The 57,671-nt window shown below is 59.5% G+C and carries 37 protein-coding genes, 1 pseudogene and 1 other annotated feature (2 of these 39 cut by a window edge); of the genes and pseudogenes, 28 read left to right on the forward strand and 10 right to left on the reverse strand.

Annotated features, from left to right (window positions below; translation table 11 throughout):
- Positions 1–199, forward strand: partial view of an ROK family protein gene (locus H7C18_RS02830; protein WP_185127493.1) — the end only. The gene continues 788 nt to the left of window position 1, outside the view; 199 of the gene's 987 nt are visible here — the last part of the coding sequence; its start codon lies off the left edge, out of view; the stop codon is at positions 197–199.
- Between the two features lie 99 nt (positions 200–298).
- On the opposite strand, the gene H7C18_RS02835 is transcribed toward H7C18_RS02830, so the two are convergent.
- From H7C18_RS02835 to H7C18_RS02845, 3 genes are all read right to left on the reverse strand, one after another.
- Positions 299–2,665, reverse strand: coding sequence for an MMPL family transporter (locus H7C18_RS02835; RefSeq protein WP_185127494.1), 2,367 nt, complete (start codon positions 2,663–2,665; stop codon positions 299–301).
- Positions 2,666–2,710: 45 nt separating this feature from the next.
- Positions 2,711–3,325 (reverse strand): TetR/AcrR family transcriptional regulator, encoded by a 615-nt coding sequence (locus tag H7C18_RS02840; protein ID WP_185127495.1) that lies wholly within the window; start codon positions 3,323–3,325, stop codon positions 2,711–2,713.
- A 106-nt stretch (positions 3,326–3,431) separates the two neighbouring features.
- Positions 3,432–3,599 (reverse strand): hypothetical protein, encoded by a 168-nt coding sequence (locus tag H7C18_RS02845; protein WP_185127496.1) that lies wholly within the window; start codon positions 3,597–3,599, stop codon positions 3,432–3,434.
- An 87-nt stretch (positions 3,600–3,686) separates the two neighbouring features.
- Here H7C18_RS02845 and H7C18_RS02850 point away from each other — a divergent pair, with 87 nt between their 5' ends.
- On the forward strand, positions 3,687–4,652 hold the full coding sequence (locus H7C18_RS02850; RefSeq protein WP_185127497.1) for an aldose epimerase family protein: 966 nt from the start codon (positions 3,687–3,689) through the stop codon (positions 4,650–4,652).
- Here H7C18_RS02850 and H7C18_RS02855 read toward each other — a convergent pair.
- Positions 4,622–5,461, reverse strand: a complete 840-nt coding sequence (locus H7C18_RS02855; RefSeq protein WP_238357428.1) for an AraC family transcriptional regulator — start codon at positions 5,459–5,461, stop codon at positions 4,622–4,624. The genes H7C18_RS02850 and H7C18_RS02855 overlap by 31 nt on opposite strands.
- 167 nt (positions 5,462–5,628) lie before the next feature.
- Here H7C18_RS02855 and H7C18_RS02860 point away from each other — a divergent pair, with 167 nt between their 5' ends.
- Entirely contained in the window at positions 5,629–7,020 is a 1,392-nt protein-coding gene (locus H7C18_RS02860; protein WP_420481829.1) for a family 4 glycosyl hydrolase, read from the forward strand.
- Positions 7,021–7,110: 90 nt separating this feature from the next.
- Here H7C18_RS02860 and H7C18_RS02865 read toward each other — a convergent pair whose 3' ends face one another.
- On the reverse strand, positions 7,111–7,986 hold the full coding sequence (locus tag H7C18_RS02865) for an AraC family transcriptional regulator (RefSeq protein WP_185127500.1): 876 nt from the start codon (positions 7,984–7,986) through the stop codon (positions 7,111–7,113).
- Between the two features lie 341 nt (positions 7,987–8,327).
- On the opposite strand from H7C18_RS02865, the gene H7C18_RS02870 reads away from it, so the two are divergent.
- Positions 8,328–10,001: a DUF6044 family protein gene (locus H7C18_RS02870; RefSeq protein WP_185127501.1), complete on the forward strand. Its 1,674-nt coding sequence runs from the start codon at positions 8,328–8,330 to the stop codon at positions 9,999–10,001.
- 52 nt (positions 10,002–10,053) lie between these two features.
- Positions 10,054–10,312: a binding site (T-box leader), on the forward strand.
- An 86-nt stretch (positions 10,313–10,398) separates the two neighbouring features.
- On the forward strand, positions 10,399–12,057 hold the full coding sequence (locus H7C18_RS02875; protein WP_185127502.1) for a 2-isopropylmalate synthase: 1,659 nt from the start codon (positions 10,399–10,401) through the stop codon (positions 12,055–12,057).
- 236 nt (positions 12,058–12,293) lie between these two features.
- On the opposite strand, the gene H7C18_RS02880 is transcribed toward H7C18_RS02875, so the two are convergent.
- Positions 12,294–13,172, reverse strand: a complete 879-nt coding sequence (locus H7C18_RS02880; protein WP_185127503.1) for a LysR family transcriptional regulator — start codon at positions 13,170–13,172, stop codon at positions 12,294–12,296.
- A 138-nt stretch (positions 13,173–13,310) separates the two neighbouring features.
- Between H7C18_RS02880 and H7C18_RS02885 the strand changes: the two genes are divergently transcribed.
- From H7C18_RS02885 to H7C18_RS02930, 10 genes are all read left to right on the forward strand, one after another.
- Positions 13,311–14,969: a carboxylesterase family protein gene (locus tag H7C18_RS02885; protein WP_185127504.1), complete on the forward strand. Its 1,659-nt coding sequence runs from the start codon at positions 13,311–13,313 to the stop codon at positions 14,967–14,969.
- A 33-nt stretch (positions 14,970–15,002) separates the two neighbouring features.
- Positions 15,003–15,809, forward strand: a complete 807-nt coding sequence (locus tag H7C18_RS02890; RefSeq protein WP_185127505.1) for a sulfite exporter TauE/SafE family protein — start codon at positions 15,003–15,005, stop codon at positions 15,807–15,809.
- A 110-nt stretch (positions 15,810–15,919) separates the two neighbouring features.
- Positions 15,920–17,092 carry an MFS transporter gene (locus H7C18_RS02895; protein WP_185127506.1) on the forward strand — a complete coding sequence of 391 codons (1,173 nt, stop codon included), beginning with the start codon at positions 15,920–15,922 and terminating at the stop codon, positions 17,090–17,092.
- A gap of 108 nt (positions 17,093–17,200) precedes the next feature.
- Positions 17,201–20,380 carry a hybrid sensor histidine kinase/response regulator gene (locus tag H7C18_RS02900; RefSeq protein ID WP_185127507.1) on the forward strand — a complete coding sequence of 1,060 codons (3,180 nt, stop codon included), beginning with the start codon at positions 17,201–17,203 and terminating at the stop codon, positions 20,378–20,380.
- 43 nt (positions 20,381–20,423) lie between these two features.
- On the forward strand, positions 20,424–21,560 hold the full coding sequence (locus H7C18_RS02905) for a response regulator (RefSeq protein ID WP_185127508.1): 1,137 nt from the start codon (positions 20,424–20,426) through the stop codon (positions 21,558–21,560).
- Positions 21,557–22,039 (forward strand): SRPBCC family protein, encoded by a 483-nt coding sequence (locus tag H7C18_RS02910; RefSeq protein WP_185127509.1) that lies wholly within the window; start codon positions 21,557–21,559, stop codon positions 22,037–22,039. Before H7C18_RS02905 ends, H7C18_RS02910 begins: the two co-directional genes overlap by 4 nt.
- A 142-nt stretch (positions 22,040–22,181) precedes the next feature.
- On the forward strand, positions 22,182–25,994 hold the full coding sequence (locus tag H7C18_RS02915; RefSeq protein ID WP_185127510.1) for an S-layer homology domain-containing protein: 3,813 nt from the start codon (positions 22,182–22,184) through the stop codon (positions 25,992–25,994).
- A gap of 548 nt (positions 25,995–26,542) precedes the next feature.
- Positions 26,543–27,505, forward strand: coding sequence for an ABC transporter permease (locus H7C18_RS02920; protein ID WP_185127511.1), 963 nt, complete (start codon positions 26,543–26,545; stop codon positions 27,503–27,505).
- A 14-nt stretch (positions 27,506–27,519) separates the two neighbouring features.
- Positions 27,520–28,428: a carbohydrate ABC transporter permease gene (locus H7C18_RS02925; protein ID WP_185127512.1), complete on the forward strand. Its 909-nt coding sequence runs from the start codon at positions 27,520–27,522 to the stop codon at positions 28,426–28,428.
- 98 nt (positions 28,429–28,526) lie between these two features.
- Entirely contained in the window at positions 28,527–30,128 is a 1,602-nt protein-coding gene (locus tag H7C18_RS02930; RefSeq protein WP_185127673.1) for an extracellular solute-binding protein, read from the forward strand.
- A 56-nt stretch (positions 30,129–30,184) separates the two neighbouring features.
- Here H7C18_RS02930 and H7C18_RS02935 read toward each other — a convergent pair whose 3' ends face one another.
- On the reverse strand, positions 30,185–32,449 hold the full coding sequence (locus tag H7C18_RS02935; protein WP_185127513.1) for a helix-turn-helix domain-containing protein: 2,265 nt from the start codon (positions 32,447–32,449) through the stop codon (positions 30,185–30,187).
- A gap of 98 nt (positions 32,450–32,547) precedes the next feature.
- Here H7C18_RS02935 and H7C18_RS02940 point away from each other — a divergent pair, with 98 nt between their 5' ends.
- The 3 genes from H7C18_RS02940 to H7C18_RS02950 all read left to right on the forward strand — a co-directional run bounded on the left by H7C18_RS02940 (position 32,548) and on the right by H7C18_RS02950 (position 36,001).
- Positions 32,548–33,942, forward strand: coding sequence for an alpha-L-fucosidase (locus H7C18_RS02940; protein ID WP_185127514.1), 1,395 nt, complete (start codon positions 32,548–32,550; stop codon positions 33,940–33,942).
- A gap of 137 nt (positions 33,943–34,079) precedes the next feature.
- A complete protein-coding gene (locus H7C18_RS02945; protein ID WP_185127515.1) occupies positions 34,080–35,132 on the forward strand; it encodes a glycoside hydrolase family 18 protein in 1,053 nt (350 codons plus the stop codon).
- Positions 35,129–36,001: a sugar phosphate isomerase/epimerase family protein gene (locus H7C18_RS02950; protein ID WP_185127516.1), complete on the forward strand. Its 873-nt coding sequence runs from the start codon at positions 35,129–35,131 to the stop codon at positions 35,999–36,001. The genes H7C18_RS02945 and H7C18_RS02950 overlap by 4 nt, the downstream gene beginning before the upstream one ends.
- Positions 36,002–36,404: 403 nt before the next feature.
- On the opposite strand, the gene H7C18_RS02955 is transcribed toward H7C18_RS02950, so the two are convergent.
- Positions 36,405–37,754: a sulfatase-like hydrolase/transferase gene (locus tag H7C18_RS02955; RefSeq protein WP_185127517.1), complete on the reverse strand. Its 1,350-nt coding sequence runs from the start codon at positions 37,752–37,754 to the stop codon at positions 36,405–36,407.
- A gap of 156 nt (positions 37,755–37,910) precedes the next feature.
- Here H7C18_RS02955 and H7C18_RS02960 point away from each other — a divergent pair, with 156 nt between their 5' ends.
- Positions 37,911–38,774: a helix-turn-helix domain-containing protein gene (locus H7C18_RS02960; RefSeq protein ID WP_185127518.1), complete on the forward strand. Its 864-nt coding sequence runs from the start codon at positions 37,911–37,913 to the stop codon at positions 38,772–38,774.
- A gap of 12 nt (positions 38,775–38,786) precedes the next feature.
- Here H7C18_RS02960 and H7C18_RS02965 read toward each other — a convergent pair whose 3' ends face one another.
- Complete coding sequence (locus tag H7C18_RS02965) at positions 38,787–41,255, reverse strand: beta-mannosidase (protein ID WP_185127519.1); 2,469 nt, start codon at positions 41,253–41,255, stop codon at positions 38,787–38,789.
- A gap of 235 nt (positions 41,256–41,490) precedes the next feature.
- Between H7C18_RS02965 and H7C18_RS02970 the strand changes: the two genes are divergently transcribed.
- From H7C18_RS02970 to H7C18_RS03005, 8 genes are all read left to right on the forward strand, one after another.
- Positions 41,491–42,327 carry a helix-turn-helix domain-containing protein gene (locus H7C18_RS02970; protein WP_185127674.1) on the forward strand — a complete coding sequence of 279 codons (837 nt, stop codon included), beginning with the start codon at positions 41,491–41,493 and terminating at the stop codon, positions 42,325–42,327.
- A gap of 270 nt (positions 42,328–42,597) precedes the next feature.
- Positions 42,598–45,684, forward strand: a complete 3,087-nt coding sequence (locus H7C18_RS02975) for a discoidin domain-containing protein (protein WP_202886916.1) — start codon at positions 42,598–42,600, stop codon at positions 45,682–45,684.
- Between the two features lie 99 nt (positions 45,685–45,783).
- On the forward strand, positions 45,784–46,677 hold the full coding sequence (locus H7C18_RS02980) for an ABC transporter permease (RefSeq protein WP_185127520.1): 894 nt from the start codon (positions 45,784–45,786) through the stop codon (positions 46,675–46,677).
- Between the two features lie 3 nt (positions 46,678–46,680).
- Positions 46,681–47,577: a carbohydrate ABC transporter permease gene (locus H7C18_RS02985; RefSeq protein ID WP_185127521.1), complete on the forward strand. Its 897-nt coding sequence runs from the start codon at positions 46,681–46,683 to the stop codon at positions 47,575–47,577.
- Between the two features lie 79 nt (positions 47,578–47,656).
- The gene (locus H7C18_RS02990; protein WP_185127522.1) at positions 47,657–49,342 is read left to right on the forward strand and encodes a type 2 periplasmic-binding domain-containing protein; all 1,686 of its coding nucleotides are present in this window, start codon (positions 47,657–47,659) and stop codon (positions 49,340–49,342) included.
- Positions 49,343–49,472: 130 nt separating this feature from the next.
- Positions 49,473–51,308 carry a sensor histidine kinase gene (locus H7C18_RS02995; protein WP_238357430.1) on the forward strand — a complete coding sequence of 612 codons (1,836 nt, stop codon included), beginning with the start codon at positions 49,473–49,475 and terminating at the stop codon, positions 51,306–51,308.
- A 10-nt stretch (positions 51,309–51,318) separates the two neighbouring features.
- Positions 51,319–52,920 (forward strand): response regulator transcription factor, encoded by a 1,602-nt coding sequence (locus tag H7C18_RS03000; protein ID WP_337912840.1) that lies wholly within the window; start codon positions 51,319–51,321, stop codon positions 52,918–52,920.
- 49 nt (positions 52,921–52,969) lie between these two features.
- Positions 52,970–55,066, forward strand: a complete 2,097-nt coding sequence (locus tag H7C18_RS03005) for an alpha-galactosidase (protein ID WP_185127525.1) — start codon at positions 52,970–52,972, stop codon at positions 55,064–55,066.
- Between the two features lie 448 nt (positions 55,067–55,514).
- Here H7C18_RS03005 and H7C18_RS03010 read toward each other — a convergent pair.
- A pseudogene (locus H7C18_RS03010) lies at positions 55,515–56,129 on the reverse strand (TetR/AcrR family transcriptional regulator); the annotation flags it as partial.
- A gap of 364 nt (positions 56,130–56,493) precedes the next feature.
- Here H7C18_RS03010 and H7C18_RS03015 point away from each other — a divergent pair.
- A protein-coding gene (locus tag H7C18_RS03015) for an NHL domain-containing protein (protein WP_185127527.1) crosses the window boundary here: on the forward strand, positions 56,494–57,671 show its 5' portion. 2,020 nt of this gene lie beyond the right edge of the window; only the first 1,178 of its 3,198 coding nucleotides appear in the window; it begins with the start codon at positions 56,494–56,496; the stop codon falls past the right edge of the window.

The raw sequence follows: 57,671 nt of genomic DNA on the forward strand, positions 1-57,671 counted from the left end.
GGCGGGAGGCGGAGCGGCAAAAGCGGGAGAACGGCTGCTCGGTCCGGCCCGCGAGGAGCTGTACGCGAACATCATGCCGGTGTACAGGGAAAGGGTTGTTTTCGCTATGGGGGAGTTGGGGGACGAAGCCGGCGTCCTCGGCTGCGCCACGTTGGCGTTCGATCGGACCTATGGGGCGCGGGTCGACAGTTCGGCCTGAGGAGATGTTCCGGAGGGAAACACACGCATAGGAAAAAGAAGCCGGCGAAATTCCCGTCATGAGACAGGTTTCGCCGGCTTCCGGTGTTTGGCAGGCCCGCTAATGCGCTTCTTGGCGAGCGCGCGGCGCAGCGGTATCGCCGCTCTCGGCTTTGAGCTGGGCGATTAGCTTGTCGCCTTCGACGTCCAGGTTCGGCAGGATGCGGTCCAGCCGCTTCGGCAGCCGCCACGCCCCGTTGCCGAAGATCGCCATGACGGCCGGAACGAGCGTCATCCGGATGAGGAAAGCGTCGATCAGGATGCCGACGGCGAGCGCGAAGCCGATCTGCTTGATCATGATGTCGTCGCCGAAGATGAAGCCGGCGAAGACGGACACCATGATGACGGCGGCGGCCACGACGACGCGGCTGGCCTGCTTGTATCCGTGTACGATGCTCTCCGTTCCGCGGTGCCCATGGACGTAAGACTCGCGCATCGAGCTGACCAGGAATACCTGATAGTCCATCGCCAGTCCGTAAAGGATGCCGGTGACGATGATCGGCATGAAGCTGAGCAGCGGCCCGCCGGTGTCGAAGCCGAAGACGGAATGGAGCCATCCCCATTGGAACACAGCCGTGGTGATCCCGAACGTGGCGAGGATGCTGAGCAGGAAGCCGACCGTCGCTTTGATCGGAACGATGATCGACCGGAACACGAGCAGAAGAATGATCAGCGACAGAATGACGATGATGCCGACGTACAGCGGGAATACTTCCGACAGCTTGGCCGACATATCGATGTTGACCGCGGTAATCCCGGTAACACCGAGGGTGACATGGTAATTCCGGGCGATGTCCGAATCGGGAGCGCGAAGGTCCTTGACCAGCTGCTTGGTCGCGGCGTCGTCCGGTCCCGTCCGCGGGACGAGGCTGATCAGTGCCATGTTGCCGGTCTTATTCAGACCCAGCGGCGAAACGGCCGCTACGTTGTTCTGCTTCTGAAGATCCTGAACGAGGCCGCCCAGCGTCTCGGAGGAGACCTTGCCGGAAGCGTCCTGCGGCTGGGCGACCAGAATGAGCGGGTTGTTGAACCCTTCTCCGAAACCGGCCGCGATCGCGTCGTAGCTTTGCCTTCCTGGCGTATCCAGGTTCGCCGTTCCGCCGGTCGGAATGCCCATGTTCATATCCGCGATCGGGATCGCCGCCACGCCGAGAACGGCGATGATGCCGACGATCACGAGCCAGCGGACTTTCACGACCCCGCGCGCCCAACGGTCTGCGAACCCGTGATTCGTTTCGGACGCAGGGCTCCGCTTCTTCCCGCGCGCCTTGGCCGAACAGATGCGTTCGCCGGTCAAGCCGAGCAGCGCCGGAAGCAAGGTCAGAGCCACGAGCACGTTCACGAGGACGGTCGCTGCGGCGACCACCGCCATCGTGGACAAAAATCCGATCCCGATGACCAGCATGCCGCACAGGGCGATGATAACGGTGAGCCCTGCGAAAAACACCGCGCTGCCCGCCGTTCCGACCGCCCGGCTCGCCGCTTCTCTCGCGCTCAGCCCTTGATCGAGAATCATGCGGCGTTGGCGGTTGACGATGAACAGCGAGTAGTCGATCCCGACGGCCAGCCCGACCATGAGCGCCAAAGCGGGCGTAATGCTGCTCATATGAATGAAGTTTGAGACCGCGAACGCTCCGACAACCCCGATGGCGACGCCAAGTAGGGCGATGAGCAGCGGCAGGCCCGCCGCGACGACCGAGCCGAGCGTCAACAACAGAACGACCGCGGCCACGACGATCCCGATGACCTCGGTCGGGCCGACCGTATACGAGAACGGCTTGAGCGTGTCGCTCGGCAATACGGTAATGCCGGTGCCTTCACCGGCCGCCGTAACGGCTTGAACCACGGTATCCGGAACATCCTTGGGCAGCTCCATCGTCTGCATGGTGAACTGGAACTGGAACAAGGCGACGCTGCCGTCAGAGGAGAGGGTAACCCCCGGCAGCGGCTGACCGTTGACCATCAGCACGCCGGCCGCGGCCGCTTGCTCCGTCTGCTGCGTTTGTTCCGTTTGACTCGCTTGCTCTGCCTGCCCCGTCTGCTGCGCGGTTGCGCCGCTGGCATCTCCGGAGGCCGACGCGCCCGCGGCAGCGGCCAAATCGGCGGGATTGATGACGTAATCCAGCTGATAGACATCGCCTACGGCTTTGCCGATCGCCGCGAGGCGCTCCGGCGTATCCAGGCGCTCTCCTTTGGGCGCCGTGAACACCACGCTCGCTTGCCCGCCGGAAGCTTCCGGGAGCTCCTTCGCCAGCATGTCGAGCACCTTCTGCGATTCCGTGCCTTCGATTTTCATCTCCGAACTGACGTGAATTCCGTTTACCCCGAGCAGGGCCAGGACGGCCCCGAGGATCACGATCCAGCTCACGATGAAGCGCCAGGGTTTGTCGTAAGCGGTTCTTCCCACTTTATACAAGAATGTTGGCATATCGGTGCCGTTGCTCCTTTGAGTGAATTAAGGCCGATCGAGCCGCTAGAATCCGTTGCGCAGATAGCCGAATATCGTGTCCAGATAATGCTCGAACGTCGTGGCGCCGGGGTGCTCGGCCGACGGCTGGCCCGGAAGAATCACATTCAGGCTGCCGTCGAGCAGCGGAAGCACGGCTCCGTATAACGCGCCGACGAGCAGATGGATGTATTCCTCGGGATAACGTCCGCGGGACAATTCGCGCATGATCTCCTGGGCATCCGACTGCAACCCGCGAAAAAGGCTCAACACATAAGGCTCGAGCGTCGGATGCCGCTTGGAAAAGGCAACGAGCTCGCGCATTCTGCGCAGCAATTCCGCCGTCAGCTGCATCTTCATCAATTGGTGCAGAATGTCGAGCGGCGAAGCGCTCTCCGGCAGGTTGGCAATCAGCTCCTCGGCTTCGTCGATCGCCTTGAACGTGACGGCCGCCGCCGCCACCGCTTCCTCCTTGCAGGAGAAGTGATTCGCGAACGTTCTTCTGGAATAGCCGGCCCGTTGAACCACGTCCTCGACGACGAAGCCGTCCAGTCCCCGTTCCCGCGCCAGCTCGAACGCCGCTTCGGCCAGCGCGTTCGCGGTCGCCTCTCTTTTGATATCGCGCAAGCTGTGTTTGGTCATTCGTTCAGCGCCTCCTGGATTAACCTTAGCATGAAGTTGCCCAATGTGCAATTATGCGCATTAGGCAATGAATTTACGATATTGTGACAAATCGCGGTTTCGCCCGTCAGGAGAGAGGCTGCGTACTTTGGCGAACCTGCGGCAGCGTCTTGAAACGGCCGAGGCCACCGACATCCGCGTGGACGGCGGAACGACCGCCAACGTGCAGCGTCTTGCGCGGCTGAACCAACCGTAAGATCAGAATATCGTCCATCAGAACCCGCATTTCGTTCATTGGTTTCCCTCTCCGGCATGATACAGTAAAGCTATTGAAGGCGTAAAAACGTCTGCGAGCTCATGCTGCGGAAAGGATAGGTTCGCCATGGAACAATCGAAGTCGCAGGCTGTCGTCCGAGCCTCCGAATACAGAGGATGGTCCTCCGTCGTGCTGGAGACGGAGGCGATTCGCGCCGAGCTGATCCCGGGACTGGGCGCCAAGATCGTTTCTTTGCGATATAAGCCTACCGGCAAAGAATGGCTGGTGGACGCCGGCTCCCGCGAGCTGCTTCAGCCGGCTTACGGCTCCTCCTTCGGCGAGGCCGACTTGAGCGGCTGGGACGAATGCTTTCCGACGATCACGCCTTGCGACGTCGAAATCGGCAGCGGCGGGAAGCGCTCCTTGCCCGACCACGGAGAGGCGTGGCCGCTTCCTTGGGATTGCGAATTCGCCGGCGGAAGCGTCGCTTGTTCGGTTGCCGGCAGGGCGCTGCCTTACCGCTTCGCGCGCACGCTGTCTTGCCCCGCGGCCGACACGCTGCGGATGGAATATCGCGTCGCCAACCTCGGAGGCGAACCGCTGCCGTTCCTGTGGGTGCCGCACCCGCAATTCGCCGTGACGGAGCCGACGCGCATCGTGCTGCCGGCATCGGTCCGGGACGTTGCATGCGTGTTCGGCGGCCATTCGCTGCGCGACGGGGAGAGCTATGCGTGGTCGGATCAAGCGCTCGCCCAGCCCGGGCAGACCGGAGACGGGCGCAAGTTTTACATTCCCGGCCGGTTGTCCGAGGGCTGGAGCGGGCTCGCGTGCGAGCGAAGCGGCGATTGGCTGCGCATGGACGTCGATCCGGAGCGCGTGCCCTACTTCGGAGTGTGGATCGACGAAGGGATGGTGAACGATCGCAACGCGGTCGCGCCGGAGCCTTCAATCGGCTATTACGACGCGCTGGACCGGGCGATCGCGAACGGAAGCGCGGGGATCGTCGGCCCCGGCGAAGCGTTCGAATGGACATTGGAGTTGCGGCTGGGCGCCGGCGGATCTCACACGAACTTCGACGGAGGAACGTTGTAGTATTTTTTGAAGGCCTTGGAGAACGTGAACGGATCGGGATAGCCGAGGTAGCCCGCGATTTGCTGGACGGTGTGCTTTTTCTCGTACAGATAATCGCGGGCCCGGTTCATTTTCACCTGGTAGATGTATTGTCCCGGGGTGATGCCCAGCGCCTTCTTGAAATAGGAGATAAAATACTTCTCGGATATGCCCGCAAGCGCCGCAAGCTCGCTCATCTTCATGGACCGGTGCAGATGATCGTGGACGTATTTGAAGATCGGCTGCAGCACGTCCAGGCTTCCCTCCGATTTCCTCGGATTTCTTCCGCTCACAAAAGCCCCGGTATACCGGCCCAGCCCATGTAGCTCGATGATTCTGGCCATGACGGCCGTCAGACCGGCCTTCAGGTACAGACGGCTTCCCGGCACGCCGCCGGGCTGCGTCGAGCGGATGAAAGTGCCGCGGAACAGCTCGGCTTCCTCCCGGATCCGCTCATGCGCGACGATTCCCGAAAGCGGAAAATCTCCCAATATGCGCTGCTGCCCTCCGATCCCGTAATCGAAATGAACGTAAATAAAACGGCATCCTTCACCTGGCGAAGCCGCCATATAGGGAACTTGGGGGTAAAAGAAGACCACGTCCCCGGGGTTCGCCGTATGCTCGATTCCGCCGATCTGAATCCGGACCGTACCGGCTTGCACGAACCAAAGATCGTAGTCGTTATGAGCCTTGTGCTCGATCCAGTCCCCGTCATGAGACTCCTCCCGGCAAGAGTTGATGCGAATCGCGATATATTCCGACAGCTCGTTGAAAATGCCGATGTCGGTCATCCTCTTCCCCTCACTTTGCGACATCCCCTAAGTTACCCCATTATACCACGGACCATATTCGATACGAAAAACAGTACCATTTGACATGAATCCAAAACTATCTCATATTCCGCTTTCGGGCCATTCTCCTATAATGAAGCCATAAACGCTTTGAGGAGGGCTTGATGGTGAACGATTCGAAAGCGCCGCAGCCGAAAGTGGTCGTCCTGGGGGCGGGCAGTCTCTTCTTCGGACGGCAGTCGATTTGGCAAATGGTTCATTCCCCTTATTTGAACAACGGAACGCTGGCCTTGGTGGATACGGACGAGGAAAGGCTGTCCAAGATGGTCGCTCTCGCCAGGATGGTGGCGCGCGAGAACGGCGTTCCGCTTCGGGTGGAAGGCTCGACGAATCGGCGAGAGGTGCTGAAGGACGCGGATTTCGTCGTGCTCAGCTTCGCCGAAGACACGGTCAAATACCGCGGCATCGACTGCCAGGTGAGCTTGAAATACGGGATTCGCATGTGCTCCGGGGACACGATCGGTCCCGGCGGGATCTTTCGGGCGATGAGAGAATTGCCGGTTATAATGGAATGCGCCAAAGACGTGGAGGAACTGTGCCCCGACGCTTGGGTCATCAATTACATCAACCCGTCCACCGTTCACGGAATCGCTTTGAGCCGGTACGCTCCGAAGCTGAAGACGTTCGCGCTATGCGACAGCCACCACATGCCTCATAAGAAAGCGTATTACGCGATTCGTGCCGGCATCATCGGGGACCGGAGCGAATTTACCGAGGAGATCGACCGTCGGTTCGACTTTCGCGTGGCGGGCGTCAATCACTTCACCTGGCTGCTGAAAGCGGAGTATGACGGCAAGGACGTCATGGCCCCGATCGCCGAGTCGCTGCGGAAGTCTGCAGGGACGGAAAACAACGGCGGAGACACGGGGGCGAAGGCGATTTATAACGACGCCATCACCTACGAGCTGTACGATGTTTTCGGGTACATCCCGACCTGTACGGCCCATACCAAAGAATACGTCCGGTTCTGGCAAGGGCACGGCACGACGAAGGACGCCATCCCGCCGTTGTCGATCTGGGAGACGGAAGACCGGTACAAGCGTCATGAGGAGATGTGGCGGCAGGTGGACGACTTCCTGTCCGGGAACCTTCCGATCGCCGACTATATGAAGACGTTCGGCCCCGATCATGCGACGGACATTATCGAGAACATGGTGGGCAACCTCGGCAAGCGCTTCTTCATCAATACGCTCAATCGCGGCGCGGTGACCAACATGAACGACGATTCGTTCCTGGAGCTGCTGAGCGAAGTGAGCATGGACGGAATCAAGCCTCTTCACGTGGGCGAGATGCCGAGAGGGATTCGGGGGATGCAGGAGCTGGTGCTGGATACGCATGAGCTGACTGCCGAGGCCGTCGCGGAACGGAGCTTCGCGAAGCTCAGAAGAGCGATGATGACCGACCCGCTCGTGAACTACATCCATGATGCGGATCTGATCATCAAGGAGCTGCTGGAGCAGGAGAAGGAGATCATTCCGAGCTATTGGTACGAGGGATGAACCGGCCGCTAAAAGAACGCCTTCCGCCGTCGCGGAGGCGTTCTTTTTAATTTTTATGCTTCGAAGCTAAGCCCCGCTTTGTGGGGTCATTTAATGTCCGGTCCATTTTTTGCGATATTGATAAGGGGTAATCCCCATGTGCGATTTGAACAGCTTGCAAAAGTAGGAGCAATTCGTGAGCCCGACTTCTTCCGCGATGATGGAGATCGGCTTATTCGTTGTCGTTAGCAGCATAACGGACTGATGAATCCTTCGGGTCGCCATGTATTCGGAGATGCTGACGCCCGTCGCTTCCTTGAACAAGTGCGACAGATGGTAGGGAGATAAATGCAAGGAATCGGCCATGTCGTCCAAGCGATACGGCTCCTTATAATGGGCTTCGATCCAGCTTAATATATTTTCCACCTGGTGGTTCCTGCGGCGCGGCTGATAGGAGAAAGCGTGCTCCTTCGAATGGTCCCAAGCCTGCTTGAGGGAGCGGAAGAGGAGCACGAGAAACAGCGAAATTTCCTCCTGTCCCTCGGCCTCCGGGAAGCTCCGCAAGCGATCGTGCATGTTCTGAAAGACGCCGTCCAGCAGGCCGCGGCCGTCGGCTTCGTACAGACAGGGGAAAGGGAGCTTTCCCATGGATATGAATTGATAGAAGACGTGCAGAGCGGGCCATTTCTCGAAATAAGTCTCGAACAGGTTCGGTTCGAAAATGGCGATGGAACGCTCGAAGCATTGGCCGTCGGCGTAGTCCAGCTGCAGATGATGAAGCTGATAAGGCTGGAAAATGCAGAGCATACCCGGTTTGATATCGTAGCTGCGGTTGTTGACGATCATGGTTCCTTTCCCTTGATGGATCAGCAGGACTTCGACGCCAAGGTGGGAATGGAACGTTTCTTTATGCTCGTAATTGACGCTCTTGCGTTTATAGGCAAAATAGAGCGGCATGTCGCTCTGCTGATTCGCGTTCGATGGCATGCGGTCCGCCCCCGTCCTTCCTCGAAAGGTTCCATCCGATTCTCCCCTCAATATACCGAAGGTTCGGGGTCTGTACAAGGGAAAAAACCGCAATCCAGCGTTATTTTCTCCCCCGTGCGGGAGCATAAATCAGACTTCGCTTCGGCTATGATTCCTTATGGGAACGTAAACTCGCGCCGCGCTCGGCTTGCGCGCCATGGACGCGGGCTAAGAAGCGACAAGACAACAAAACTGGCACCGGATGGGTGCCAGTTTATTTATTTTTTATAACTGGCGACTATAATAGGAGGTGCTTTTCACCCAGATTACACAGAATGGCGATGGTTATGCGAGGTTTAACGATGAAACTATCCAAAGAAAGAAAGCTGTTTCTGGCGTCCTTCCTGCTGATCCTTCTTTATGTATCGCCGCTGTTCTTGCTAGGAGAAAACGCCCATATCCGGGTTCACGACAACATGGATTCCAACATCGCGTGGTACAAGGTGCTGCTTCGAAGCCACGAGCTGTTCGGGCCGCTCGATGCGACGGTTCCTCAAGTGATGAACGGCTTGCCGCGGGGAGCCTACGGAACGGAGTTTAGCGGGATCGTGTGGCTGTATGCGTGGTTCCCGCCCATGATCGCCTATGCGATCAGCCAGACCCTCACGCGGGTCGTGGCTTTTCTCGGGATGTACGGGCTGCTGAAGAAGCATTTTATGAAAGACCGGGATGTCGATCTGATTCGCGTCGGCGTTTCTTTGGCTTTCGCTTTAACGCCGTTTTGGCCGTCGGGCATGCTCAGCACCTTGGGTCAGCCTTTGGCGCTATGGGCCTTTCTGAATATCCGCAACAGAGAGACTTCCTGGAAAGATTGGGCGGTTCTCCTTCTCCTGCCCCTGTACTCCAGTTTTATCCTGGGCTTTTCCTTTTTCCTGACGGCGATGGGGCTGCTCTGGCTGCGGAACCTGGTGAAGAAGCGCGATTGGAATCCCGTATTCCTGGGAAGCATCGCGTTTATGACCTCGCTTTATTTGGCCATCGAATACAGGCTTCTGCTTGGGCTTGTTCTATCGAAGGTTCCCACCAGCCGATCGGAGTTCGTCAATTCGACGCTCGATCTGGGACATACCCTCGGGCTTGCCTTTATGAATTTCGTATTCGGCCATAATGCGGTATTAACGATGCACACCTTGATTATCTTGCCCGTCCTCTTCATGGCGCTGTATGTCATCTGGGCTCGCAAGAGCCGGCAAGCGAACAAAAGGTTTCTTTATTTGCTCGGACTGAATGCTCTGTTGTCCTTATGGTACGCCTTTTGGTTCAACCATGCGTGGCAGCCGTTAAAGGAACGCTTTACGATCTTGCAGACGTTTGATTTCGCCCGGTTTCATTTCTTGCGCCCGCTCGTGATTTATTTGGGCTTTGCGCTCGGTCTGCATATTCTGTGGAAGCTGGACGGAAAATGGCGGAAGAGGGTTCGCGTACTCCTCGTTGCCCAGGTTATCTTCCTTTTTCTTTGCAATGATGAAATCGTGTATCGGGCGGACGCCCAGCCGACGTTCAAGCAGTTTTATGCGGTCGATTTGTTTCAGCAGATCAAGGACTATATCGGGCAGCCTCCGAGTACCTACCGCGTAGCCAGCATCGGGCTTCACCCGGCCATTGCGCAGTACAACGGCTTCTATACGCTGGATACCTACAACAATTACTACCCGCTGGATTATAAGCATGAATTTCGGAAGATCATCGCGAAGGAATTGGATAAGAGTCCAACGTTGAAAACGTACTTCGATCAGTGGGGAGGACGTTGTTACCTTTTCGTCAGCGAGCTTGGAAAAAACTACGAGTTCAAAAAGGACTCGACGGTGAAGATTCAGCATCTGGAGCTGAATATGGACGCTTTCAAGGCGTTGGGAGGCCAATATATATTCTCGTCCGTGCCCATCCTGAACGCCGATGAAGACGGGCTTCATTTTTTGAAGGCTTTCGACAGTCCCGATTCCGCCTGGAGGGTGTACCTTTATCGCGCGGCATGACGCCCGAAGCCTTGACAGTATCGCCCCGATGGAGTAAATTAGATCATAATATTCAACTACGTCGAAGAGGATCAGTACGATTTTCCGAACGCCCAGAGAGCTGCTGGCCGGTGCGAAGCAGCCGTGAAGGAAATCCGAACTCGCCTCGGAGTAGCTCCCCGAACGGAACGAACAAGTAGGCGGGGCCGGAACCCTAACCGTTATCATTAGGAGGATATCAGGCGGCGTTTCGCCTGGATCCGCTAAGCGCATGCCCCCGCGGCATGAATGAGAGTGGTACCGCGTAAGATGACAAGTCTTTCGTCTCTATCTGGATAGAGAAGGAAGGCTTTTTTTGTTGTCTGGCGATTCGCGGACGGCGATTTCCATTCCACATGAACGAGAGGAAGGATAGCGGATGAGGAACTACGACAAATACGCCCGCGGTTATTTTATGCCGCCGGAGCCCAGCTTGAACTGGACGCGCAAGGAGTATATCGAGGAAGCCCCGGCTTGGTGCAGCGTGGATCTGCGGGACGGCAACCAGGCGTTGATCGTTCCCATGAGCCTGGAGGAGAAGCTGGAGTTTTTCCAAATGCTCGTCAGGCTCGGCTTCAAGGAGATCGAGGTCGGCTTCCCCGCGGCGTCGGAGACGGAATTCGCCTTCCTGCGCGCGCTCATCGAACAGAACCTGATTCCGGACGACGTCACGATCCAGGTGCTGACCCAGTCGAGAGAGCACATTATCGCCAAAACGTTCGAATCGCTGCAAGGAGTGAAGAACGCCGTCGTTCATCTGTACAACTCGACGTCGGTGGCTCAGCGGGAGCAAGTCTTCCGCAAGTCGAAGGAAGAGATCGTCGATATCGCGGTCACCGGCGCCAAGCTGCTCAAAGAGCATGCGAAGGAGATCGAGGGGAACATCCAATTCGAATATTCCCCGGAGAGCTTCACCGGCACCGAGATCGAGTTCGCGCTCGAGATCTGCAACCGGGTGCTCGACGTCTGGCAGCCGACGCCGGATCATAAGGTCATTGTCAACCTGCCGGCGACCGTCTCGATGTCGATGCCTCACGTGTACGCCAGCCAAATCGAGTATATGAGCAACCATTTGAAATACCGCGACAGCGTCATCCTGTCGGTTCATCCGCACAACGACAGGGGAACCGGAATCGCGGACGCGGAGTTCGGCGTGCTCGCGGGAGCGCAACGGGTGGAAGGGACGCTGTTCGGCAACGGCGAACGAACGGGCAACGTGGACATCGTCACGCTGGCGCTCAACCTGTACTCGCACGGCGTGGATCCGAAGCTGAACCTGGAGAATCTTCCCGAGATCCAGGCGGCCTACGAGCGGCTGACCCGGATGCGTGTCGGCGAGAGACATCCCTATGCGGGCGAGCTGGTGTTCACGGCATTCTCGGGCTCGCATCAGGACGCCATCGCCAAGGGCTTGAATTGGAGAGAGGGCAAAGACAACCTGATCTGGTCGGTGCCGTATCTGCCGATCGACCCGAAGGATATCGGCCGGGAGTACGAGGGAGACATCATTCGGATCAACAGCCAGTCCGGCAAGGGCGGGATCGGCTACCTGCTCCAGCAGAAGTACGGCTTCGATCTCCCGCCGAAGATGCGCGAGAACTTCGGCTATTGCGTGAAGAGCGTCTCGGATCGCCTGCACAAGGAAATTTCGAGCGAGGAGATTTACGACATTTTCGTCGAGGAATACGTGAATATTCAATCTCCCTTGGAGTTCGTCAATTTTCATTTCGAACAGCAGGAAGGGTACCAGACCGTCGTCACGGTCCGGCTGAACGGCGAGCGCCAAGAATTCAAAGGCTCCGGCAACGGGCGATTGGACGCGATCAGCCAGGCGCTGCAGCAGAATCTGAACGTTTCGTACGCCAACTTGAAATACACGGAACACGCCTTGGAGGTCGGCTCGGGCTCGCGCGCCATCTCGTATATCGGCATCACCGCTTCGGACGGTACGGAATATTGGGGCTGCGGCATCGACGCGGACATCATGACCTCCTCCGTGAAGGCGCTCGTCAGCGCCGTTAACAAAATGATTCGATAAGCGGAAAAAGACCGTCGGGAGCTTCCCGGCAGCCGCTTCAGATTGCCCCGGCGAACGGTCGTTTCGCCGGGGTTTGAAAACTTCGGGAATAAGAAGATAACAGGAAAACCTCCCTTTATTTCATGCCAAAATCCTCAAAAAGAGCTGACGAGCCATGATTAAAGGGAGGTTTTCCCTTTGATTCTGTCCATTCATGATTTTTGCAAAAAATAGCAGGAGGTTTTCCTGTTATTTTTTTATTGGAGCGCAAGCCCCTCGAAATACTCCTGGACGAACTCCTTGAACGTCTTGGCGGCCTTGGTCATGTAACGATCGGCGTACCAGGAGAGCTCGAGGGTGCGGGAGCACTCGGGCTCCTCGACGGTCAGCAGCGCGACCGTCGAGCCCTGCGAGCCGCCCCAGGTCAGAAGCGGGATGAACGAGACGCCGATACCCGAGCGAACCAGACCGCGGACCATCGACGGCTCGTCGCATTCGTAGAGGATCCGCGGCGCGAAGCCGGCGGAGCGGCAGAGGGCGTCGGTCGTCTCCCGCAGCCGCTTGCCGGGCTTCAGGCTGATGAAGCCTTCGTCCGCAAGCTCGGAGAGGCGCACGGACCGGCGGGCGGCCAGCCGGTGGCCGCTCGGGACCGCGAGCACGATGGGCTCCGTCAGCACCGGAATCGACTCGGTTCCCGGAATCCGGAACGGCCGGGAGGAGAGGCACAGATCGAACGATGGGCTGACGGCCTTCTCCGGGTCGTGCTGCAGCAGCTTGAACTGGACCTCCGGATGCATCTTCCGGAAGGCCGAGATCATATCCGGAAGCAGGTAGGAGCCGACCTGCAAGTAGAATCCGACGGAACCCGTCGGGCGTTCGGCGAGATCGAGCAGCTCCTGCTTCCCGTCCTCGAGCGTCTGCAGGGCATGCTCGACTTTGGCCAGGAAGCGCCGGCCGAATTCGTTCAGCCGGATGGAGCGGCCGGAACGGTCAAACAGCCGCACGTTCAGCTCCTTCTCGAGCTGGCCGATCATCCGGCTTAAGGCGGGCTGGGCGATCTGCAGCGCTTCCGCCGCCTTCGTCATATGCTCCAGCCGGGCCACGGTCCGGAAATAACGCAAAGAGAGCAAGTCCATTTCGGGCTCCTTCTTATAACTGAACTGTTATGGTTTTTATATTAAAACATATATTTTTCATGATCGAAAGGCGACTTTATAATCGGGATAGAGTCAAGAAAGCGTCGGAATCGCGAAGAAGTGAAGGGGAGAGCGCGAATGGAAACGAATAGAGAGTCGTTCAAGCCCGATCCGCTCGTCTCGACGCGGTATGGGATGCTCGAAGGAGTTCGCGATTCGGAGTCGGGAACGCTGCGGTGGCTGGGCGTCCCGTACGCGAAGCCGCCGGCGAACGAGCTTCGGTGGAAGGCGCCGCTGGAGCCGGAGGCTTGGGAAGGGGTTCGGTCCGCGAAGCAGTACGGGAACAGCGCCGTTCAGCTCATGGGCGAAGATGCGGCCGGGGCCGAGGATTGTCTCTATCTCAACGTGCGGCGACCGGACGATGAGAGCGCGGGCTTGCCGGTATTCGTGTTCGCGCACGGGGGCGGCAATCTGGGAGGAGCCGGCCGGGACTTCAGGGGAGAACGGCTGGCGAAGGCGACCCGCAGCATCGTCATCTCGATCAACTACCGGCTGGGGGCGATGGGCTTCTTCCGACATCCGCTCCTAAGAACCGGAGACCCGCTGGACGATTCGGGAAATTACGGACTGCTGGATATCGTTCAATCGTTAAGATGGGTGCGCGGCAACATCGAGCGATTCGGCGGGGATCCGGACCGGGTGACGCTCGGGGGCCAATCGGCGGGGGCGCGGAACGTGCTGGCCGCCTTGATCTCGCCGTGCGCCCGGGGGCTGTTCCGCCAGGCCGTCGTGATGAGCGGCGGAATGACGACGGCGGATCCGCGTCAAGGAGACGCCAAAGGCGAAGAAGTCGCCGCGAAGGCGCTGGCCGCTTCCGGCTTCGCCGCGACGGAGGACGAGGCGAAGCGGAAGCTGATGTCGCTGCCGGCGGAAGAGGCCGCCGCCCTGCTGCGAAGCCTGGGCGCCGACCGGTACGCGCGGGCGCTCGGTCAGGCGGCTATTCAAATGGCGCCGTTCCCGCACCTGTTCGAGGACGGAGCGGTCATTCCGGAGGGCGGATTCGGCGCCGCGGACCGCGGACAGGCTCCCCGGCCGCCGGTGCCGGTCGTCCTCGGAAGTCTGGAGACGGAATTTTCCGTGTTCGCGATGGGGGATCCCGAATTCGCGCCCTTCGCGGCGGACGGAAGCTTGACCGAGGACCCGGAAAAAAGCAAGCTGTATGAAGCCGCCGTCCGTTACGGAAGCGAGCTATACGCGGGTTTTAACGCGGAGCGGGTGGCGGAATGGCTGACGGAGCGGCAGGACCCGCCGCCGCCGGTCTATACCTACCGGTTCTGCTGGGGGAATCGGGAGGGAGTGATCGACGACCGGCTCCGGTTCCTGCTCGGCGCGAGCCACGGAGCGGACGTCATGTTTTACACGGGGGATTTCGCTGCGGCTCTTCAGAATCATCCGGACGGTTACGTAACGGCGGACAACGAGCCGGGGCGCGAGGCGCTGACGGCCATTCTTCACGGTTACGTCCGGAACTTTCTTCACGCGGGCAATCCGAACGGCGATGGGCTTCCGCTCTGGAGCGAGTGGAGTCCGGCCGAAGACCGGCCGCGGATACTCCGGCTGGATGCGGATGCCGAACGCGCGATCGTCCGGATGTCCGGCGAATATCTCCGCGACGACGGCACGCTCGCATCGATGGAAGCCGATCCGGATTTGACGCCGGAGCGGCGGGCTTGGATTCAGAGCCGGATCTTCGACGGACGGTTCTTCCGGACAGGCGGACGTCGGAAAAATGAGTAGCATGCGCAAGCAAGAGAGGGGACCGGACAACCGATGACGATCGCGACGACTGTTCTCCTTCTCTTGCTCATTGGCCTGCTGGCCGGACTGTCCGGTTCCCTCGTCGGTTTGGGCGGGGGATTCATCGTCGTCCCCGCCATGGCTTTTCTGTTCCCGGACATGACGCCGGCTCACCTGGCCGGCACCTCCATGGCGATGCTTCTGTTCAATTCGCTCTCCAGCACTTACGTGTACGCGAGCCAGCGAAGAATCGACTACAAGGCGGCCCTGTCGTTCGCGGGCGCCTCGATCCCCGGTTCCGTCATCGGGGCCGTGCTGGTCCGGCGGATCGAGGGCGGCGCCTTCTTCGTCTCCTTCGGCAGCTTCCTCCTGCTCGTCTCCCTGCTAATCCTATTTCGGCCCAAGCGGCCGATTCCGCTTCCCTGGCAGCCGACTTCGTCCCGACGCCTCATCGATTTGTCCGGCGTAGCGTTCGAATATCGATACCATCTGCCAACCGGGGTTGCCATCAGCTTTTTCGTCGGCTTCTTATCCAGCCTGTTCGGCGTCGGCGGGGGCAGCCTGATGGTTCCGACGATGACGCTGCTCTTGTCCTTCCCGCCGCATATCGCCGTGGCGACGTCCATGCTGCAAATCTGCCTTTCCGCGGTGGTCAGTACGGGCTCGCACGCTATTTTGCAAAACATCGATTGGATGAAGGCGCTCCTGCTCGCTCCCGGCGCCTTGGCGGGAGGACAGCTCGGCGCCCGCCTGGCCAAGCGGCTGCCGGCGAAGCTGCTGCTCCGGACGCTGGCGATTATGCTGATCGCGGTGTCCGTCCGTTTGATCTTGAAGGCGTAATCGGCGTCGGAGTGCACGGCTGCCGACCGGTCGGCCAAAGATTCCGTACAAGCTCCCGGCCTGACAAGCATACACATAAGAGATGCTTGTTGAAGGCTGGTGGTGCAAGGATGAATCAACTGGCGCTGCGCAATCTGCGCATCGAGATCGTCGCGACGGTGCTGGGCGGGCTGGGGAGCGGCATGATCCTGCCGTTCCTGGCGATTATGGCGCTGAAGTTCGGCGGAAGCGCGATGGATACCGCCTTGATCGCGGCGGCTCCGATGGCGGCGAACCTGCTGGCTTTGCTCTGGGGAAGGCTGACCCAGAGGGCGGATCGGGTGAGGCTGCTCTATCTCTTCCACGGGTCTGCCCGCATTTTCATTCTGCTGATGGCGTTCACGACTCAATCGTCGACACTCGTTCTGCTTACGGTGCTGTTCTTCGTTATGCTCAGCGTCGCGATGCCGTCCTACGTGGGGCTCATGCAGGCGATCTACCCCGAAGCCAACCGGGCGAGCTACATGGCGTACGTCCGGATCTCCGGAGGAATCGCGGTTGTCATCGGGACGTATGTCGGCGGCCATTGGCTGGAGGAACGCTTCCGGCTGGCCGTTCTGATCGCTTTCGGCCTGGGGGTGGCCGGCATGGCCGTGTTCAGCCGCATTCGCGAGCCCAAAGCCGCGAGACAGGTTCAAGAAGAAGCCCGAGCGGGCACCTTCAGGGAGTCGATGAACGCTCTCAAAATGGACGGCGCTTTTCAACTGCTGCTGCTCGGCATCTTCGTCTTCGAGTTCTCCCAATTACTCCCCTCGTCGTTGTTCCCCATCTACCAGACCGAGAAGCTTGGGCTGTCGTTCAGCCAGATCGGCCTGCTCAGCATGGTCATGACCATGGCTTCCTTGCTGTTCAACCAGGTGTGGGGCGATGTGATCGACCGCTATTCGGCGGTTCCGGTCATGCTGCTGTCGGCGCTCCTCGGCGCTTTGTATCCGCTCGTGTACTGGCTGTCGTCCCATCCGCTCGCCATCATCTGCGGCACGTTCGCCGCGGGTGCGTCGGGGGCGGGCATGGACCTGGCCTGGATCGGATACATCTCCCGCGTCTCGGGCCGCCATATTCCCTCGTACAGCGGCATCTACTTGACGATGGTCGGCGTCAGGGGCATTCTGGCCCCGCTGATCGGCGCCGCCATGTCGAAGCAGATCGGGATGGATGCGATTCTGGCAGTGTCCTTCTCGTTCACGGTTCTGTCGTGGATTCCTTTCGTTGTGCTGCTTGGAAGAAGGAACCGTTTGCCGTAGGCGGCGTGCCGCACCCGCCGCATTTTCCGGATGCGAACTCCGGGAATGTTTGTCATAATGCAGTTTGAGAGCATTTTGAGAGCAGCGTGCGTTACGCTGTTGAAGCGGATGACACGAAAGACAAGGGGCGCGGAGCGGACGATGGCGGACGGGGCGGCAAAGGGCGAAGCCCAGACGATGAGGAAAGGGTTGCGATGGGGGTACAGGGCGCTCGGCCTGATGCTGATCCCGATTTTGTCGTGCGTGCTGCTTGCGGCGATCAACCGGTATACGGTGCCGGATCGATCGGCGCCGACGGCGAAGCAGGGCGTCGTCGACTTGAGCGGTTGGAAGTTCGGGGCGAGCCGGACGGTTCTGCTGAACGGGGAATGGGTCTTCTACCCGCGAAAACTGTATTCGCCGGAGGACTTCGCGGCCGGCCGGGTGCCGCCCCCGTCCGCTCCGTACGCGACGATTCCGAATGCTTGGTCCGGCAGTCCCGTAGACGAAGCGGGCGCGACCGAGTATGGCACGTACCGGCTGATCGTGAAGGTGAAGGACGAGGACATCGGCTACGGTATTCGCCTGCCGAACGTGAACGGAGCGCATCGCCTCTACGTCAACGGGCATCTCGTCGGCAGTCAGGGGCGGCCGGCCGACAATGCCGACGACTACGTGAAGGAGAACAAGCCGTACCTGACGTTCGTCCGGCCGGAGGACGGCCGGCTCGACATCGTGCTGCAGTCGTCGATTTTTGCGAATCCGATCGTCGAGGGCGGCTTCGAGGACGTTCAGCTCGGCTTGCAATCGGACATGCTGCGGATCGAGCAGATTCACTTTGCGGTCGAATTTTCGGGCGTGTTCATCCATCTCCTGTTCGCAGGCTACCACATGATGATTTACGTTCTGAGGACGAAGGACAAGGCCTACCTGTACAGCTCGCTTTATTTTCTGACGATGTTGGTGCTGATGGTGACGGACGGAGAGAAGCTGACGCTGCAGCTGCTGCCGGGATTGCCATACTGGGCGGCGAGCAAGCTGAACGATCTGGGCGGCTTCTCCAACATCGTGCTGCTGGGCGTCTTTCTCTACTATCTGGACGCTAAGCTGCTGAGCCGCAAGCAACTGTTCGTGCTGCTTACGCCGATCTGCGTTTACCTGGCGGCGGTCGTCGTCGTACCGTATCCGGGACATCATCTGCTCGGCGACATCCCTTGGGATTACGCCATGCTGGTAGCGGCGTTTTACCTGTACCGCGCGATCCGGCTGCTTGCGAAGCGGGACGGACGGCTGGGTCTCCTGGAGACCGTTCTGGTCATCGGGGTGCTCGTCTCCGTCGCGATGATCCTGGCGTTCGGTATTCTCTATTCGCTGAGCCTCGTGCAGACGGATATCGGACGGACGATCTCCTTCCTCAGCGTCCTCGCGTTCATGAACGCGCTGCTCGCGCTGCGGCTGGCGAGCGCGCTGGACCGGACCGAGCAGCTGACGGACCAGCTGATCCTGCGGGACAAGCTGAAGGACGAGTTCCTCGCGAACACGTCGCACGAGCTCAAGACGCCGCTCCACGGCATTCAGAATATCGCATCGTTCCTTCTGGACGAGAAGGCCGGGCGGCTCACGGACCGGCAGCGGAGCGAGCTGTCGCTCATCCAGGACACGTCGACGAAGCTGTCGGCGCTCGTGAACGACCTGGTGGACGTCGTCCGGCTGAGGCACGGGGATCTGCGGCTGCTGGAATCCGTCCTCGACCTGCGCGTCGCCGCGCAGACGGCGTTCCAGGTGCTGGAGTTCGAGCTGGCCGGCAAGGAGGTTCGATGGGAGAACGCGATTCCCGCTGGCGTCTTCGTCCGCGCCGACGAGAACCGGCTGCGCCAGGTGCTGTACAATCTGATCCACAACGCCATCAAGCATACGAAAAAAGGACGGATCGCGATCGGCTCGGAGATCGCGGGCGGGATCGCCACCGTATGGGTGGAAGACACGGGGGTCGGGATTCCGGCGGAAAGCCACGAGGCGGTGTTCGGCTATTTCGAGCAGGCGGAGCATGAATGGCCGCGGGACGGATATACCGGCATGGGGCTCGGCCTGTATATCAGCCGGCAGCTGGTGGAACGAATGGGCGGCCGGATCTGGGTGGACCGGTCCGAGCCGGGACAGGGCACGCGAATGGCGTTCATGCTGCCGGCGGTGGAACGGAGCGGCGTTCAAGAGGCTGAGCGGGAAATCGCGGCGGCGGCGGAGGAAGCGGCGGTTAGCGCGGGACGAACTCGGTTTGCGCCGCTTGAGATCGTGGACGACGGCCGGGCGCATACGGTGCTCGTCGTCGATGACGAGGCGTCCAACGTCCGCATCCTGCTCAATCTGCTTGGCGACGAATACAACGTGCTGACGGCTTTCTCCGCGAAGGAGGCGCTGCGCAAGCTGGAAGAGAATCCGCGGATCGACCTGCTCGTTCTCGACGTTATGATGCCGGAGATGTCCGGCATCGACCTGTGCCGCGCCGTGCGCGAGAACCGGTCGGTGCTGGAGCTGCCGATCCTGTTCGCGACGGTCCGGGATTCGCTTCCCGATATCGAGCTCTGCTTCCGGGCGGGGGGCAACGACTTCATCGCCAAGCCGTTCGATCCGAAGACGCTCGCCGCGCGCGTTCGCACGCTGCTGGCCGTGAAGTCTTCGATGGATCAAGCGGTTCAGAACGAGATGGCGTTCCTGCAAGCGCAGATCAAGCCGCATTTTCTGTACAACGCCATCAGCAGCATCGTCTCCTTCTGTTACACCGACGGGGAGAAAGCCGCTTCGCTGCTGTCCCTGCTCAGCCGCTACCTGCGGATGGTGTTCGAACGGGACGGGCGAACGCAGCTGGTGCCGCTGCATCAGGAGCTGGAGCTGATCCGGGCCTATGTCGAGATCGAGAAGGCGCGTTTCGGCGACCGGCTGGTCTACCGACTGCAATCGGACCCGGATCTCGAAGCGTATCCGATTCCGTCCCTGACGCTTCAGCCGTTCGTCGAGAACGCGATCCGGCACGGCTTGTTCGAGAAAGACGGGATCGGCACGGTCGCGCTGTCGGTATCGGACGGCGACGGGTACCTCCGGTTCGAGATTGCCGACGACGGCGTCGGCATGCCGGACGACGTGCTGTACCGGCTCCGGTCTGGAGAGCGGCCGGAGCAAGCGGGCATCGGCATCTCGAACGTTCGCAGGCGCCTGGCGACGATGCCGGCCGCGAGCGTTACGGTCGACTCGGCGTTGGAGCGCGGGACGAAGGTTACCGTTTACCTGCCGAAGCTCGGCGGGCCGGCTTGATACGCCGGGCGGGCAAATCGGACGAACGGAAAGGAGGCGAGCCATGCTTCGCGTCATGATCGTAGAAGACGAGAAACCGACATTGGACCTGATGGAGAGGCTCGTCGGCCGGCATCCCGGACTGGAGGTAATCGGCGCGTTCGCGAGTCCGCTCGAAGCGCTCGCCCGCTTCGCGGAGCTGAGGCCGGAAGCGGCGTTTCTCGACGTCGAGATGCCGAAGATGGGGGGCATTGAGCTGGCGGACAAGCTGAAGGAGATCGACGAGGAATTGCAGGTCGTTTTTACGACGGCTTATCCCGGCTATGCGGTCGACGCGTTCCGGGTGAACGCGTCAGACTACCTGCTCAAGCCGGTTGCGCCGGAGGATCTGGACCGGGTGATTCCCCGGCTCTTGAAAAATCGCCGGATGCACGCCGCCATTCGGCCGGCGGCGATCGACGGGGGCCCGGCGGTTCGCTGCCTGGGCTCGTTCGAGACGCGCGGGCCGGACGGGAGTCTCTTGGATTGGCCCACCCGCAAAACGGAGGAGCTGTTCGCCTACTTTCTCGCTTATCCGAACCGGCTGACCGACAAGTGGCGGCTGGCCGACCTGCTGTGGCCGGAAGCGGAGGAAGGGCGCACTCTCCATAACCTGCATAATACGATCTATCGGCTCAAAAAAACGCTGAAAGAAGCGGGAATCGCGATCGATCTGACCCATACGAACGAAGGGTATCTTTTCGAGTCGCCTCCTTCTCTATCCGATTTGGGGCGGCTGCGGGATTTCACGGCCCGCTCCTCGAAGGTGGACGGAACGAACGCGGCGGAAGCGGAACGGATCTTTCGCTCCTATGGCGGCGTTTTGTTCGGGGGCAAGGATTACCCTTGGAGCGCGAGCGCGGAGACCGAAGCCGCTTCGTTGTATGCTTCGCTGGCACGCGGGATCGCGGCCTGGCGCCGGGAACGTGGCGATCCGGCAGGCGCGAAGGAGACGCTGCGCGTCTACCTCGGCCACGCGCCGCTGGATGAGGAGATGCATGCGGAGCTGCTGCAGCTGTATGCGGATGCCGGAGAGAAGAGCGCATATGTTCGGCATTACGAGCGCTTCGAGCGCATGCTGGCGGAGGAGCTGGGACTCGAACCGCCGGCGGAGCTGCGGGAACTGGCGCGGCAATTGAGAGAAACGAGGTGCGGACCATGAAGACGAACGAATATTATATGCCGACGGAATGGCGGATCAAGGGCAAGGTGCGGGAGGTTTACGACATCTGCTCGAACTTCCCGGATTATCAGCGCTGGTGGCCCGACGTTTATTTGAACATCCGGACGGCGGGCTTCGACGCGGAGACCGGCAACGAGGTGTACGCGCTCCTGACGAGAGGCAAGCTGCCCTACAAGTTGAAATGGAATTCTTGCAAAACGAGCGAGACCCCGCCGCACATGCTGTCGCTCAAAGCTTCCGGCGACCTCGCCGGCCGGGGCACATGGCGTTTCAAGCAGGACGGCGACCATGTGAACGTCCGCTTCGATTGGTACGTCAACGCCGAGAAGCCGATGCTCAAGTATTTGTCCTGGATCATGAAGCCGATCTTCCGTTCGAACCATTATTGGGCGATGAATATAGGCCTGGAAAGCCTGAAGAGGGAGCTGGAACGAAGGCGAACGGCTGCCGGGCAATGAACTTCAATCGGAAACGGGAGACCCTGACGAGGGGTCTCCTTTAATTTTGCGGAAAAGTCGTTCGGACGCTTGAGAGAGATTTGGGAGCGCGCCATGCTACTCTTCGACAAAGGAAAGAGACTTGTCGAAGGAGAGTCGAAGAATGGGCAGACACAGCAATGAACGAAAACGCGGATCCCGGTGGAGACGAACGATCGCGGTGGCGCTGGCGTGGATCCTGGCGGCTTCGCTCGCGGGCGCGGCGGGGACCTCCAAAGCCGGGGCGGCTGTCGAAAGCTTTACTTTTACGAGCATAACCCCGGCCGACGGGAGCCGAACGATCGATCTGTCCCGGCTGGAAGTTAGCGCGGAAGCGCCGGAAGGAGATGCGATCCATAATGCAGGCTACCGGATCAAAAGGCTGAGCGACGGCAAGTATTTGTACCCGAATTCCGACCCGGCGCTGCAATGGACGGATGATGAAAGCTATGCGGGGGGCCTGATGTATTCGGACGGCGGAGGGAAGTTCCATTGGGATATGGCGCAGTATCAGAAGGAAGCTATGGATGACGGGACTTATGAAGTTCGGTTTTTCGTCAACGACGATCATGGCTCGAATTACCGGACCGTCGCGTTTACGCTGGACCGGACGGCTCCGCACCTTGCGAACGCAACCGTTCAGAAGGACATCCTGGACGTTACGTTTTCGGAGCCGCTGACGGTACCGGACGGGGAAAGCTGGGATGCCTCGGACTTCGACGTTCGCGTCAACGGCGTTTCCGTTCCGATCGATGCCGTGATTCCGGTCCAAAACGAACCGGAGATCCTGGTGAAGCTGCAAAGCCCGGTGTCGAAGACGGACTCGGTTACGATCGCCTATACCGGAAACCCGCCCTTTGCCAATGAGGCGGGGACGGCGGTGAGCAATGACAGGTTCAACGTGGTGAATGGGACGCCCGGCACTTTTCAGGATACGCCCGTTCTGCGGATGAGGTTGGAAGCGGGACACGCGCTGAGGGCGGGAGAACCGCTCGTTCGGTTCGTTCCGACTTCGGACGGCGCGAATGACCTCGAGTTCGACCTGCCGAGCGAACCGGCGAATTCGCCGGCGGTTTCGGCCGGGCGGATCGCGAAGACGGATTTCGTCATCGAGGACGTCGGAGACGGAACGCAGTTCAATCCCGGAGCGGCCATGAGCACAAGCGATTCCGATAACGGAATCTACAATGTAATCTTGGTGCTGCCGACCGGGAAAAGCCTGCTGCAAGGCCATACGTACGAGCTGAAAATGTCGGCAAGCGCAGGCGGAGACGAGATCGTCATGCCTGCGAATCCGACCTCGAACGCGAGCGCTTATCTGCGGCTTCTGAATACGGCGGGAGCCGTGACGGTGATCGACGAGTATACGTTCGAAAAGGTGGCGATCGCGGAGAAGCAGCCGGTCGACTTCTCAGCGCTGGAGACCGCGATCTCGGATGCGCAGGCGAAGGCGGACGCGGCGACGGAGGGCTTGGCGACCGGCGAATACGAGCCCGGAGCGAAGGATGAGCTGCAGGCGGCGATTAATGCCGCGGCTGAGGTTCGGGACAATGCGGCTTCGACGCAAGAGGATGTGGACGCTGCGTTAACGGCATTAACCGCCGCGGTTGATGCGTTTGAGGGGAAGCGTGTCGTCGTGAATCTTGATGCCCTTTCTAAGGAGATTGACGACGCGCAGTCGAAGCTAGACGCCGCCGTGGAAGGCGAAGCGACCGGAAACTACGAGGCTGGAGCGAAGGATGAGCTGCAAGCTGCGATCCATGCCGCGGCCGAGGTTCGGGACAATGCGGCTTCGACGCAAGAGGATGTTGATGCTGCTTTAACGGCATTAACCGCCGCGGTTGATGCGTTTGAGGGGAAGCGTGTCGTCGTGAATCTTGATGCCCTTTCTAAGGAGATTAACGACGCGCAGTCGAAGCTAGACGCCGCCGTGGAAGGCGGAGCAGCCGGCAACTACGAGGCCGGAGCGAAGGATGAGCTGCAGGCGGCGATTGAAGCGGCGACTGCGGTTTGGGATAATGCAGCGTCGACGCAAGACGATGTCGATGCGGCGGTGGCAGCGCTAGGAACAGCGGTCGATGTTTTCGGCGCAAAGCTGGTCGTCATTGACTTGACGGAGTTGGCCGATGCGATCAGTGACGCACAAACGGAGCATGACGATGCGGTGGAAGGCGGAGCGACCGGCAACTACGAGGCCGGAGCAAAGGACGAATTGAAGGCGGCGATTGATGCTGCGGCTGAGGTTCGAGACAATGCGGCGTCGACGCAAGAAGACTTGAACGCTGCGTTAACGGCATTAATAGCTGCGATCGACGCATTCGAATCGAAGCGAGTCGTCGTTGAATTGACGGCGCTGACCAATACGATCAATGCCGCGCAAGCGAAGCTTGACGCCACGGTGGAAGGCAGCGCGATCGGCAACTACAAAGCCGGAGCCAAAACGGCTCTTCAAGCCGCGATCCAGGCAGCGGCGACGGTTAAAAATAACGCGACCTCGACTCAAGAGCAAGTCGATGCCGCATTGACGGCGCTGAACGAGGCCGTCGCGGCTTTCGAAGCGAAGAAGGTAACAAGCGAAGAAACACCCGGAGGCAGCAACCCTGGCGGCGGCAGCGCGCCAGGCAACGGAGGAGCCGGAAGCGTTGTTCAGCCGTCAACGTCATCTTACACACTGGACGTCACCTCCGGCGGCGTCCGACTGGGCAGCTTGTCCGTGAAACGAACGACGGGCACGGACGGCCGGGTAACGGATGCGATCGAGCTGCCGGACGCATTCGCCGAACAAGCGGTCAATCAGTTGAAGAAGGCAGGCCTAGACCGGCTGATCCTTTCCCTTCCGGCATCGCAATCAGCCGGAGCAGACGAGCTTGAGGTGGCATTGCCCTCCGCGGCCGCGAACCGAATCGCTTCGGAAGGTTTCACGCTCGACATCCGTACGGCCGAAGCGGGGTTGTCCGTCCCGCCCGCCTCGCTCCATGGAACGAACGAGCCTTTGACGTTCCGGATCGCCCCCGCCCGAAATGCGGCGGATCAGTCCGATATCGCGCGACGAGCGAACGGTTCGCCGACGATCCGGGCGTTGGCGGGCACGGGCGATGTGACCCTTATCGGGCAGCCCGTCTCGATCGAGACGGAATTGCGGCAGCGCCAAGTCACGGTGACGCTCCCTCTCCCGGACCATGCGAATCTTCAAGACGCGGGCGTTTATATCGAACATAGCGACGGCACGACCGAGCTCGTACGCGGGCGGGTCCTGGAGCCGACGGACGGATCGGACGCCCGGACGATGGCGTTCGACGTAGACAAATTCAGCACGTTCTCGATCGTGAACGTGGCGGGCTGGACGGCCTACGAGCAGGCTCCGAAAACGAAGCTGCGCAATATTCCGTACATGTCCGGTTACGCCGGAGGTCTGTTCAAACCCAATGCGAGCCTGACCCGGGCGGAAATGGCGGCGATCCTGTCCCGCCTTGTGATCGGGGAAGCCGGGGGCGCGAGCGGCGTTTTCTCGGACGTTCCGTCCTCCAGTTGGGCCAGCGGCGTGATTCGCCAAGTCGTCGAGCTCGGCATCATGAGCGGCAACGGGAACGGAGCGTTTCTTCCGGACAAGCCGATCACGCGCGCGGAGATGGCGGCAATTGTCTCAAGGCTGCTCCCTCATGCCGAAGCGGTAACGGATACCGGCAATTTCTCCGACACGTCCGGCCATTGGGCGCTATCGGCAATCCTTAAGGCGAGGGCAGCCGGATTGATGAACGGCTACGTCGACGGCACGTTCCGGCCCGATCAGGCGCTGAGCCGCGCAGAAGCGGCCGTCATCCTGAACAAGCTGATCGGCCGTCCGTCCGGTTCGAACGATCGGAACAAGCCTTTCTTCGCGGACGTGCCGAGAACGAATTGGGCTTTCGCCGCGATTCAGGCGGCGTCAGGCCGATAAATCGCAGTCCATATCCTAGGAGCCGCCTTCGGGCGGCTCTTTTTGCACGTTAAAGAAAGGAAAGGAGAGAAGGAACGGGAATTTCTCCTCCTAAATCGCGTGAAAAACTTCGCGTATGAGGAGTAACAGGAATTTCTCCCGCTATTTTCAAACGCTCATGAGGAGTCAATAGCTCCTATTTAAAGGGAGGTTTTCCGTGTAAATCTGCCGATCTGTCATTTTTGCAAAAGTTAGCGGGAGGTTTTCCTACTATTGCGAGATACAGCATTTAGAATGCTCCGCTCCCTGCACAAGGACGCCGTCAGGCGTTTTTCTTATTCGCGGCCGATATGTCACTTTTGGCACGGACAAGCGCCGACTTGTCCGCCCCAGCGAAAATAACACATTGTCCGGTTGTCAGGGCCGGTTGTCACTTCCCCCGCCGCCTTTGACAGACAGCGCTTTCACCCCCGGCGAAAACGACATATTTACGATGCCGGGAACCGTGAACTATCGTGGAGTTGTAAACGAACGTTCGCGAAATTAACCCGAAGGAAAGGGGTGACACGATGCACATTACCCATGCGGCTGTCAACGGCAACGCCTCGCTCCATTCAGGCGGATCGCCCCGCACGCTGGGGAAAAGAATCGTGCGGAATTGGGAGTTGTACCTGTTTATTGCGCCTGCGTTTTTCTACTTTCTTATTTTTTGCTACGAGCCGATGTACGGGGTTCAGATCGCCTTCAAAACGTTCATCCCGACCAAAGGAATCGCGGGAAGCCCCTGGATCGGCTTCGATCATTTCGATCGCTTCTTTCATTCCTACTACTTCTGGGACCTGATCTGGAACACGCTCGGCATCAGCTTGTACGAATTGGCCGTCGGCTTTCCGATCCCGATCGTTCTCGCGCTGGCCTTCAACGAGATTCGAACGGGCTTTTTCAAGAGGCTGGCCCAGACGGTTACCTACGCGCCTCACTTCATCTCCGTCGTCGTCATGGCCGGCATGATCATCTCGTTTTTGTCCCCATCCACAGGGATCGTCGTTCACCTGATCGAAGGGCTCGGCCTCCCGGCGCCGGATTTTCTGACGGATCCGAGATGGTTCAAGACGATGTACGTGTTCTCGGGCGTCTGGCAGAGCGCGGGCTGGGGAACGATCATTTACTTGGCGGCGCTCTCGGGGGTCGATCCGGGCCTTCACGAAGCGGCGATCATCGACGGCGCCACGCGTTTCCAGAGGATCCGCCACATTAACGTCCCGACCCTGCTCCCGACGATGACCGTCCTGCTCATTCTGAACATGGGAAGCCTGTTCGGCGTCGGGTTCGAGAAGATTTTGCTGCTGCAAAATCCGCTGAACATGGAGTCCTCCGACGTCATCTCCACGTTCGTCTACCGGTCGGGTCTCGTCGATGCCCAATATAGCTTCTCCGCTGCGGTCGGCCTGTTCAACTCCGTCATCAACGCCATCCTGCTCGTGGCCGTGAATCAGATCGTTCGCCGGACGAGCGAGAACAGCTTGTGGTAGAAGGAGGGACGCGAATGTCATCCGGGATTCGAGAGACTGAGCGCGACAAAATCTTTCTGGCCTGCAACTATATTTACGTCTTCCTGGCTTTTCTCATCGTGTTCTACCCGCTGGTCTACATGATCAGCGCGTCGGTCAGCGACCCGAAGGAAGTCGCCTCCGGCGCCATGTGGCTTTGGCCGAAGGGGATCACTCTGGAGGGGTACAAGAGAGTCTTCGAGAACTCGAACATCTGGACCGGTTACGGCAACACGATTCTCTACACGGTCGTGGGTACGGCCGTCAATCTGCTGGTGACGCTGCCGGCGGCCTATGCGATGAGCCGCAAGGATTTCGTCGGACGCAACTTTTTCATGGCCATGTTCATGGTGACCATGTTTTTCAGCGGCGGCTTGGTGCCGACGTATCTGCTCGTCAAGCAGCTCGGTATGATGAATACGATGTGGGCCGTCGTCGTTCCGTCGGCTGCTTCGATCTGGAACATTATCGTTTCCCGCACGTTTTTTCAGAGCTCCATTCCGAAGGAATTGCAGGAAGCCGCCCAGATCGACGGCTGCACGAATATGCGGCTGTTTCTGAAAATCGTCCTTCCCTTGTCGATGCCCATCATCGCGGTCATGGCGCTGTACTACGGGGTCGGCAATTGGAACAGCTATTTCTCGGCGCTGATCTATTTGAACGACGCGGGAAAATATCCGCTGCAGCTCGTCCTGCGCCAAATCCTGGTGCTCCAGGAGATGGCGGCGCAAGGGGGCGGCGCGATCGACACCTCCACGGCGGCGGCGATGAACAGCAAGGCGGAGATTGCCGCGCTGGTCAAGTATGCGGTCATTATCGTGGCGACCGTCCCGGTCATCGCGATCTACCCGTTCTTGCAGCGCTACTTTGTCCAAGGCGTAATGATCGGTTCCGTAAAGGGCTGATCCTTGCCATATAATATAATGAAAAGGAGTTGTCGCATTTGAAGAAAAGACTTCACAAGTCCTCATCCGTCTTTCTCTGCGTAACCGTGTCCGCCGCCATGCTCGCCGCCTGCAGCTCGTCGAACGGGAACGGCTCTTCCGCCTCCTCCGATTCGCCTTCCGCCTCATCGTCCGCGAGTTCCGCCGCTCCCTCCGGTTCCGATTCGGCCGAGGGAGGCGTGAAAAAAGAAGGCTTCCCCATCGTCGACAAGACGCTCACGCTGACGATGATGTCGCAGGACGCGGGAGTGGCCGATTGGAACACCATGCCCGTCCTTCAGGACATGGAGAAGCTCACCAATATCAAGTTCAATTATCAACTGACGCCTATCGATAGCTTCGCCACCAAGAAAAACCTCGTGTTCGCCAGCGGCGATCTGCCGGATCTCTTATATGCCGCGGATCTGACGCCGGCCGAGCAGGTGACCTACGGAACGCAAGGCGTGCTCATCCCGTTGGAGAAATATATCGACGAAGGCTACGCGCCCAATCTGAAAAAGATCTTCGACGAGCATCCGGACGTTCGCAAGTCGTTCACGACGCCGGACGGACATATGTACGCGCTCCCGTTCATCGATCTTGCCGCCGTCTGGTATCGCAGCCCGATGTGGTACAACGGCAAGTTCCTGAAGGCTCTGAACGTTACGGAGCTGCCGAAGACGACGGAAGAGCTGTACAACTATCTGAAGCGGGTCCGGGACGAGGATCCGAACGGCAACGGAAAAAAGGACGAGATTCCGCTCACCTCCGTGAAGCTGGACGACCTGCGCATGTACTTCCTCGGCTTCTGGGGCATCTACGACGAGAAAATCTATGCCGACAAGGACGGCAAAGTTCATTACACCCCGGAAGAGGAAGGCTACAAAGGCTATTTGACGTTCCTGAATCGCCTTTGGAAGGACAATCTGCTGGATCACGAGACCTTCTCGCAGACGTCCGACCAGAAGAAGGCGAAAGGCGAGAACAACCAGATCGCTCTGTTTAACGACTATTTCCCGTATTTCACGCTGGGCGGAGAGCCGAGCGGGGACAACCCGCTGATGACGCCGGTCAGCAGCGAGATCCCGGGGACGCCGGTCTACGGCAAGCATCCCGGCATCTCCGCCAACGGGACGTTCGCCATTACGAGCAAGGACCCGAACCCGGAAGCGACCATGCGCTGGGTCGACTACCTGTACAGCTATGACGGGGCGACGCTGATGAATCAAGGCCCGGAAAATGTACTGTGGAAATATAAGAATAAGGATACGCACGAGAAAGAATGGCTGCCGGTTCCGGGGGGCAAAGAACGCGAAGCTTACCGCGGAACGATTACGCCGAACTTCGGCATCCTGACCCCGGGCATGAACTCCAGCGAGCTGACGAAAGGGCTGCGGACCGACTTCGACGATTGGATCGACAAGGAGAACGCGGAGAAGCTGACGCCGATCGGCAAGGCTCCGTTCCCGAACGTTTATCTGACGAACGACGAACAGAGCGAAGTGACCGCGCTGCTGTCCGATCTGGACACTTACGTGCAGCAGATGGAGGCGAAGTTCGTGACCGGCCAGGAGCCGATGTCGAACTGGGACAAGTACGTGGCCCAGATTAAGAAAATGGGCGGAGATCGCGTGGCGGAAGTTTACCAAGGCGCGTACGACCGCTGGAATTCGGGCAAGTAAGCCCGTCCTCCCGCAGAGGCATAGTCTTGAGCCGACGTCTGGCAGGCTAGCTATCCTTACTCGCCTTCGCTTCCGGAATACATCCTGCGGTATTGTCCCGGGGTAAAGCCGGTCTCCTTCTTGAACTTGCGGATGAAGTTCGGGGTATCGATGTAGCCGACCTTCTGAATGATGTCCTTGATCGGCTCGTCGGTCGATTTGAGCAGGCGCATGACTTCTTCCATCCTTTTCTGCCAGACGTATTGGATGAAGCCCAGCCCCATCTTCTCCTTGAACGAGCGGCTGACATGGGAAGGAGACAGGCCGAACTCGAACGCTACCGTCTCCAGGCTTAACGAGTTGTTCGCATAATGCCCGTCGATGTAGGCGACCATCCGATCCGCGATCGACTGTTCTTCCTTCCGGTTGTTCTGCTCGACTTGATCGCAGATCCGGGAGGCCAGGCTCAGCAGGTTGCGCTCCAGTTCGTCCAGGGAGTGGCTTGTGATCGCATTCGGCGCGATCTCTTGAATCAGGCTGTGATAGTCGAGCTCGGACGCGGTCTTCAGAATCGTATTGAGCAGGTCGAAGCCGCTGCAGCGGAGCAGCAGCGCCGACGGCTCGGACGACTGCAGGCTTTGGACGGCGGAGCGGATCGTCTCGGACGCCACGTCGAAGTTGCCCTGCTTCAAGCTCTGGGAGAGCTTCAGCAGCGTGTTGTTCGGAATCCAGCAGGCAAGATCGGGAACGCGGGACTGCAGCTCGAAGTAATGGACCGTCCCGCGATCGGAAGCGGTTCTCAGCTCGTAAGCCGAGCAGGCTTCGATATAGGATTGGTTCAACAGTTCCGGGTTGGAATAGCTCGTTCCGACCCCGATCGTCGGAACGATACCGAACGAATTCAGGATGCCCTCGCGAACCGCTTCGACGATCAGCTGCTTGCGAGAGAACTCGTCCGCTCCGCCGTTCGGATCGAAGCCGATCATGACTCCGATCTGATCGAGCTGCGACAGCTCGACGCCGTACCCGCGAGCCGCAAGATCGGTCAGCTCGATCGAAGTGAGCAGCTTCATGATCTCCTGGTGCTCTTGCGCCCGATTCGGCTCGACGCTGTTCCACCCAACGACCATCACGAAGTGATAGGCATGGTCGAACCGCAAATCGAAGGCGTCGCGAAGCTCCGGCGTCAGCATCCGGGAGCTGCCGGACTTGAGCAGCGTGGACAGAAGATGCTGGCGGGCGAACGGCTCCTGCAGGTCCGCTCGCGAGCTGAATTCCTGCAGCGTCATGCGGATGCGGTCCAGCTCGTTGCGGGACTTGCCGGAGCGGTCCGGCTTCGAGCCGGTCTTGGAGACGGCGAGCTGCACCAGCGTGGAGATCGGCTGGTATTGCATTCGGGCCAGCAAGAGCGCCAGCGCCGCGCCGGCGGACACGACGATGATCAGAAGCATGATGATGAAGCTGCGGACGTGCAGGACGCTGCTGAAGAACTGGTTGCTCGGCATGATGGTCGCATAAGTCCAACCGTTGCTCTCCGATTGGACCGAGACGATCGAATGTTCCTGCCTGTTGATGATGCGGTCCTGAATGCCCGGTTCCAGATGGTCGAACAAGGTCTTCGTATCCGCGGCCGACAGCGCTTCGCCTTGGCGGTTATCCGCCATGATGCGCCCTTCGTCGTCGAGGATATAGGTCTGGCCCTGATAGTTTCCGAGAATCGAATCGATGAGACTCGTCAGCTCGGATTCTTTGATCAGGAACATGACCGTTCCGTGAGGATTCGGATTGCCCGGCGTAATCGGAATCAGATACGCGAGCATCGACTGCTGGCGGCCGGAAGAGTTGCTGACGATATCGGTCGGGCGCATCGTCGGGGACTTTGCGTTGTTCAAGTCCCGATAGATCGCTTCTTTGTCCCAATTCCGGAAGCTGAGATTGTCCGTGAACACGTCGAAATCGTTCAGGCCCTTGCTGGAGTAGATTTTGTCGTCCTGGTGAAAATACAAATAAATCTCCCCGATGATCGAGCTCGTCGCCTTGTACTGATCCAGAGCGTCGATCGCGTCTCCGCTATGAATCGGATCGTGCACGAGATAGGAGGCGAGCCTTTTGTCGTAGGAGATTCGGGTCGCGATCTCGCCCAGTTCCTTCATCCGCCCGTCGACGATCGCTTTGGCTTGCGTCAATTGGGCGAGATGGGCTTGCTCGATCTCGGAACGAAGGCGATTGGTGGCGTTTTCATAAATAAATATCGTCGTAAATACCAAGGGGATCAGCAAGATGAACAAGTAGGACCAAATATACTTGAGGAACAGCTTGGATTTGAAGTAGTTCCGAATCAACGGATGCTCCCCCTTCTATGTAGGTATCTTGTCATTTTATTTTACATGATAGCAACATTTCAAGCGTTTGGACATCATCGATTTTCGGAGGGATTCGCTTGAGGGAGAAGATCTTGCGGGAAGACGGCCGGGAATCCGTCGTCGAACAAGGGGTGCACAACTACAGCGGCGAGGAAAATTGGGTTCGGCCGGAGGATCCGCTGCTCCTGGAGCGCTTGGAATGGTTCCGGAACCGGAAGCTCGGGCTCATGTTGCACTGGGGGCCTTACTCCCAGCTCGGCCTGGTCGAATCGTGGGCCTTAAGCGACGCGGACGAGGAATGGTCCCGCAACGAGATCGATTGGGACATCGATGCGGAAGAGCTGAAGCGGCAGTATTTCGCCCTGAGCAAGACGTTCAACCCGCTCCGTTTCCAGCCTGAGCTTTGGGCCGATCTCGCCGCGGACAACGGCTTCAAGTACCTCAATTTCACGACCAAGCACCACGACGGCTTCTGCATGTGGGATACGCGGACGACCGATTATCGCATTACGGGGCCGGATTGTCCTTTTCACGCGCATAAGCACGCGGACATCGCCAAGCGGCTGTTCGACGCGTTCCGGGCCAGAGGGCTCGGCATCTCCGCCTACTTCTCCAAGGCGGATTGGCATTCGCCCTATTATTGGGCGCCCGGGATGCGGCCGGATACGAGGACGTCGCGGGGGCCGACCTACGATCCGAAGGAATACCCGTGGCTGTGGGAGCGGTTCGTTCAATTCACGCACGAGCAGATCATGGAGCTGATGACGAACTACGGCCGGATCGACGTGCTGTGGCTCGACGCCGGCTGGGTGAACGATTACCGCGACCAGAACATCCGGCTGGGCGAAGTCGTGGAGAGGGCGCGCAAGGCGCAGCCTTGGCTGCTCTCGGCGGACCGGACCGTCGGCGGGCCGTACGAGAACCTGATCACGCCGGAGCAGACGATGCCGGAACGCGCGCTTCACGTTCCGTGGGAAAGCTGCATCACGATGGGCACGGCGTTCTCCTTCCGTTACGAGGACCATTACAAATCGGTACGCCAGCTCATCCATCTTCTCATCGAGATCGTCGCCAAGGGCGGCAACCTGGCGCTCAATGTCGGCCCCCAGCCGGACGGCAGGCTGCCGAGGACGGCCATCTCCCGAATGAAGGGAATGGGAGATTGGTTGAAGGTGCACGGCGAGGCGATCTACGGGACGAGAATCTGCGAGCCTTATTCGGCGGGCAATGTGAGGTTTACGAAGAAGGAGGGCGCCGTCTACGCATTCTACTTATACAAGAACGAGAGCGAGGCAATGCCGGAGGAGATTCATCTTCCCTGGACTGGAGAGGCCGGCCGCGTCGATCTGGTCGGAGGCGCCAAGCGGATCGGCTGCCGCCGGACCGAGAGCGGCATCGCCGTCCGATTGCCGGAATCGGAGCGCCGGGCGGAAGAAGCTCCGATCGCTCACGTGTTGCGGATTTATTCGTAGGCCCGATATCGTGGAACGATTACGTCGGCAGAAATTGCGGATCTGCTTCGGAAGCAGATCTCGCAGGCCTATTCGTAGGCTGATCTGCGGATTCGTTCGTAAACAGAACCGGGAAGGCCGAAAGGAGCGAATCTGGAATGGCGAAGCGGGACTATGTCGTAGCCGGTTACGTGACGGACGATCATCTTCCCGAGTTGACGCGGGAAGATCTGGCGAAGCTGACGCACCTGAACGTCGCGTTCGGCCATGTGCGGGATAACGCCATCGTGACGGATCGTCTGCGCCATCTGGGCAATCTGCGGCAGATCAAACGGGAGTACCCGGAGCTGTGCATCCTGCTGTCCGTCGGCGGCTGGGGCGCCGGCGGCTTCTCGGAGGCGGCGTCCACCGAGGCCGGCCGGAGCCGGATGGCGGAATCGGCGATTCATGCCGTGACGGTGCATCCGTTCGACGGAATCGACCTGGATTGGGAGTACCCGTGCTACGGGGAAGCGGGGATCGGAGCCGGTCCGGCCGACAGAACGAACTTTACGCTGCTGCTCGCCGCCATCCGGGAAGCGCTGGATCGGCAAGGGGCGCGGATCGGAAGGCGTTACCTTTTAACGATCGCGGCGGGAGCCGATCAGTATTACGTGGATGGGACCGAGATGGACCGGGCGCACCGGTATCTGGATCTGGTGCAGCTGATGACGTACGACATGCGCGGCGGCTTTCAGTCTCTGACCGGCCATCATACGAATCTGTATACGCCGACGGGGGATTTGTTCCGGATCAGCGCGGACGCCTCGGTCCGTATGTTCGTTCGAGCGGGCGTGCCGAAGGAGAAGATCGTCATCGGCGCGGCGTTTTACTCCCGGATGTGGAGAGAGGTGCCCGTCCGAAACCGGGGACTTTATCAGACGGCCGGCAGCACCGGCGGTTACGGGCCGGACTTTACCGCTCTCGTTGCGGACTATATTGGCAGGAACGGTTACGTGCGATATTGGGATTCAGAGGCGTGCGCGCCTTACCTGTTCAACGGATCAAGCTTCCTTTCTTACGACGACGAAGAGTCGATCCGGCACAAATGCGAATATGTGAAGGCAAACGGGCTGGCCGGCCTGATGTTCTGGGAGTACGGCTGCGACCGGACCCATCGTTTGCTGGATGCGATGCATCGCGGACTTCATGGAGGTGGCTTGTCGATATGAAAATCGGACTGAGCACGTACAGCCTGCTGCCCGCCCTGAAATCGGGGGAGATGACGGTGCTGGACGTGATCGAATGGATTGCGGAAAACGGCGGCGAGCATATGGAGATCGTGCCGTACGGCTTCACGCTCGTCGATCAGCCCGAACTGGCGGACAGCGTCCGGGCGAAGGCGCAGGAGGCGGGGATCGAGCTGTCGAACTATTCGATGCCGGCCAACTTCGTGCAGGACGGCGAGGAGGCGTTCCAGGCCGAGGTCGCTCGCGTCAAGGAGCATGTCGACCTGCTGCGGCGGCTTGGCATCAAGCATATGCGCCACGACGTCACCGCGTTTACGCTGCCGCCGGAGAAGATGACCATCCAATGGTTCGAGGAGAATCTGGCTTGGATGGTCAGGGGCAGCCGGATGATCGCCGACTATGCGGCGCCGTACGGCATCACGACGACGATCGAGAACCACGGCTTCAGCGTGCAGGCGAGCGACCGCGTGCAGCGCGTCCTGCAGGCGGTGAACCGCCCGAACTTCAAGACGACGCTCGACATCGGCAACTTCCTGTGCGCCGACGAGAATCCGCTCGTCGGGGTGCGCCGCAACCTGCCGTACGCCTCGCTCGTCCACGTGAAGGACTTCTATATCCGTCCGTACGACGAGCCTCCCGGCGGCGGCGAATGGTTCACGTCCGCGCACGGCACTTTCCTGCGCGGCGCGATCGTCGGCCACGGCGACCTCGACGTCCGGCGCCTCTTCCGCCTGATCAAGCAATCGGGCTACGACGGCTGCCTGACGATCGAGTTCGAAGGCATGGAAGAGTGCCGCTCCGCATCCCGCATCGCGATGGACAACGCCCGGCGGCTTTGGGAAGAGGCATAAAAACAAAATCGGCCTCCGTCACTTATGTCGACGGGGGCCGATCAACTTTTAACGAAACGGAGCGACGTTATTACGGCAGAAGAGGGGGAGTGCAGAATCTAACGAAACGAGAAACGCTTATTTGGCATAAGACCGCCGTTTTCTCGACTTCCCGGGGCGAATAAGCTCGCTCCCTTTCGTTAGAAAATCAAACCTCGTCATTTGAGCCCAATAAGCGCGCTCAGTTTCGTTAGCGCTTCGGAGAACGAGCCTCATTCCGTCCCATGCCTCCGAATGGATCCGATGATCCGATACGCATTCCTCCGGAAGCGGGAGAAGACGATATAAGGGCGCTTATCAGTGGCGCCGCTCGGATGCCGCAGGCGGGTATCCCGGCGCTCGCCTTTCGAGTGGCCGACTCTCTCTATTTGTTGGAACGCTCCTGCGAATCTCCGGTCAAGCCGGAGAGCCACTCCTGCGCAGCCCGGGTCAATCGTTCCGTCAGCTCCGGATGGCGGTCGGCCACGTTGATCCGTTCCCCCGGATCCTCCGACAAGTTGGACAAATGCACGCGATCCGGCTGAGGGAGACTGCCGTCCAGTCTTCCGTTCAGCACGAGCTTCCAATCGCCCTCCCGCACGGCCAACTGCCCCTGATATTCCCAGAACAGCTGTTGGTGCGGCGACGGCTCGCCTTCCTGCAGCATCGGCTTCAGGCTGCTGCCGTCGATGCGCACGTCCTTCAGCGGTCCCGACGCAGTATCGACTTCGGCCAGATCGAGGAACGTAGGCACGATGTCGATCATCGCCGCCATCTCGTCCAGCACCCGTCCGCCCGCGAACCCGGCCGGCCAGCTGAGCAGGGCGGGCTCGCGGATGCCGCCGTCGAACAGACTGAACTTGTGCCCGCGGAAAATGCCCGCGCTGCCGCCATAGTAGGCGTCCTCCGTGCCGTCCAGCCAATTGCGGCTCTCGGGAGACGGCCCGTTGTCGCTGGAGAAGAAGATCATCGTGTTCTCGTAATCGCCCGTTTTTTTCAATTCCTCCACGATCGCTCCCACGCCGTCGTCCACGGCGGCGATCATCGCGTTCATGACCTGGCGGTCCCAAGGAAGATGCGCGAACCGGTCCATGTATTCCTTCGGCGCATGCATCGGATAATGGGGCGCGTTGTAAGCGGCGTACAAGAAAAACGGTTCCTCCCGCTCCGCTTGGCGCCGAATGAATTCGACGGAGCGTTCGGTGATCAGTTCGGTCATGTAGCGGCCGTTTTCCCAGACCTCGGTCTCGTCCTCCCACAGATCGTGCAGCGGATTCAATCCCGAGCCTTGGCCCCAATAGAAGATGTGCGAGTAGAAATCGATGCAGCCGGCCTTGAAGCCGAAAAATTCGTCAAACCCGTGCGCGTTGGGCCCGGTCTCCTCGGATACGCCCAAGTGCCACTTCCCGTGGAGCGCGGTGCGGTAGCCTGCGGCCCGCAGCGCCTTGGCCAACGTGACCTCCGTCTCCGGCAGTCCGTGCAGCCCGCGCTTGGCGCCCAAGATCTCGTTTACCCCGGCCCGCGCCGGATGACGGCCCGTCAGCAGCGCGGCCCGGGACGGCGAGCAGACCGGCGAATTCGAATACCAATTCGTAAATCGGATTCCTTCGGACGCCAAGCGATCCAGATGGGGCGTCTTGGCATCCTCCGAGCCGTAGCAGCCCAGATCCCCATAGCCCAGATCGTCGCAGTAAATGATCAGGATGTTCGGCTTCCGCCGGTTCTTCTCTTGCATCGTCCATTCCCTCCCGATATCGGTTCACCCGCTCTTAGGGTACCTTGCGCCGGTGCGTTCGGGAATGTCCGCATTTTGCAATTGTTATACATTTCGTTGCGCGCCTGGCGTATAATCGGGAGAGATCGGAAAAGCGAAAGGGGCGAACCCGCGATTATGAGCCGAGAGCCGCAAAGAGAGGAAATCTTCAACTATCCGGCGCCCTTCGAGACGAAGATGGGCCTGTGGATGCTCAAAGCCGGCTATCAATGCGGATTGGCCCAACAGGCCGGACCCCGATCGGTCGAGTTCTACAGTATTCATTTTGTTGCGTGCGGCAGGGTGAGATTCGGTTGGGACGGCAGCTCCGTCATCCTTTCGGAGGGCGATCTCTTCTGCCTTTTTCCCGGTTCCGTCTATACGTATGTCGAGGAGAGCGACCGTCCGCCCGTCAAGCTGATGTGGATGGCCTTCAAAGGCGAACAGATGCCGGCCGTTCTGGCGCGCGTCGGCCTGGCTCCGGACCGTCCTTACCGCCGCGAAGCCTTCGGCCGTTCGACGCTCGATATTTTGCAGGAGACGCTGGACAAGCTGAGACCGACCCGAGCCGATCGCAGCTTCCCGCTGATGTCGCTCGCCTATCGGCTGCTTCACAGCATCGATCCGCAGGAACGGGACGCGCCGGTTCCTTCCACGCATTGGCTGGACGCCGTGCAGGACTACATCCGGCTGCACTGCACGGAGAATCTGACGGTGGACGACCTGGCCGCCTGGGCGGGCGTGCACCGCAGCCACTTCACGCGCATGTTCTCCCGCCGGTACGGCGTGTCTCCTTCCGAATACAAGCGCAGGCAGGTAATGGAAAAAGCGGCTCGCCTGTTGACCGAAGACGGAATCAACATTACGCAAGCCGCTTTGACGCTGGGCTATTCGGATTTGTTCACGTTCTCGCGCTCGTTTACCCGGCATTTCGGAATGACGCCGAGCGCTTATCGGCAGCATAGCCGTTCAAAGGAAGGCGGCGCCCCCGTTCATTCCTGAAAAAAACGCAGGTCAAGCGTAGGTGTCGAACAAACTCCGGACGACGAGCCGCTCCCGGAACTCGGCGAGCGCAAGCGGCTCCGACAAGCCGTTTTTCGGCACCGTGACGGTTTTGGGGCGATCCGCCGAAAGGTGGAACACGTTGTCGCTCCAGCGCGCGTCCGCCCCCCGCAGATCGAGCGATACGAACTGGGCGAACGCTGCGCCGCTCAGCTTGACGACGAAGCGGTCCGGCTCCTCCGCCACCTCAACGCCAATGCGCGGGTCCAGGAAGTCGAAATACTTCGACTTGACGAACAGCACGGTGCCGCCGCTGATCTCGCGACCTTCCGCGACCAGGGTGAACTCCAGATAGCTTTGTCTCAGCTTCTTCTTCGTGTCGAGCGCGTCGCCGAATGCCAGGGAGGCGACTTCCATGGCCGAGAGCGCGTCGACCGACACGTCCGTTTCTCCGCTTTCGATGATGCGGGAGCTGCGATCGAGCAGCCGCCAAGTCATGCGGCCTTCGAAACGGTCCAGCGTTTCGTTGGTCACATGCAGGGACACGTTCGTTCCGTCCTCGCAGGCCGAGGCCATCACCGGAGCGAAGAAACGCTTCGCCGCATGATGGGTCGCCTTCCAGCGGCCGAAGTAATCGAGGCTCGACCAGGAAGCGCCCGGCCAGATGTCGTTGAGCTGCCAGTAGATGGCGCCCATGCAGCGGCCGCGGTTCCGCCGCCAATGCTCCACGCCGACGCGCATCCCTTCGGCCTGGATCAGCTGGGAGACGTACAGCAGCGAGTCGAAGTCCTTCGGATATTTGAAGTATTCGCTGATGTAGTACATGATTTTCTCATTGCCGGTGCCGTTCTTCTGATGCGCCTCCATGACGTAGGAGAAGATGTTCCGGTCCTCCGGAAGCGTGAACGTCTCCACCGTCTGGATCGACGGGAACGACTGCAGGCCGAATTCGGACATGAACCGCGGGAACAGCGTCCGGAATTCCGTAATCGGCTTCCGCCCGTGCCAGACGTCCCAGTAGTGCATATCGCCGATGCTTTCTTTGTTCGGATCGTCGATGCCGCCCGCCGAGGACGGGGACGAGCGCCAGTAGAACGTGTTCGGGTCGACCGACGCGTTCAGCTCCGGCAGGAACTGTTCGAACTGGCTCAAATAATCGTCGCGAAGCTTCTCGCCGTACCGTTCCGTCCATCCCCAGTAGGCCCAGGCGTACTCCAGCTCGTTGTTGCCGCTCCACAGGCCGAGCGACGCGTGATGCCGGATCCGTTTGACGTTGTCGATCGTCTCCTGCCGGATATTTTCCTTAAAGGCTTCGTTGAAATCGTAAGCGCCGCACGCGTACAGATGATCCTGCCAGACGATGAGACCGTAGCGGTCGCACAGATCGTAGAAGTCGTCGTCCGGATAGTAGCCGCCGCCCCAGACGCGAATGCAGTTGTAGTTGGCTTCCACGCAGCTTTGGAGCAGACGGTCCGTGCGCTCGAGGCTCAGTCGGCCGAACACGTTGTCCTCCGGAATATAGTTGGCGCCCATGGCGAAGATGCTCCGGCCGTTGACGACGAATTCGAACGATTCGCCCCATCGGTCCTCCTCTTGGCGGATCGTCAGCGTCCGCAGGCCGATCTTGAGCGCCCGTTCGTCGACGGCGCCCTCGCGGCCTTGCAGACGAACCCGCAGCGTATACAGCGGCTGATCTCCGTAATTGTGGGGCCACCACAGCTGCGGATCCGCTACGTCGAAGGTCAGCGAGGAGGATCCGGCGTCGACCGCGCCTTCCTTCTCCAGGGAAGTTCCGTCCGGCGCTTCCAAGGTGGCCCGAACGCTTAGGCCCGCATCCGCCCATTGCTCGACGTCCGTGCGGATATCGAGGCGGACCGCGCCTTCTTCATGCCGCTGCGCGACGAAGACGTCGTCGATTCGGCCCAGATCGTAGCCGCGGATCGAGATATCGCGCCAGATGCCCGCATCCGGCAGCTTCGGGCCCCAGTCCCAGCCGAACATGCTGTGGGCTTTGCGCAGGTGGGAGATGCCCGGCACCGCGTCGGCGCAGCTCGTCAGGTGGTACTCCTTGTCCTTTTCCAGCACGAAACGGGTGGCCGACCGCAGCAGAACGCGGATGTCGTTCCGGCCGGCTCTCAAGATACCCTTGACGTCCGCTTCGTACGTCCGGTGCATGTTGTCGGTGCTCAGCACGGGCTGGCCGTTGATCGAAAGCTCGCAGAGCGTATCCAGTCCTTCGCACCGAAGCAGGACGACATCGTGGGCCAGCAGCTCCGAATCCGCCTCGAAGCTTCTTTCATATTCGTAATCGAATTTGGTCAATTCCAAAATATCGAGTTCGTTGTCGCGGTAGAACGGGTCCTCCATCTTGCCCGCATGGAGCAGATCGTTGAAGACGGATCCCGGGACCACGGCGTCGATCCATTCCGCCTCGTCGGTTCGTTTCATGCGCCAGGCTCCGCCTAGCGTGAACAGCTGCATCTTGCATTCCTCCTGCTATCGAATCGTCGCTCGCTCGAATCTCCGATTGTGCTCATCTCATATAGCGATGGGCCTCCTGATCGGGGCCCGGAGCCGGGAGCAGCTCGATCATAGCACTTGGCGTTTGGAGGGGTCTTGTTTTAAGGCCGCGTTTTTTGTGCTATATTAACGTCGATGCGACGAGCGACAAGGTGTCCGAAAGAACGGTATCGATAAAAGGAGGGGCAGGGTGCAAATGCAGGCGACGATGCTTCATGCCGCGACGCTGATCGACCCGCAGGTTCAGTCCAACTTCCATATCGTGGACTCGATTCGCCATGCCTACCCGCTGCACGGCCACGACTTTTATGAGATCTTCGTCATTCTTTCCGGCCGCTGCACGCACCTGATCAACGGGGAGACGCAGCTGCTGGAGGAGGGGGCGATGGTCTTTATCCGCCCCGGCGACACGCACGGCTACGACTTCTGCGGCGAATCGGACTGCCGGTTCCTGAACGTCAATTTCTATCCGGAGGCGGTTAGGGGCGCCTTCGAATATGTGGGCGGCGCGAACTTCGCGCAGCGGTTGAACCGGGCGAAGCTGCCGCCAGTCGTGAGACTGGCGATCCCCGACGCGGAGGCCTTGAGCCGAAAAGGCGGTCAGATCGCGCTGTACACGACGATCGACAAGGGGAAGGCGAGAATGGCGGCCCGAAGCTGGCTGGCGGACGCGCTGGCGCTCTACGGCTTCGACGATCAGGACGAAGACAAGAAGCCGCTGCCCCCATGGCTCGACCGGCTCTTGCTCGAGCTGCAGAAGAAGGAGAACTTCACCGGCGGGATCGGCCGGATCGGAGAGCTGTCGGAGCGAAGCGCGGGCCATCTGAACCGCGTGTTCAAGATGTACTTGCAGACGACGCCGACGGCTTATCTGAACCGGCTGCGCCTCGGCTACGCCCGGAATTTGCTGCTGACGACGAATCTGAGCATCATGGAAGCCGCTTACGAGGCGGGGTTCGACAATCTGAGCCACTTCTATCATCTATTTAAGAAGCAATACGGTTTCTCGCCCGGCAAGATTCGATCCCGTTGATCCGCCGCCTCTTGTTCATCCGCGCCGCCTGCCGGAGCCGCTCCCGTTCCCGGGAGACGGCTCCTTTGGCTTCGGCCAACATCCAATCGCAGCGATAGAAATCCAATCATTGTCATATAGTGAAGCGCTTACAATTCCACTATTCTGAGAGAGAAATGGGGAGGGGGTGGAAGCGGACGTCCATTCGCGACGAAGATGCCGGCATCGGCTGCCGGCTTCGCGGATTCTTTGCAGAGAGGTTGAATTTCAAAATCGGAAGGAGAAGGAAAGATGACAAGGCTCATTCGCAGAAGCTGGACCGGGCTGGCCGTTCTGCTGCTGCTGCTGCTGGGCGCCGTCGGCTTCGTGCCGGGCGCCAAGCCCGCGGCGGCGGCTACGGTCGCCGTCTCTCAGTCGGGGAGCGTCGTGACCATGACCAACGGCACTCTGACGGTGACGTACGACCTGTCCGACGGCAAGGGAGATTTCATGTCGGGAAGCACGACGATCATGTCCGATTTTTACTCGGATTACAGCGTGACGGGAGCCTCCGGCCGGGTCAGCTCGTTCGATGCGGGAACCCGAACGGCGTCTTGGGCCTCCATCGGCAGCGACGGTTACGGGGCGAACGGGACCAGGCTGACCCTTACAAATTCGCTGTCTGCCGGTTCGACAATCATTTTGCATATCACCATGTACGAGGATCAGTCCTTCATCCTGGCGGACATGACGGTGAACAACGGCACCAGCCAAAGCCTTAACTTCATGGAGCCGATCGCGGGGCCGAACTTGGACATCGGAGCGGGCTCGGACAAGCGGATCTACACGACGCCGTACACGAACAATTTCGACTTCGGCGTCGCACCCGTGAACGATTTCGGAAACAGCCAGAACGGCAGCGAAAGATTGCCCGGCTCTTCGGAAGCGTGGACTACCTTCAACGGAACGAGCTACTGGGTCGCGTCCGTCTTCGACAACACGAACAAGCACGGCTTGGTGGCGGGCGCGGCGACGACGCTCAAGTGGAAGAGCATGGAGTATTTAAGGCAGGCGACCACGGCCAACGGGCCATTGACCGGCTTTTCCGTCTATAATGCGGGCGGATCGCAGAGCGGCACCTCCGTCTCCTCGGACTCCTTTTTCCTCGGCTATTTCGACGATTACCAGACGGGGCTTGAGACGTTCGGCCGCGCTTACGCCGTGGCTGAGCCGAAACTGGACTGGTCCGGGGATGTGCCGGCGGGCTTTAACACGTGGTACGCCTACTACAACTATCCGACGGCGGACGCAGTGTACGCGATGACCGATTATTTCAACGATCATCTGAAGCCGCTCGGATACGATTACATGAATCTGGACTGCTGCTATCGCGGCGTTCCCGGCCAGACGGGCAATCAGAGCGCGGATCAGTACGTCGATTACGTTCACGGAAAAGGCATGAAGGCCGGTACGTATGCGGCGCCGTTCGGCATCTGGGACGATCTGTCGGCCACCGTGCCGGGCACCTCCTACACGTTCGGGGACATCGCCCTTAAGGACGCGAACGGCAATCCGATCGTCTCCTACATCAATACTTACATCGTCGACGCCACCCATCCGGGCGGGCAGGCTTATCTTCGCTATCTGGCGGACCACGACATCGTCGATCACGGCTTCGATTACGTCAAGCTCGACTTTATCGACCTGGGCATGATCGACGGCAGCTTCTACGATTCCGCCAAAAACGGCATGCAGGCGTACCGGATCGGGATGGGCATCATCCGCGACGAGCTGGAGAGCGCGCCGCAGGACATCTACATCGACGAATCGATTGCGCCGCTTATGCCGTCGGGATTCGCGCAGGGAAGGAGATCGGGCGTCGATACGACGATCGGTCTCGAATCGTATCCCGGCATCGAGCGGCAGGCGTTCAACGACGCCGCCTCCTGGTGGACGAACGGGACGCTGTACGATTACAACGACTCGGATATGTTGTTCCCGCAAAGCGTTATTAACGGCTTTGACAACACGACATTGAACGAAGGCACGTTGTACGCCACGGCCGTTGTCATGGGAGGCGGCCATCTGCTGATCGGAGACAACGTGCCGTTCCTGTCGGACGACCGAATGAAGACGATCGTGCAGAATCCGGATCTTCTCGCATTGGCCAAGAAGGGACTTGCGGCAAAGCCGGTGAAAATGACGAATTTTTACCATCACCTGGAGCACTCGCCGTCCGCCATTTATATGACGGATTCGAACGGCGACCGCTATGTCGGGCTGTCGAACTGGGACATGAACAACCCGGCATCGGTTGCCGTCACGTTCGCGGATCTCGGACTCAGTGCGAGCGCAACCTATACCCTTACCGAACTGTACAGTCATACGAAGCTGGGTGATTTTTCAGGAAGTTATTCGCGAACGTTGAAGCCGGGCGAATCGATCATCGTGCGCGTGTCGGCGCAGTCTTCTTCGCTGCCTGCGGCACCGACGAATCTGGCGCTTGGCCATTCGGCGACGGCATCTTCGACTTGGTCGGCGCAGACCGGGTTCGACGCTTCCAAGGTGACGGACGGCAGCCTCGCGACCCGTTGGAGCGCGGAGGGCGGAACGGCCAACGACCAATGGATCGCGGTCGACCTCGGTTCCATCACCGACGTAAACCGGGTTATCGTCAACGAATACGGCTACGGCAATCAAAATTTCCAGATCGAGACATATGTGCTTCAATATTGGGACGGTTCGGCCTATCGCGATTTGACCAAGGGCTATACGCTAGGCGATCGCCGAATCTTCGATTTCCCGACGGTATCGACCTCCAAAATCCGGCTGTTTGTGAAAAAAGCCCGGTTTATTCCCTCGATCAACGAGATTGAGGCTTATGAGGTACCGGGGAACACTGGCTATCGGATCGACCAGGACGACAGCGGAGCCGCTTCGTCCGTCTATTCGGACATCCGTGACGTGGTTCAGCGAATGCAGACTTTTACGCTGACTCAGTCGAGCCTGCCCCGAATGGACGTGTATTTGTACGAGAGCTATGTCAACAAGCTGCCGGAGGACAATCTCTATCTGGATATCGTCGAGCTCGACGCGAACGACAACCCGACGCGGACATTGTTCAGCGCTGCGCTTCATCCCAATAACATTCCGGGATCTCCGGCGCCTTATGCAGTCTATCCGCGCCTGACCGGGCTGGATACGAGCAAGCGCTTCGGCCTCGTTCTGCGCTCGCCCGGATCGCTGGAAGACGGCTCGACCAACAACAAGTACGGCTTCGCGTACAGCGACAGCAATCCGTACGCGGGCGGCATGGAGCGGCTCTCGACGAACGGCGGCGTTTCCTGGTCGACCGAAAGCGGCGGCAATCGTGACCTGATGTTCACTTTGTATCAATAACGGTTTGTCATTCTCTAATCATTACGATAGAAATCCAATCGTTGTCGTATGGTTGCCTCTTAGCCAGGTCCGTATAATGAGGCCTACAGAGGTGATTCCATGCTTGCGAGAGTGGCCAAATACCGTTGGCAGTACATGATGATCGCGCCCGCCGTCATCCTGTTGTTTCTATTCAGTTACATGCCGATGGCGGGCATTCAAGTCGCATTCAAAGATTTTCACATCGGCTACACGATCTGGAACAGTCCCTGGGTCGGACTTGAGAATTTCTCTTTCCTGCAGGACGACCAATTCTGGGTGGTCGTCAAAAACACCTTGTGGATCGCCATCCTCAAATTCGTGTTCGGGTTCCCGGCGCCGATCGCGCTGGCTCTGATGATCAACGAACTGCGGCACAGCGGGTTCAAGCGGTTCGTACAGTCCGTCAGCTACCTGCCGCACTTTTTCTCCTGGATCGTCGTCGCTTATATTTTGCAGTCGATGCTCACGCTGGACGGCGGACTGGTCAATAATTTCATTAAAGATCTGGGCGGCGAGCCGATCTTCTTCCTCGGATCCACCGAATGGTTCCGTCCGATGGTCGTCGCCAGCGGCTTGTGGAAAGAAGTGGGCTGGAACACGATCCTGTACCTGGCCGCGATCACGACCATCGATCCGCAGCAGTACGAGGCGGCCCGGGTGGAAGGAGCCGGCCGATGGGCGCAAATGAGGCATATCACGTTCCCCGGCATTCTCCCGACCGTCTCGATCGTGCTGATCCTGAGCATGCCCGGCCTGATCGCCGTCGGGATGGACCAGATCTATCCGCTGATGAATCCGGCCAACCAGCCGGTCGCGGACGTGTTGGACACGTACGTTCTTCGCAACGGTTTGCAGCAAGGTTATTTCGGAGTGGCGACGGCCATCGGCCTGCTGTCCTCGGTGATCAGTCTGCTTCTCGTTCTCATCACGAATCAGACGGCGAGAAAAATCAACGGGGAGGGGCTCTGGTAAGCCATGAAACGTTCGGCAAGCGAAAACTTCGGCCAAATCTTGATCGTTCTGCTGCTGGCGCTTCTCTGCGTCTCGGTCCTTTATCCCTTCATTTACATGCTCGCGATCTCCCTGAACGTGGGAAGCGATGCGGCTAAAGGCGGCGTATACCTGTGGCCGCGGCACTTCACGTGGGACAATTTCAACGTCGTTCTCGGCAATGCGGTCATCCGGCACGCGTTCGGCATCACCGTGATCCGAACCCTTGTCGGGACGGCATCCGGCCTGCTCATTACGCTGCTCGCGGCTTTCGGCTTGTCTTACCGGAGTCTGCCGCTGCGGGGCACGCTTCTCGGATACGTTCTGATTACGATGTTGTTCAACGGAGGGCTGATTCCGTTCTATATTCAGCTCCACCAGCTGCACTTGCTCAATTCCTTCTGGGTTTATATCGTGCCGACCGCGTTCTCTGCCTGGAACATGTTCGTCATGATGAAGTTTATTATCGGCATTCCCGAAGCGCTGATCGAATCGGCCGAATTGGACGGAGCCAGTCCGCTGCGGATTCTGTGGTCCGTCATCGTGCCTCTGTCGAAGCCGATGCTGGCCGCGATCGGCCTGTTCACCGGCGTCATGCATTGGAACGACTGGTTCGCCGGAGCGTTCTACGTATCGGATCAGAATCTGATTCCGGTGCAGACGTTCCTTCAACAGCTCTTGTCCGCCCAGGATCTCGCGTCGGTGCTCGGCTCCAACAATAACGTCGAAGCGCTGGTTCGCGGCACGGTGCTGACCAACATTACCCTGATGTCGATCAAGATGGCGACGGTCATGGTCAGCGCGATTCCGATTTTGTGCGTGTATCCTTTCTTGCAGCGGTACTTTGTCAAAGGCGTCCTGATCGGCTCCGTCAAGGGCTGAGCCGATCAGCGTTCGCGAATTCATCCGGGTATAACGCATGATCATATACCGAAACTAGAGAGTGAAAGGGGTAACAGCAATGGTTTCACGCAACGGAATAAAGAGCAAGAGCGCGGCCGCTTTGGGTCTCGCTCTGCTTATGGCGGGCATGACGGCCTGTTCCTCCGGGGGCGGCAACAACGCCGATTCGGCTTCGTCGGCTTCGGCTTCCAACGCCGACGCCGGCGGAAGCGGATCCAATTCGTTCAAGCTCTGGCTCGGCTGGACCGCCACGGTCAACAACGACAGCATGGTGCAGGCGTATTGGCGGGAGCACGAACCGAACGTTGACGTAAAGCTGGAAGCGACGCAGGGAGATGCTCTGACGGCGCTGAACTTGAAGCTGAACGCGGGCGGCTTCGACGACGCGGCCGTATTCGGCCGCAACGAGAGCATCGATTCCGCGATGACCCGCTCGGGCAAGGTGCTGCCGGTCGAGCAATATTTCAATATGCCCGACAAGTATCCGGGCCTGGCCTCCATTCCGAAGGAATATCTCGATGCGATGAAGGACAAGGACGGTCACATCTGGTCGATTCCGACCTGGTTCGATCAGAACCCCGACGATCCGTGGCCGGGCTGGGCGTCTCTGGGCTGGTTCGTGCGTACGGACGTGCTGGAGAAAACCGGCATGACGAAGGATGACCTGAAGACGATCGACGGCGTGGAGAAATTTTTGAAAGCGGCATCTCAGCAGACGGATGAAGCAGGCAACAAGCTGATTCCGCTCGACTTCCTCTCGGATGCGAACGACGAGAACGTCATTCTGAGCACGTTCGGGGTATCGACGGCTACGGCCGGCGGCGTCATTCCGGTCGAGAAGAAGGGCGACGGCTATCAGTTCATCTACGACGATCCGCAGTACAAGGCGGCTTATCAATGGATGAACAAGATGTACCGCGAAAATCTGCTGGACCACGAATCCGTCACCGACAAGGCGGAGCGCTACAAGGAGAAAGTCAAGTCCGGACGCATCGCGATGAACGCCGGCGGCTTCTTCAACATGGACGCCCACTCGTGGGAGATTCTCGACGGCCCGACGGCGCCGCCGTGGTTCTATGACACGATCCCGTACCCGCAAGTGCCGGGAGTCGATCATGTCGGCATCAATCAGATCGTGAATCCGTTCCCGCAAGACGACGTGTACATCAGCAAGGACACGAAGAATCTGGACGCGATCCTCAAATTCCTGGACTACACGCTGCAGCCGAAGCCGGAGCAGCAGATGGTCGTCACCGACGGACCTCCCGGGGTATTCTGGGATTGGGCGGACCAGCCGCTCGGCAAGTGGAAATACGTCGATGCCAACTACCAGACGCCTCACGATTCCGGAGACGCGGCGAAGAAGGCGAGCACGACGCCGGAATTGTTCCAGCTTTCTTCTTACAGCAACAAGTGGTATCCGTGGTGGGAGACCGCCGTCACCTCGCCGAAGGGCAAGCAGAAGACGATCGATTTCTCCCAGCAGATCGGCGTAATGGGCACGACTCGCGTCTCCGAGCCGTACGACATGGTGCAGGCGAAACCCGGCGGCCTTTGGGAGAAGTATTTGCCCGAGCTGGAGAACGTGCGCAAGGAATACAAGGCGAAGCTTATCATGGCGAAGGACGACAAGCAGTTCGAGTCGGCTTGGAACGATTTCCAATCCGCTCTGGAGAAGCGCGCCCATTGGAGCGAGCTGAAGCAGGAATGGAACGAGACGCTGCAGGAACAGACGAAGTCCTGATCGTCCGCTCCGCAATCGGACAAAGGGGAAGCCGCCAGAAACGGGGGCTTCCCTTCCCGCCGTTTCAGCGGCGTCGAAGGCGGCGCGACGCGTGTGATATACTCCGGGTATGCGAAAGGAGTATCCGATCTTGCGACTTCTAGAGAAAACCATCATCGGCTTTACCCGCAAGATGAATCTGCGCAGCAAAATCCTGGTGCTCTACGGTCTGATTCTGCTGCTGCCGACGCTGGCTCTCGGCAGCGGGGCCGTTTATCTGGTCATCCGCAGCTTTACCCAGAGCTTTCTCGCCACCGAGGACCAAGCGGTTACGCAGACCGCCCAGAACGTCGACTTCAGCAAGCAAAGCTACGATCTGCTCGCGATCCGGACGGCGACGGACGGCGAACTCATCGCCCGGCTCGGGCGGGAATACGACGACGAGTCCGAAGTCGTGGACACGGTGAATTACGTCGACCGGACGTTCCTCATTACCAGCAAGTATTTGCCCGGGATCGCGGATTTTCGAATCTATCATACGAACGATACGCTCGTTCAGGACGGACAGCTGCTGTGGAGGCCGGAAGCGCACCGTTTGGTGGCGGGGATGGACGAGAGCGCCTGGTTCAAAGCGGCGACGGACTCCGACCAGACGCTTCTCTGGAGCAACGCGCCCGACAATCCCAAGCAGAACGTCATTACGCGCAAAATCATCAGCCCCAACGGCAGCCTCCTCGGCTTGGTCTATATATTGCTCAATTACGACGCGGTATTCGGCGAGATGCTCGACCATCCGTTTAACGGCAGGGGCAGCTTGTACATCGTGGACGACGAGCAGCGAATTCTGGCGGCATCCAACCCGTCCAGCATCGGCAAGCGCATTCTGGTGAAAGACGAGCTCGCCCTCGAACAGAACGAGTCCTCTCCGCCCGCCTCCGGAGAGAGCGCGACGGGAAGCGGGGACGACGATGTGCTGGACCTGACCCAGAACAAGGAGCTGCAGATCGTCAAGCCGCTGTCGTCCGGCTGGCATGTCGTCGCCGTGATTCACATGAAGTACCTGGACCGCCAGAACCGGCTGATTCTGCTGCTGATCGTCGGGATCACGGGCTTTTTCCTGCTGCTGTCCGTCTCGCTCATGCTGACCATCGTCAAAAACATCGTCTGGCGCATCCACAAGCTGGGCACCCGGATGAGCGACGTGGCCAGCGGGGAATTCGAAGTGGCGGTCCGCAGCCAGGGGAAGGACGAGCTGGGCGAATTGGAGAACGTCTTCAATTCGATGACGGAGCGGCTCGGCAAGCTGGTGGAAGACATCACGAAAGCCGGCATGCTGGAGAAGGAGCAGGCGTTCAAAGCGCTGCAGGCGCAGATCAATCCTCACTTCATCTATAATTCGCTCGGTCTGCTTCGCTGGCGGGCGCTGGATGCGCAGGACGACGAGCAGATCCGGATCATCGACGCGCTCACGACATTCTACCGCCTGACGCTGAACAATCAGATCAACGTCATCCGAATCCGGGATGAGCTGGAGCACGTGAAAGCGTACCTGGAGATCTGCCAGTTCCGCTATCCCGATCGGGTACGCGTAGAGTGGGAGGTCGACGACGCCGCGCTGGATTTCTACACGATCAAGACGGTGCTGCAGCCGATCGTGGAGAATTGCTATCAGCACGGAGCCATTACGCGCCGTAAAGGGTCCTTGATCCGGATCTCCGTTTTCAAGGAAGAGGAACGAATCCGGATGTCCGTGTACGATAACGGGCAAGGGATCTCCCGGGAGCTGCTCCGGTCGATGGAGCAGGGCACTTACGTCGGCAAAGGCACGGGCAACGGCTTCGGGGTGTCCAACATCAAGGACCGGCTGGCGCTATATTTCGGCGACGAGGCCAGCTTTGCCGTCGACAGCGAGGCGGGCGAGTGGACGCGGGTGACGATCGAATTTCCGGCCAGCTTCGCGGAGCCGGCGATGAGGAGGGAACGGTAAATTGCTCAAGGTGCTCATTGTCGATGACGAGCCCTCCCATATTCAGGGATTGGTTCGCCACATTCGTTGGGCGGAGCTCGGCTACGATCCGCCGGTCACGAGCGAATCGGCCGAAGAGGCCGTGGAAATGCTGCGCGAAACGGAGTTCGACGTCCTGATCTCCGACGTGTCGATGCCCGGCATGAACGGCATCGAATTGGTAGACCGGGCCAAGCAGCTTCATCCGCACATTCAGGTGCTCATGATCAGCGGCTATAACGAATTCGAGTTCGTACAGGACGCCATTCACGTCGGCGCGCAAGCCTACGTGCTGAAGCCGCTTAAGCTGGAAGAAGTCGGCGCCCGGCTGACGGCCTTTCGGGCGACGATCGAAAAAAGGCGGCAGGTGGTGGAGCAGACCAGCGAGCTGGAGAAAAAAGTGTCGGGCAGCCTGAAGCTCGTCAAGGAGCGCTTCGTCCACGACCTGATCGCGGAGATGCCGCCGACGGGCGAACTGCTCGCTTCCTGGAGCGAGCTGCTGGAGCTGCCGGACATCGAGCGGGGGTTCCAAGCGATCGTGTTCGGCCTGGATTCTTTCGGCTCGGCGGGCCGGGAGGCGAAGGAGCGGGTACTGCTGGGCAGTGGCTTCAAGCAGACGGTGGAGGTCGCCCTGTCGGACCTGGAGAAGGCGTACCTGGCGCAGACGAGCCCGGACGAGGTCGTCGCGCTGCATGTCAATCCGACTTCGGAAGAGCAGGCGAAGCTGGAGAAGCAGCTGATCTTCGTGCAGGGAATGATGCGCGACCGCTTCGGCGTTCAAGTCACGATCGGCTGCAGCCGCATCGCCGCAAACTGGGAGGATGCCGCGCTCATTTATAAGGAGACCAAGTTCGCGATGGCCAAGGCGCGGCTGGTGGAGGACGGGCAGATCGTCCGCTACGACGGCGGCGATTCCAGCGAATTCAAGGACTATCGTCTTCGCGAAGAGTGGATGCCGAACATCGTGCGGCTCATGGAAGAAGGAGATTCCGCGAAGGTCGGCGATTACCTGAACCGAATCCTGGACCTGCTGCTATCGCAGGAACCTGTCTCCTTCTCCTACATGCAGGCGTTCGGCATGAGCTTTCTGAGCGAGCTGATCCGCACCTTGAAGTGGAAAGACGCGCCGGAAGGCGAGATCAACATCCTTATGTGGCGCCGCATGTTGGACTGCGGCAGCACCGGGCAGATCGTCGAGCTGCTCGTCGAGTATGTGGACCGTTATATGCGAATCGAGAAGAAGGACAAGCTTCATCAGCAGCATCACCTGATTCGCACGATCGCCGATTTTATCGGGGAGCGGCTTCAGGAGAGCTGGACGGTCAAGCAGCTGGCCGAGCAGTTCGGATTGAACGCCAGTTACTTGAGCGTGCTGTTCAAACGCGAGATGGGCAAGACGATCTCGGAATTCGTGCAGGAGACCCGCATCCAGCGGGCGATTCAATTGCTTCAGGACCCGAACATCAAAGTGTACGAGGTGGCGGACCGGGTCGGCATCCAGACGACGGCGTACTTCACGTACCTGTTCAAGAAGCTGGTCGGCAGCACGCCGCAGGAATATCGCGACCATCGGTATGATGCGGACGGAGATTGAACGCCGGACGGCGGAAAGATCAACAAGACAAAGCGGAGGATTGGCGCTCATGACCATCGGGATTTGGGAGAATCAGCGGTTGTTCGAGATTCGCACCGAACGAACTTCTTATGTATTCGGGATCAACGAAAAGGGTACGGTGCAGCACTTGTATTGGGGGGAACCGGTGGAAGCGGCGGAGCTGGCCTCGCTGCTGCGGGCCCGAGCGCACAGCTCCTTCGACATGGAGATCGACCGGGAGACGGAGGAGTTCGGAGGCTGGGGCGGCGCCCATTACGCGGAGCCCGGGCTGAAGGTCGCCTTCGGCGACGGGGTCCGCGATTTGAAGCTGGATTATGCAGGCTATGAAAAGAACGGCGACGACGAATTGACGATCCGCCTCGCGGATCGGCACTACGCCTTTCGCATCGACGTCCGCTATAAGGTGCGGCCCGAATATGACCTGATCGAGCGGCACGTCGTCGTTCGCAACGGCGAGAAGCTTCCGGTGCGGATCGACCAGGCGATGGCCGCGGTCTGGTCCGTCCAGGGACTGCCGGAGTACCGGATGACGCATGTGACCGGACGCTGGGCGGGCGAGTACCAGCTGCGCAGAACGGTCTTGTCCGAAGGCAAGAAAACGATCGAATCGCGCCGCGGCTTCACCGGCCCGCACGCCAATCCGTGGTTCGCCATCGACGACGGAGAAGCGGGAGAGCGGGGAGGAAGGGTCTGGTTCGGCGCGCTCGCCTGGAGCGGCAACTGGAAGATCGTCGCGGAGAAAACGACATACGGCCACGTCCGCATCGCGGGCGGAGTGAACGACTTCGACGGCGCGTTCCTGCTCGGGCCAGGCGAAAGCTATACATCGCCGGTCTTCGTCGGCGGGTTCACCGCGTCGGGCTTCGGCGCGATGAGCCGTCTGCTGCACCGGTACGAACGCGATTGCGTTCTTCCGTCGAGCCGGCCGCGCAAGGTGCTGTACAACTCGTGGGAAGCGACCGAATTCGACGTTCGCGCCGATGAGCAGATCAAGCTGGCGCGCCGCGCCGCGCAGCTCGGCGTAGAGCGGTTCGTCGTCGACGACGGCTGGTTCGGCGCCCGGAACAGCGACCGGGCGGGCTTGGGCGATTGGCACGTCAACCCGGCCAAGTTCCCGAACGGCCTGCAGGAGCTGATCGGCGAGGTGCAGGCGCTCGGCATGGAATTCGGTCTCTGGGTGGAGCCGGAATCGGTCAACCCGGACAGCGATCTGTACCGCGCGCATCCGGAGTGGATCTATCAATTTCCCACGCGGGAAGGAACGCAGCTGCGCAATCAATATTTGCTGAATCTAGGCCTTCCCGAAGTGAAGGCGTTCGTGCTCGATTTTATGACCGAACTGCTGTCGACGTACGAGATCAAGTTCATCAAGTGGGACATGAACCGCACCGTCACCGAGCCGGGTGCGCCCGAATCCGCGGGGCCGGTCTGGCAGAAGCACGTGGACCATCTGTACGCGATCTGGGCGGAGCTGCGCGCCCGGTTCCCCGACGTGGAATTCGAGACATGCGCCGGAGGCGGCAGCCGGATCGATCTCGGCATGCTGCGCTTCGCCGACCAGGCCTGGATCAGCGACAATACCGACGCGCGCGACCGGCTCGCCATGCAGGAAGGATTCTCTTACGTATACAGCCCTTCCGTCATGATGTGCTGGGTGACGGAATCGCCGAACGGCTTCAACGGCCGCAGCCTGCCGCTCTCCTACCGCTTCCACAGTTCGATGATGGGCGGTCTCGGCATCGGCGCGAACATAGCCAAGTGGACGGGCGAGGAGATGGAGGAAGCCCGCGGTTTCGTGGCGCTCTACAAGGAGATACGTCATCTCGTCACGGAAGGGGAGCTGTTCCGCCTCGAACCGATGGGCCGCTCCAACGCGGCGGCTTATCAATACGTCGGCCGCGACGCGGCGGAAGCCGTCGTATTCGCCTTCCTGCACTCGCAGCACTTCGGCTCGGAGGTTCGGCGCGTGCGCCTGCAGGGGCTGCGGCCGGAGGCCGAGTACGAAGTCCGTCAGGACGGCGCCGAGCCGATCGTCCTGCACGGCTCGACGCTGATAAACGCCGGTTATCCGCTGACGCTTCGCGGAGATTACGGCAGCACGCTGCTGCGGCTGCGGATTCGCTGACGAATCGGCGGAATGAAAGATATAGATTTTGCAAGTGTACCGATAACGGTTGAAAGCTTGCGTATGGATATACCGATATCCCTTGCGCGGCGAGAATAACTCCTATCATACGGGCTGAAAAGAAGGTTGCCAATGGCGTAAGCGTGGCGATCTGTCTAGTTCAGCCTTTTTTGTGTACCCTTTAAGCTCTGAAATAGCGCTATAGGCTGCGCTAAGCGCATGCAGCGTATTAGGAATGAAAGGAGCCGCTGCAATGCAAGCATGCCGGGTTCTTGCAGGCGTTCTCCTTGCTCCACGCGTCAATGACGCCCTTGAGCCATTCGGTCCGGAGATAGATCCGAGGGGCCGAATGAGCTCCCGATGCGATGATTTGCCTAATTCCGTCCTTTCATTCGCGTTTGTGCCCCAACTTGGAAGATTCGGCAACGAGCGGTTCAGGACCCTGGTGCTTCTTCAATCCGGCCGCATACAACGGACCGTGCACCAGAATGGTTGTCAGGATGCGCGCCATTTCCTCGGGCGACTCTTTCCTGCCGCTCTCCAGCCATTGTTGAACCACGCCGAAGTGCGCCGATCCCACATATGTAGCAAAATACGGGGGCGGAACGAGGCATTCTTCTTCATGGATCAGCACGTCCGGACGATTCCCCAGCATCGTCTCCCGAAAAAAATCTTTGAACCGGGTCTGGAACGTCATGTCTCCCTTTGTTCCCAATGCCGCTTTCATGAATCGGCTGTGCTCGTTCAGGAACTCGAAGATGGCTATAACGAGCGGATAAATCGCCAATCGGGGCGGCGAATGCTGCAACTCCGATGTAACCGACGGGATTGTCTTCTTCACAAGTTTGGACAGCCGGACCATGATCTCTTCTTCGCACTTGGTCATCAGGTCGTATTTGTCCTGATAGTGAGCGTAGAACGTGCCGCGGTTGATTCTGGCCCGCGACGTAATGTCTTTGACTGTCATCGCTTCGAACCCTTTCTCTTCGATCAATTCCACCAGCGCATCCCGAATCGCCTGTTGGGTGCGGACCACCCGCAGATCGGTCGTGTTCCCGCTCATCCGAATCCCCTCGATCTTCCTGAAAATTTTATCCGACACCCTGATCCGGTGTGTTCATTAACCGACACATCCGCCATGTTTGCTCATTGAAGCCTCGCTTGCCCCGGCATCATAATAATCCACAAGGTGTTCACTAAATTATAAATCCACAGTCGGGGGGGCGCCAAGGTCAGAAAAACACTCGAACCGGATCTTCGCCAAAGTCAAGCGAATGCGAGGCCCCATATAGAGGAGATATGGCGAAATCAAACGATCGGCGGATAGCGTGGCCGTCGGCGGAAAAGGAACGGAACCTCAACCGACGGATCGCGGCAGGCCGCACGTTCTGTTCCTGCAGACCGGATTACAAGAATGGAGGAGAATGATGAGCAAAGCTCAGGTGCAACCACGGAAGGGACAAGCAGCCAAGCTGCTCCTTATCGCGTTGGCGATCATGCTGGTGAGCGGCATGGTCTCCCTGCTGCCGGCCGACTGGGAGGGCCGCGCCTATGCGGCGGAGAACTATACGATCGACACGATCGTCGGAACCGGTACGGGGGGCTTTTCCGGAGACGGAGGGCCGGCAGCTTCGGCCCAAATCAACATTGCTTACCATATTGCCGTAGACGCCGCCGGAAATCTGTATATTCCGGATTACGCCAATCAAGTGATTCGGAAAGTGGATACGTCAGGCATCATCACGACTGTAGCCGGAACTCCAGGCGTTGCAGGCCATGCGGGGGACGGCGGCCTGGCGACTTCGGCTCTGCTGCAATACCCGACATCCGTCGCCGTCGACGGCGACGGGAATATCTACTTTACGGAAACCGGCTACCAAATCGTACGGAAGGTGGATACGAATGGGATAATCAGCACGGTTGCCGGCTCGAGCACGGGCGCTTCGGGCTATTCCGGCGACGGCGGCCCGGCGACTTCGGCCCAGCTTCACGGTCCAATGGACGTAGCCGTGGATAGCGCCGGCAATTTGTATTTCACAGAAATATTTAATCATGTCGTTCGGAAGGTGGATAAAACGACCGGCATCATCGCCACGGTAGCCGGTACGGGAGTTGCCGGTTTCTCGGGCGACGGCGGCCCGGCGACTTCGGCGCAGTTGAATACTCCGTATTCCATCGACTTTGACGGCGCCGGGAATCTGTATATCGCTGAGCGAAATAGCAATCGGGTGCGGAAAGTGGATTCGTCCGGGATCATCAGTACGGTGGCCGGCACGGGAAATTCCGGCTATTCCGGCGACGGCGGGCTGGCGACGGCGGCCGATATGTCGTGGCCGAGCGGACTAACCGCAGACGACGACGGAACGCTGTACGTCGCGGAGTTCAACAATCACGTCATTCGGAAAATAAGTACGGCCGGCATCATCACGACCATTGCCGGGAACGGCACTTTTGGGGATTCCGGGGACGGCGGACCGGCGAAATTGGCGCAATTGAGAACCCCTCTCGGGATCGAACTCGATCTTGGCGGAAACCTGTATGTGTCGGATTACGGCAACTACAAGATCAAAAAGCTCGAAGCGATGACCCACACGGTCACGTTCGA

This window comes from Cohnella zeiphila (genome assembly GCF_014212055.1).
Classification (GTDB): Bacteria; Bacillota; Bacilli; order Paenibacillales; family Paenibacillaceae; genus Cohnella; species Cohnella zeiphila.

Coding starts and splice junctions, on each gene's coding strand:
- H7C18_RS02915 (WP_185127510.1), top strand. CDS start 22,182: ATGGGCAGACACAGCAATGAACGAAAACGCGGATCCCGGTGGAGACGA.
- H7C18_RS02990 (WP_185127522.1), top strand. CDS start 47,657: ATGGTTTCACGCAACGGAATAAAGAGCAAGAGCGCGGCCGCTTTGGGT.
- H7C18_RS02895 (WP_185127506.1), top strand. CDS start 15,920: ATGAATCAACTGGCGCTGCGCAATCTGCGCATCGAGATCGTCGCGACG.
- H7C18_RS02850 (WP_185127497.1), top strand. CDS start 3,687: ATGGAACAATCGAAGTCGCAGGCTGTCGTCCGAGCCTCCGAATACAGA.
- H7C18_RS03005 (WP_185127525.1), top strand. CDS start 52,970: ATGACCATCGGGATTTGGGAGAATCAGCGGTTGTTCGAGATTCGCACC.
- H7C18_RS02845 (WP_185127496.1), bottom strand. CDS start 3,599: ATGAACGAAATGCGGGTTCTGATGGACGATATTCTGATCTTACGGTTG.
- H7C18_RS02885 (WP_185127504.1), top strand. CDS start 13,311: ATGGAAACGAATAGAGAGTCGTTCAAGCCCGATCCGCTCGTCTCGACG.
- H7C18_RS02925 (WP_185127512.1), top strand. CDS start 27,520: ATGTCATCCGGGATTCGAGAGACTGAGCGCGACAAAATCTTTCTGGCC.
- H7C18_RS02870 (WP_185127501.1), top strand. CDS start 8,328: ATGAAACTATCCAAAGAAAGAAAGCTGTTTCTGGCGTCCTTCCTGCTG.
- H7C18_RS02955 (WP_185127517.1), bottom strand. CDS start 37,754: ATGCAAGAGAAGAACCGGCGGAAGCCGAACATCCTGATCATTTACTGC.
- H7C18_RS02835 (WP_185127494.1), bottom strand. CDS start 2,665: ATGCCAACATTCTTGTATAAAGTGGGAAGAACCGCTTACGACAAACCC.
- H7C18_RS02970 (WP_185127674.1), top strand. CDS start 41,491: ATGCAGGCGACGATGCTTCATGCCGCGACGCTGATCGACCCGCAGGTT.
- H7C18_RS02980 (WP_185127520.1), top strand. CDS start 45,784: ATGCTTGCGAGAGTGGCCAAATACCGTTGGCAGTACATGATGATCGCG.
- H7C18_RS02930 (WP_185127673.1), top strand. CDS start 28,527: ATGCTCGCCGCCTGCAGCTCGTCGAACGGGAACGGCTCTTCCGCCTCC.
- H7C18_RS02910 (WP_185127509.1), top strand. CDS start 21,557: ATGAAGACGAACGAATATTATATGCCGACGGAATGGCGGATCAAGGGC.
- H7C18_RS02965 (WP_185127519.1), bottom strand. CDS start 41,255: ATGCAGCTGTTCACGCTAGGCGGAGCCTGGCGCATGAAACGAACCGAC.
- H7C18_RS02945 (WP_185127515.1), top strand. CDS start 34,080: ATGGCGAAGCGGGACTATGTCGTAGCCGGTTACGTGACGGACGATCAT.
- H7C18_RS02920 (WP_185127511.1), top strand. CDS start 26,543: ATGCACATTACCCATGCGGCTGTCAACGGCAACGCCTCGCTCCATTCA.
- H7C18_RS02985 (WP_185127521.1), top strand. CDS start 46,681: ATGAAACGTTCGGCAAGCGAAAACTTCGGCCAAATCTTGATCGTTCTG.
- H7C18_RS02950 (WP_185127516.1), top strand. CDS start 35,129: ATGAAAATCGGACTGAGCACGTACAGCCTGCTGCCCGCCCTGAAATCG.
- H7C18_RS02890 (WP_185127505.1), top strand. CDS start 15,003: ATGACGATCGCGACGACTGTTCTCCTTCTCTTGCTCATTGGCCTGCTG.
- H7C18_RS02960 (WP_185127518.1), top strand. CDS start 37,911: ATGAGCCGAGAGCCGCAAAGAGAGGAAATCTTCAACTATCCGGCGCCC.
- H7C18_RS02900 (WP_185127507.1), top strand. CDS start 17,201: ATGACACGAAAGACAAGGGGCGCGGAGCGGACGATGGCGGACGGGGCG.
- H7C18_RS02975 (WP_202886916.1), top strand. CDS start 42,598: ATGACAAGGCTCATTCGCAGAAGCTGGACCGGGCTGGCCGTTCTGCTG.
- H7C18_RS02865 (WP_185127500.1), bottom strand. CDS start 7,986: ATGCCATCGAACGCGAATCAGCAGAGCGACATGCCGCTCTATTTTGCC.
- H7C18_RS02855 (WP_238357428.1), bottom strand. CDS start 5,461: ATGACCGACATCGGCATTTTCAACGAGCTGTCGGAATATATCGCGATT.
- H7C18_RS02875 (WP_185127502.1), top strand. CDS start 10,399: ATGAGGAACTACGACAAATACGCCCGCGGTTATTTTATGCCGCCGGAG.
- H7C18_RS02840 (WP_185127495.1), bottom strand. CDS start 3,325: ATGACCAAACACAGCTTGCGCGATATCAAAAGAGAGGCGACCGCGAAC.
- H7C18_RS02880 (WP_185127503.1), bottom strand. CDS start 13,172: ATGGACTTGCTCTCTTTGCGTTATTTCCGGACCGTGGCCCGGCTGGAG.
- H7C18_RS02905 (WP_185127508.1), top strand. CDS start 20,424: ATGCTTCGCGTCATGATCGTAGAAGACGAGAAACCGACATTGGACCTG.